We start from the raw sequence: 57,671 nt of genomic DNA, 5'->3' as shown, positions 1-57,671 counted from the left end.
CTGAGGATCAGTTCCGCCGCGAACGTGGTCTCGTGGAGCCCCCAGTCGGCCAGTCGCCGGATGGCGGACGCACGGACCTCGCTGACGAGGGCGGGGTCGGCAGGCAGGTCCCAGGCGGCGATCCGGTCGGCGTCCAGCGCGTGGACCCGCGCGACGAGCAGGGCGATGTCGTCGTACGGGTGGGCGGGCGCCACCGTGTCGAGGATGGCCTCGCAGGTGTCCTCGGGCGTGCGCAGCGGGTGAGCGAGGGCCAGGCGCAGCTGTTCGAGGACCGCGTCGACGTCGCGGTGCCGGTCCTCGATCAGTCCGTCCGTGTAGAGGACCAGCTGGCTGCCCTCGGGCACGTCGACCTCGACGGCGTCGAAAGGCAGCCCTCCGAGACCGAGCGGCGGCCCGGACGGCAGGTCGGGGTAGGAGACGGTGCCGTCGGGGTGGACGAGCGCGGGCGGAGGGTGGCCGGCGCGGGCCATGACGCACCGCTGCGAGGTCGGGTCGTAGACGGCGTACAGGCAGGTCGCGCCGATGATGCCGACACCCTCGCCGTCGGGGTCCTCCCGGTCCAGACGGCCCACGAGGTTGTCGAGGTGGACGAGGACCTCGTCCGGGGGGAAGTCGAGCTCGGCGAAGCTGCGTGCGGCGGTGCGCAGCCGGCCCATGGTGGCGGCGGAGAGCATCCCGTGGCCGACGACGTCGCCGACGAGGAGGCCGACGCGCGAACCGGAGAGGGGGATGACGTCGTACCAGTCCCCGCCGACGTCGGATTCGGCGGGCAGGTAGCGATGGGCGACCTCGACGGCGTGCTGGTCGGCCAGACCGTGCGGGAGCAGCCTGCGCTGCAGGGCGAGGACCATGGCGCGTTCATGGGTGTAGCGCCGGGCGTTGTCGATGGACAGGGCGGCGCGGGCGGCCAGTTCCCGGGCGAGCGAGCGGTCGTCGTCCCCGTACGGGGCCGGGTCCTGGGCCCGGTAGAAGCAGGCGATTCCCAGGACGACTCCGCGGGCCAGCAGGGGTACCGCGATGAGGGAGTGGACGTGGGCCAGCAGCGCGTCGGTGTGCTCGGGGTCGAGGGCGAGCCAGCCCGCGGCGACCTTCAGGTCCGGTTCCAGCACCGCCTGTCCGCCGGTCAGGCAGCGCAGCTGGGGTGCGGTCGGACCGAAGTCGGGCCGCTTGCCGACCGGAATGAAGGGGAGGTCGTCGCGAATGCCGTGGACCACCGTACGGCGCAGGTCGCCGAGGGGATCGACGGACTCCTCGCCGCGCAGGACCGCCTCGGACAGATCGATGGTGACGTAGTCGGCCAGTCGTGGCACCGCCGTCTCGGCGAGTTCCTCGGCGGTGCGGCGTACGTCCAGGGTGGTGCCCACCCTGGCACTGGCCTCGGACAGCAGCTCCAGGCGTCGGCGCGCGGCCAGGGCGTACGTGCCCACGCGCGGCTCCCCCACCATCACCAGCCCCCGGGCCGTCGGCGGACCGCCGGTACGAGCGCCTCGCGCGCCGTCGGCACCGTTGGCCTTGACCTTGCCGTCCAGCGGGGCCCGGCCCGGCGCCGCACCGGTAAGGCGTCCGGTGGGCCGAGCGGCCGGGAGGCGCGCGAGCGAGGCGGGGACGGCGGAGGTCTCGGCGGCCTGGCGCGGGACGAGGAGCGCCTCCACGGGGAGAACGCCCGGCAGGACGGCTTCGACGGCGATGCCTTCCACGCCGAAGCCACTCGTCATCGGGCGGCTCACCAGCCTGATCCACCGTCCGCCGGGCAGGGACACGTCCACGGCGCCCCGCTGTCCGCGGGAGATCAGCTCGGTCGCCTTCTCCATGAGGACGGCCTGGTCATGGGGGCGCAGCTCGAGCGCCAGTTCGTCGACCGCGATGCCGCGGTGCGGGCCGGCGGCCGCTTCGGCTTCCGCGGCCCGGTACGCCCTCAGCAGCGCACGCTCACGCTCGGAACTCTGCTCCAGCAGCCGCCGCTCCACGGCCGCGGCCGCCTTGCGTATGACCGGGCCCAGCGCCGGATTCTCGGCGCTGCGCGGATAGCCCATGCACAGCACGCCTTCCATGCGTCCGCTGAGCGGGTCGCGGATGGGCAGCGCGAGACAGGCGTTCCCCTGGGCGCGCTCGGCGAAGTGCTCGGCTCCGTAGACCCGGATGAGTTGCCGCTCGGCCAGGGCGAGTCCGATTCCGTTGGTGCCGGCGACCCGCTCGGAGAACACGAATCCGGGGACCGCCTGGATCGCCGGGAGGCTTCTGGCCAGTGACGCCCGCCCGAAACGGCGCAGGAGGACCGTTCCGTTCGGATCCGCGAGGGAGATGTTCATCTCGCTGCCGGAGAACCTGGCCTGCAGCCGGTCGAGCACGGGCACGGCCGCGTGCACGACACGGCCGCCCGGATCGAAGTCGTCCCGGTAGGGAAGGTCCGACTGGTCCGGGGAGAGCCCGAGCGACCGGCAGCGCTGCCAGGAGTTCAGGATCGACGACCGCACGCCCGCCTCGACCGTCTCACCCTGCAGAAAACGCTCACGGAAGCGTGCCGGGCCCGTGCCGTCTGTCGCACGCCCTGTCGGTAGCGGCTCTCCGCCGGATCGAACCACGCTTCGCCCCACTAGCACCCACGTAAGTCAGCTCATCGGACATATCTGGCATTGACGAGGATACGGGCATTGGGGTCATGAGTCACGGTTCGCGAATTCCGCACCACGCGCACGGCCACTGCCTCCCGCCCGTGCCTAGAGGACCGCGACCGGGGTGACGGGCGATCCCGTCCCGCCCGGTATGTTCAGCGGCGCCACGACCAGCAGGAACTCGTGCCGTCCGGCCTCGGCGGTGGCGGCGGAGAGGGCTTCCAGATCGAGGTTGTCCAGCAACGGCACTCCCATCGCCGCGACGGCCAGCGCATGCACCGGTGAGTGCACGCCGTCGACGGGTGAGGGCCGCACATCGCTGTCGCCGTCACCGCCGAGCAGCGCGACACCCCGCTCGGCCAGTAGCGGCAGGGCGTCCACATGGAAACCCGCGCTCCCCGTGTCGGGGTCCCAGGCGCCGAGTTCGGCGCGCCGGCGGACATGTCCGGAGCGCAGCAGCACCGCGTCGCCCTCGCCGATCGTCACCCCGAGTGCCTGCTCGGCGGCGATGACGTCGGCCGCGTGCACCGCCTGGCCCGGCTCCAGCCAGCGGACGCCGAGAACGGCCGGCAGGTCGAGGAGCACGCCCCTGGTCACCAGGGGGCCGAGTGCGGCCACCGTGCCGAAGCGGGCGCCCGCGGCATCGACGGCCTCGCGCGCCGTGCGGCCGTCGTAGAGCTGCCCCCGGTAGGCGATGTGGCTCAGTGCGTCGAGATGGGTGACGCCCTTGCCGTGGTAGTCGGCGGCGATGAAGTCCTTGTGGGTGGACGGTTCCGGTCTCTCCACGTCACCGAGATCGGTCATGTGGTGCAGGGCGGGCCTGCGGTTGTCGGGACCGGCCCGGGTGTTCCAGGGCAGCGCCAGCGGCACGACCGTCCCGGACCGCACCGCGGCCGTGGCCCGCCGCACGCGGTCCGCCGTCACACGGTTCCACGCGCCGCGGTCCGCCGGGACCCAGCGGCCCCAGGTGCGAACCGCCGCGAACATCGCGTCGAACTCGCCACGGGAGACGGCGGGCCCGCTGCCGGTACCGGCCGGCCCGGGGTTCGAGGTCATGACGCCGGCGCCACGGTCTCAGTGCTCCCCTCCGCGGTCCTTCCCGACGGCTCGGCGCCGCGACACGGGCTTGGACCGCGAGGACGTGGCGGGGACCTCCTCGGAGTCGAGGATGTCCTCACCGTAGAGGTCCTGCAGCCAGTTGGCCTGGTAGATGGTGTCGAGATAGCGCTCGCCCAGGTCGGGGGCGATGGCCACCGCGGTCAGCCCCCGTGTGTCGTGCCGGGCCAGCCAGTCCGTCGCACCGCTCACCACGGTCCCGGTGGACCCGCCGAACAGGAAACCGCGGCGGGCCAGCCGGTGGCAGGTGCGGATGGTGTCCGCTTCCTCGACCCGGATGACCTCGTCCACGTACGACTCGTCCAGCAGGGGCGGGCGCATGCTCATGCCGAGACCGGGAATCATCCGGCGGCCGGGTTCGCCGCCGAAGGACACCGAGCCCACGCTGTCCACCGCGACGATCCGCACCGGCCGGTGCCACTGCCGGAACCAGCGCGCGCAACCCATCAGGGTCCCGGTCGTGCCGGCCCCGACGAACAGCACGTCGAGCCGTGGGAAGTGGCAGGCGATCTCCGGTGCCGTGGTGCGGTAGTGCGCCTGCCAGTTGCCCGCGTTGGTGTACTGGCTGAGCCACACGTAGCGGTCGTCGGACGCGCAGAGCTCGCGCACGTAGTCGATCCGTTTGCCGAGGAAGCCGCCGTTGGTGTCCAGGTCGGCCACGATGTGCACCTCGCTGCCCAGCGCCTCCATCAGGAGCCTGGTGGACAGGTTGCAACGGGAGTCCGTCACACACAGGAACCGGTAACCCTTGCTGGCGGCGATCATGCTGAGCGCCACGCCCAGGTTCCCGGACGACGACTCGACCAGGATCGAGTCCGGCTTCAGGACCCCGTCGCGCTCGGCCGCCTCCACCATCTCGTTCGCGGCCTTCAACTTGATGGAGCCGGCGAAGTTGAAGCCCTCGCACTTCAGGTAGAGACGGCTTCCGAGCACCGGCTCGAGGTCGACGTACAGGTGTCTTTCGTTGAAGGCGTGGGGAGCGGATATGACGGGCACGGTGGGCCTCCGGTTGCCAGGGCCGAGCGGGTGCGCCTCAGCCGTACCGGCGCAGGTCGTGGAAGAAGTCGTCGATGAGGCGGAGCTGTCCCGCCCGGGCCACCTCGTCGTGGACGTACTTGCCGACGGCGAGGTCGAGGACGCCGAGTCCGAAGGGTGAGAAGATCACCGGCCGGTCGGACGGCGGGGTGAGCCGTCCGGTCATGACGTCGTCGAGGGTGCCGTCCAGGAAGTCACGGTCGCCCGTGAGCTGTTCGGCCAGATGGGGCGAGGTGTCGGCCTTCAGGCAGTGCTCGATGTCGTCGACGATGTTGGCCGACCGGAGCAGGATCTCCGGGGCGAGGTCGCGCAGGGAGATGTGCAGCACCAGCGGATGGTGGGCGAACCAGGCCGGGTCGGTGACATGGGGTTCGCCCGCGACGGTGGCGAAGACCACCAGGTCGCTGGACCGGACGAGGTCCTCGGCGCTGTCGTGGACGGTGATCCGGCCGGGGGCGCCGGTCTGCTCCAGATAGCCGCGGAAACCGGCCGCGCTGTCCGCTGAGACGTCGTACACGCCGACCGTGTCGAACGTCCAGGAGGTGCCGGTCAGGAAGGTGTGGATGTAGCGCGCGATCAGGCCCGTGCCGAAGAAGCCGACACGTGCGGGCCGGGCCCTCGTGCGGCTGAGCCAGTCGGCGGCCAGCGCGGCCGAGGCCGCCGTCCTGGTCGCGCTGATGACGGAGCTCTCCAGGCACGCGAACGGGTAGCCGGTCTCGTGGTCGTTGAGGATGAGGACCGCTGAGGCCCGGGGCAGGCCGGCCCGCACATTGGCCGGGAAGCTGGAGATCCATTTCAGGCCGTCGACTCGGTCCGGACCGCCGATGGAGGCCGGCAGCGCGATGATCCGGTCCGCGGGACGGTCCGGGAAGCGCAGGAAGTACGACGGCGGGTTGACCGAGTCCCCGGCGCCGTGCAACCGGTAGGTGGACTCGACGAGTTCGACGATCTGTTTCTCGCGGCCGCGGAGGGCCTGCTGGACCTGGGCGCCGGAGATGACGGCGAAGGCCGGCGCGGGGACCTGGCCGGGCTCGGGCTGCCGCGTGGTGGCTGACGATGCCTTGGTCATCGACGGCTCGCCTCCGGGGCCGGGCCGAGGTCGGGCAGCCGCCGGGGCTCGGCCATGGCGACGACCACCTGGCGTTCCCCGCCGAAGGCCTCTCGGCTGTGTGCGGTGCGGATGTTGTCGACGAGCATGAGATCGCCGGCCTGCCAGGGCTCGCGGCGGGTGTGCTCGTCGTAGGTGGTGTTGAGCAGCTGGACGATGTCCTCGTCGATCCTGGTGCCGTCCCCGAAGCGGGTGTTGAACGGCAGCGCGTCCGCGCCGTAGACGTCGACCAGGTACTCGCGCACCTCCGGTGCAAGGGTCCACTCGTTGAGGAAGGCGATCTGGTTGAACCAGCAGCGCCGGCCGGTGACGGGATGCTCCACCACGGCGCTGCGCCGCTGCCGTGTGTGCAGGGATCCGTCGGGCTGCCAGGCGAACTCGATGGCGTTGGCACGGCAGTAGTCCTCGATCGCGGCCCTGTCGTCGGTGCCGAAGGACTCCGCCAGGGACGCCCCGATCTCGTCGTTGTAGGCGCGGGTGAGCAGCCAGCCCTCGCGCTCGAACCGTGTCCTCAGCTCGGCGGGCAGCGCGCGCAGCACCTCCTCCGCGTCAGCGACCGCCGTGGCCCCGCCCTCGGCGGGCGCGGTCAGGCACGCGAACAGCATCAGGCCGGGGACCTCGAGCAGGTAGCTCAGTTCGTGGTGCATGCACATCGGTTGGTTCGCCGGCCAGGTCGTGGAGGAGTACACCCCCGGGCCGTGTGTCTCGCGGGGGGCGAACGCCTCCTTCTCCGTCATCAGTTCACCGGTCAGTGCCCGGAACACGGCACCGGCCTCGGCCGCGTCCCGCGGTCGCAGACCGCGGACGATCAGCGCGCCGTGCTCGGTGACCTGGGCACGCAGCGACTCACGGTGCGCAGCCGCCCAGCTCGCCGCGTCCCCGGGGGAGTCGAGGTGCAGGATCGGCGGTCTGTCCGGCCGCAGCGCCACGTCGAGCGGTGCTGCCACGGGTGGTGAGGACGACATGCGTGTCTCCTTTCGGTTGCCCGGTCGCCATCCGGAGAGGTGACGTCAGGCTCAGGGGGAGGCCAGTGTTTCGACGGCACCCAGCACGGCCCGAGCCGCTTCGGCCGGACGGGTACGCAGGAAGTAGTGGCCGCCGTCGGCGAGTTCGTGCAGCTCCACGCGCTCCGCCAGGGCCTGCCAGTCGCGCCAGCGCTCGGTGTACCCGGCGGTGACCGGGTCGTCGGCGGCGACGACCACGGTGACCGGTGCGGACAGCTTCACCGCGGGTGGGTTCTCCAGTGCGGCCGCGAAATAGCGGTGCGCCAGGACGTAGTCGTGCCGGTAGGCGGCACCGACGTGCTCGGCATGCTCGGCGTCCAGTTCCCGAAGCTCGGTGTAGCCGCTGTCCGCGGTCAGCCGCGCGGCGATCCGGGTGTTGCTCCGGCCCGTCAGCTCGCCGACGGCGGCGCGCCGGCCGGCGGCGGTGCCGAGCAACTGCGCCCCGAGGAACACCCGGGAGACGTCCACACCGCGCTCCTGCAGCAGTCTGGCCGTCTCCACCGCCGCGGCGGCGCCCGAGGAGTGGCCCCACAGCAGGATCCTGGCCGGACCGCGCCCGGTGATCTCGGTGACGACCCGCTTCGCCACTTCCTCGATCGACACGAACGGTTCGGTGTGGGCGGCGAGGTCGTGACCGGGCAGGTCCACGGCGTGGACGGCGACCCCGTCGGCCGCCAGGACGCCTGCCATCGGCTGGTAGTTGACCGCGTTGCCGCCCGCGTAGGGAAAGCACACCAGCAGGCACCGGGCGGCGCCGTCCGGTTCCGACAGCGGTTGCAGCAGCTCCGGGTGCTGCCGGGCGGCGCCGTCGAGAAGGGCGGCGAGGTCGGCCAGTACCGGGTGCCGGGTGATGTCCTTCAGGGACACGGCACGGTCCAGGGCGATGGTGAGTTTCACCGCCGTCAGCGAGGTGCCGCCGGCGTCGAAGAAGTGGTCCGTGCGGCCGATCCCGTGTTCCGGGACGCCCAGCAGCTCGGCCCATGCGGCGGCCAGCTTGCGCTCGGTCGGGGTGAGCGGGTCACGGTCCTGCTCACCGCGGGCGTCGCTGTGTGCGGGCGGTGCCGTCTGTTCGGCCAGCGCGGTCAGGGCCTTCCTGTCGATCTTCCCGTTGCCGGTGAGCGGCAGGCTCGGCTGCCAGTGGAAGGCGGAGGGGACCATGTAGGCGGGCAGCTGGGCGCCCAGCGCGTCGCGCAGTTCGTCCGGATGCCGGCGCCGGCCGGTGAAGAAGGCGATGAGGTGCTTGCTGTCGCCGGCCCGTTCGGCGACGACCACCGCGCCGTCCCGCACCCCGGACACCCCGAGGAGGGTGTTCTCGATCTCACCGATCTCGATGCGGAAGCCGCGGATCTTGACCTGGTTGTCCCGGCGGCCGAGGAACTCCAGTTTCCCGCCAGGCTGCCAGCGCCCCCAGTCACCTCCCAGGTACAACCGCTCCCCCGGGCGGTACGGGTCCTCCCGGTAGGCCTCACGGGTCCGCTCGGGATCGTTGACGTAGCCCCGCCCGACGCACACTCCGGAGAACGCGATCAGCCCCGGGGCGCCCAGTGGCACCAGCGACAGGTGCTCGTCGACCACGTAGACGCGCACGTTGTTGACCGCGCGCCCGAGCAGCACACGCTCGGGGACGCCCTCCATGACCTCGTGGTTGGTGTCGTCCGAAGTCTCGGTCAGACCGTAGGCGTTGACGAGCTTGATCCCGGGCTGGAGCGCGAACCAGCGCTGGACCAGTTCCCGCTTCAGCGCCTCACCGGTCACCGACACACACCTCAGGTCCGGCAACGCGCGGGGATGCTTCTCCAGGTACGAGACGACGACCTCCAGATAGGAGGGCACGACCTGCACCACACCGGCCCGGCCGCGGACGAGGGTGTCGACGAAGCGCTCCACGTCGACGACCACGTCCTGCCCGACCAGCAGGGTCCGCCCGCCCACCAGCAGCGCGGACACCAGTTGCCACAGCGAGATGTCGAAGCACTGTGGGGCTGTCTGGGCCACCACGGCCCCCTCGGCGATCCCCAGGTCGTCGATCTTGGCATGGAGATGGTTGAGCATGCCCGCGTGCTCGCACATGGCGCCCTTGGGCTCGCCGGTGGAGCCGGAGGTGAAGTAGATGTAGGCGAGCTGGTCGACGCCGACCTCCACCCCGACGTCCGAGCCGTCGGGCTGCTGCTCGTACGCCGTCTCGACCAGCAGCTTCTCGATGTCCGGGAGGGTGGCCAGGGCCTCGTCGAGGGTGCCGGTGCTGCCGGCCTCGGTCAGCACCAGCCGGCACCCGGCCCGTGACAGGGTCGCCGCGATGCGTCCGGCGGGGAAGTGCGGTTCGACCGGCAGGTAGGCACCACCCGCCTTGAAGACGGCCAGGGTCGCCGCCAGCCAGTCGAGCCGGCGTTCGGTGACCACCGCGACCGGGTCCTCCGGGCCCAGTCCCCGCGCCAGCAGTGCCCGCGCGAGCCGGTTGGCGCGGGTGTTGAGCTCGCGGTACGTCCACTGCTGCTCGCCGTGCACCGCCGCCACCGACTCCGGATGCGCGCGGGCCCGCTGCTCGAACAGCTCGTGCATCCGTGCCTGCGGCAGTGCCCGGCGGGGACCGGCGAGCCCCTCGGTCTGCTCGTGCACCTCGTCGGCGGACAACAGGCTCTGCCGGGTGTGATCGGCGTCCGGGTCCGCCGTGACCGATCGCAGTGCGGCCAGGTGGTAACCGCCGATCCGGGCCGCGCAGTCGGTGTCCAGCACCTGTGTGCGGTACCGCAGCCGGGCCGCCATCCGCCCGTCCCGGTGACACCAGCCCACACCCAGCGCGGCGTCGTCGACGAGCCCGGTCTCCTCCCCCGCCGGGTCGAACACGACCTCGTACGACGGCCCGGCGACCCCGAGTTCCTGCCGCAGTTCCTCGACCGGGTGGTCCCGGTGCGCCAGCAGCTCCGTCTCGGCGCGGTGTGCCTCCGACACCAGCGTGCGCCAGGGCCCGGGGGGAACGGTCAGCCGGCACGGCAGCGGGCCGCCCCGCGCGCCCGCGGCGTAACCGGTCACGACCTCCTGTTCGCCCGACAGCGCGGCCAGCACCTTGGCATGCGCGGCCAGCAGCACCGCGCTCACCGGTACCGCCGTGCGCCGCGCCAGCTCACGCACCGCCCGGGCGACGTCGTCCGGCACGGTCACCTCGTACTCGGCCACACCCGCGGCCGGCTCCGGAGCCCATCGTGGCACCGCCGTGAAACCGCCGGCGGTCAGCACACGGCTCCAGAACTCCCGGTCCGCCTCTACGCGCGATCCCATCGAATGGCCTTCCTCAACTCGGCGTCCGGCATGTCCGCAGCGGGGTTGCCGCCCCACTGTGTGTTCGGGGGGACTTCCTCGCCTTTCATGAGGAAGGAGTCGGGTGCCAGCACGGCTCCGTCGCCCATCGTCACGCCGTAGTGCACGTGGGCGCCCACGCCGAGCGTGCAGCCTGTGCCGATGGTGGTGCCGTCGGACTTGAAGGTGCCGTCCTCCTGCGAGTGGCACTGGACCTTGCTCCCGGCGTTCAGGGTGCACTCGTCCCCGAGGGTGGTGAGTGTCCGCTCTGTCAGGTAGCAGCCGTCGTCGAAGACCCTGCTGCCGATACGGACGCCCAGCAGCCGCCAGACCAACGCCTTGAACGGGGTTCCGTTGAAGATGTTGAGGTAGTGGTCGGGGACCTTCCACAGGCGCTCGTGCCGCCAGAAGAGCGGATCGTAGATGGAGCACAAGCGGGGCCGCAGCCTGCGGAACGACATGGTGCAGCGCTCCACCAGCACGTAGTGGACGGTGGTGTAGGCGAGCGTCAGTGCCAGGTATCCGGCGATCACCACATGGCCGAGCACGCCGTAGAGATCGACGGAGGCGAGAGCGAGCACCGTGAGGACGAAGGTGTGCAGCCACCGGGCGAACAGCATCACGGCCATCGAGCGGAGGTTGTAGCGGTTCTTCGCCGCGAGACGGTCGCGCAGTGTGTCCCCGGTCCTGAGGTCGTCGAACCGGGCGTCGCGCTCCACCGACCGGGGGATCTCGAAGCAGGGCGAGCCGAGGAGCCCCACCCCCTCGCGGATCTCGCCGTCGAGGGGAACCATCACCTTCGTGGCGAGCAGACAGTTCTCCCCCGTCCTGCCCCCCGCGGGGTAGGCGATGTTGTTGCCGAGGAAGTTGCGCGGTCCGATCGACACCCGGGAGACCCGGAACGACGTGCTGGAGTAGTCCGCGTTCACGATCGAGAGCCCGTCGGCCACCATCGTGCCGCTGCCGACCGAGACCAGGAACGGGCTCTCGTGCTGCAGCTCGGTGCCGAAGTTGGACCCGGTCTGCTCGATCCGGGACAGGTCGTATCCGAGTCCGCAGAGGTAGTACACGATGTAGGAGCTGTCGCCGAACAGCCAGGCGAAGAATCTCACGTTGGTCATACGGGCGATCGCCCGCTGCGCGGCGTAGTGGAAACCGTAGAGCGGATAGACCCGGTCGGGTCGGAGGGCCAGGCTCAGCAGACGCGGCACGGTGTACAGCGCGACGAGGCCGAGGACCAGGAGGCCGAAGAACAGCACCAGGGACAGGGGCAGGGCGTCGGCGACCAGGACGGACAGCGCGAGCCCGGCCGTGTCCGGGCCCAGTCGCCCACCGAGCGCCGGGACCTCGGTGAACAGCATGTACACCCCGCCGAACGCCCCCGGTATGTACACGAGGAACAACTGGGCCAGGGTGACGCACCCGAACCAGACCCGGCGTGGCGTGCCGCACCTCGTCGGCGCGACCCTCACGTAGTCCACTTCCGTGGGCTCGGCCGGGGAGCCGTGCCAGCGCTCGCCGGCCGGCACGGTCTGCCCGCGGTACAGGGCGGAGGAGTGACCGAGCTGCGCGCCGTCGCCCATCGACGTGTCGATGTCGAGGACGGTCTTCTCCCCCACGAACACGTCTCGTCCGAGCGTGACCCGTCCGGTCTGGATGCGTCCCGCGTGCGCCCGGTAGCACAGGAAGAAGGCGTCCTTGCGGATCACCGTCCCGGCTCCGACGGTGAACAGGTCGGTGCAGACGGGTACGGAGTGGGAGAGGATCGTGACTCCCTTGCCGATACGCGCGCCGAGTGCCCGCAGATACAGCACGTACAGCGGATTGCCGACGAAGAGAATCATCGGATTCGCGTGGAGCAGTACCTTGAGGAGCCAGAAGCGCAGATAGGCCAGACCCCAGACGGGAAACTCCGTCTGTTTCCAGCGGCCGACGAGCAGCCATTTGGCGATGACGGGGAAGAGGCACATGGCCACGAAACAGGCGCCGCCGAAGAGAAGCGACCGCAGATAGATGTCGACCAGGCCGGCTCCAGCGGCGATCCACTCGTATCCGCGGGCGGCGACCAGCCCCGTGACGAAGGAGTAGGCCAGGAAGACCAGCAGCTGGGCCGTGCCGCACAGGAAATGCGTCAGCCGATTCACTGTCGCGGGCGTCGGCGCGGGCGCCGGCGTCGTCGGGGAAGGCGACTCGGGGAGCGGCGATTCGGCGGCAGCGGGCGTCGCCACCTCGAGGGCCGCCGCGAGACTCCGGATCGTGGGGTACCGGTATATGTCCTTCATCGACGCGGACGGCAGGTCCGGCCGTTTCCTGATCCGCGCGCAGAACTGCGCCATCAGCAGGGAGTTGGCACCGAGGTCGGTGAAGAAGTGACTGTCGACCGGGATGCGTTCGCGGGACGTCACGTCGGCCAGTACGTCCGCGAGTCGCCGCTCCGTTTCGGTCGTCGCCGGGCCGGAACCGCCACGTCTGTCGACGACCGCTTGGTCCGGCCCGAATATATGGGTCTCGGAGGACTGCTCCACCATGCGACCTCCTGGCGCACTCTGCGACAGCCTGCGACCGAACCACGGGGACCGTGGTTGCCGTGGGTCAGTCACTGATCACGAACCGTGGATCTCAGTTTCGGTCGGCTCCCACCGGGCTGCCACTCCGGACGGGCCGCCCTGCGGAGAACGGGTGGCCTAAGGGCCTGTCCGCCTTGCAATCCCGGCCCGGCCGGTCCGAGTGGGGCATCACCCGTATGGACTTGGAGCGGCCGCCGTGGGCGGCGACGGCGAGCAGCGGGGGGGGCGAGACCGGGCAGTCCGCCGCGGGCGGAGCGGCGGACTGCGGTGACGCGGACTGCGGTGACGCGGACTGCGATGACGCGGACTGCGATGACCTGGCGGCGGAGACGGTTCGGTGGCGGCCGAGACACCCCAGGGGGCTTCGGGCTCGCGTCACCCGCCCGGAACCGGCGGTGGCCTGCTCGGCTCCCTCGCTACCGGTGCTCGGGGTTCTCGTAGTCGCGTCGGCAGCCCGCGTCCCAGGCGGTGCGCTGATTGCCGTAGGCGGGAATGCCGCCGAGGTCCTTCAGCGCCCTGGCCAGGTGCAGCAGGTTCCAGGTCATGAACGTGGTGTTGCGGTTGGTGAAGTCGTTCTCCGGACCGCCCGAGCCGGGGTCGAGGTACGAGGGGCCGGGGCCCGCCTCGCCGATCCACCCGGCGTCGGCCTGCGGCGGGATGGTGTACCCCAGGTGCTGCAGGCTGTAAAGCACGTTCATGGCGCAGTGCTTGACGCCGTCCTCGTTGCCGGTGATCAGACAGCCGCCGACCCGTCCGTAGTACGCGTACTGACCCGCTGCGTTGAGCAGGCTCGAGCAGGCGTACAGCCGCTCGATCACTTGCTTCGTCACGGAGCTGTTGTCCCCCAGCCAGATGGGACCCGCCAGTACGAGGATGTCCGCCGCCAGCACCTGCCGGTACAGCTCCGGCCAGTCGTCGCTCTCCCAGCCGTGCTCCGTCATGTCCGGCCACACACCCGTGGCGATGTCGCGGTCCACGGCCCGCACCTGGTCGACCCGCACGCCCTGGGCGTCCATGATGGCGACGCTGCGGTCGATCAGCCCCTGGGTGTTGCTCGGTTCCGGGGACCGTTTGAGGGTGCAGTTGATCACCAGTGCGCGTAGATCGTCGTACCGGGCGGGCGGTGCGTCGGTGGCGGGGGGCGAAGTGGTCACACGATCCTCCCAGGGCCCTGCCGCCGCCGGTCGACGTGGCGGCACATCCGTGTCCACGTCCAGCGTGCGGGGCGGCCACGGCCGACGCCACCACAGGGCCTCCGAACGGCGGTCCGCCGCGAACGCGGCGGCGTCACCGTGGCACCGCGCGCTCCGAGGCGGTCGGGCGGGCGTGCGGCGAGTTCGCCGTCGCGCTCACAGCCCTGGGCCGAAGCCCATGTCGGCCAGTGCCGGGCCGGTGTCCGAGCCGGGTTCGGGCAGTGCCGTCTCCGCCCAGATCACCTTGCCCTGAGGGGTGTACCGGGTGCCCCAGCGCTCGGTGAGCTGCGCGACCAGGAACAGGCCGCGGCCGCCCTCGTCGGTCGTCGCGGCGTACCGCAGGTGCGGCGAGGTGCTGCTTCCGTCGGCCACTTCGCAGACCAGCGTGCGGTCGTTGATCAGCCGGACGCGGATGGGCTCGCTGCCGTAGCGGATGGCGTTGGTGACGAGCTCGCTCAGTACGAGTTCCATGCTGAAGCCCAGCTCGGTCAGGCCCCACTCGTCGAGTCTCTCGGAGACGGCGAGGCGCACCTTCGCGACGGCGGCGGGGTCGGGCGGTACGTCCCAGTCGGCGATCCGGTCGGGGGACAGTCCACGGGTGCGGGCGATGAGCAGGGCGACGTCGTCCTGGGGACGTCCGGGCAGCAGTTCGTCCAGCACGGTCCGGCAGCTGTCGTCCGGTGCCCGGTCGGGGTGGCCCGCCAGGGCCCGGCGCAGCAGCTCCATTCCCACGTCGAGGTCCCGCGTCCGGTCCTCGACGAGGCCGTCGGTGTAGAGGACGAGCTGGGCGCCCTCGGGAAGGTCCAGCTCCGCCGTCTGGAACGGCATGCCTCCCAGGCCGAGCGGGGGCCCGGCCGGCAGGTCGGGGAAGTCGGCGCTGCCGTCCGGGAGCACGAGCACGGGGGCCAGGTGCCCGGCACGGGCCATGGCGCAGCGGCGGGTCACGGGGTCGTAGATCGCGTACAGGCAGGTGGCGCCCACGACGGCGGCGGGAGTCTCGGGGCAGGTCTCGTCCTGGTCGATGCGGCCGACCAGGTCGTCCAGGTGGCTCAGCAGTTCGTCGGGCGGCAGGTCGAGGGTGGAGAAGTTGTGCACCGCGGTCCGCAGCCGGCCCATCGTGGCGGCGGCGTGCAGGCCGTGGCCGACCACGTCGCCGACGACCAGGGCGACCCGGCTGCCGGGCAGCGGTATCACGTCGAACCAGTCGCCGCTCACTCCCGACTGGGCCGGGATGTAGCGGTGGCCGACGTCGAGGGCGCTCTGCTCGGGCAGGGCCCGCGGCAGCAGGCTCCGCTGGAGAGTGACCGCCAGGGCGTGCTCGCGGGTGTAGCGACGGGCGTTGTCGATACTGACGGCGGCGCGGGCCACCAGCTCCTCCGCGAGCGACAGCTCCTCCTCGTCGAAGGGGCCGTGCTCCTTGGTCCGCCAGAAGTTCGCGAGGCCCAGCACGACACCCCGGGCCTGGATGGGCGCCGCGATCAGGGAGTGGATGCCGTACTCCAGGACCTCCTCGGTACGCTCCGGGTCCTGCCGGTGCCAGTCGGTGGCGGTCGACAGGTCGGCCACCAGTTCGGAGCGGCCGGTTCCGTAGCCGCGCGCCTGGGGCGTGGAGGGCAGGAAGTCGATCAGCCGGTCCTTCTCGTAGAGGGGGTGGTCGTCCCGGATGCCGGACACGGCGATGCGTCGCATGCCGGTCGCCGTGGCACCCGGTTCCTCTCCGTGGAGCACGGCGTCGGCCAGGTCCACGGTGACGAAGTCGGCGAAGCGAGGAACGGCGACCCGCGCGAGTTCGTCGGCCGTACGGACCACGTCGAGGGTGGTGCCGACGCCCAGTCCGGCGTCGTAGAGCAGCTTCAGCCGGTCCCGGGCGACCTGGGCCCTGCCGGACACGGCCTGCAGCTCGGTGGAGTCGCGCAGGGTGACCACGGTTCCCCTGGGGCCTCCGCCGCGGTCCGTGGGGCGCTGGTTGACCGCCAGCAGCCGGGGGCCGCCGAAGTGCACCTCGTCGGTGGCCTCGCGGCCGGACGTGAGGAGCGCGACCGTTTCGGGTTCCAGGGTCACCAGTTCGCTCACGTGGTTGCCCTCGGCGTCCGACGGCAGGTCCAGCAGGCGTTTCGCCTCGTCGTTCGCCAGCAGCAGCACACCGTCGTCATCGATGATGAGCACCCCTTCACGTACGGAGTGCAGCACCGCGTCGTGGTGCTCGTACATGCGGGCCATCTCGTGCGGGGCCAGACTGTGCGTCTGCCGTCGCAGCCGTCTGCCCACCAGCGCCGTCACCCCGGTCGCCACTCCGAGGGCGCCCGCCCCGGCGGACAGGATGATCGGTACCTGCCGGTCCACCTGGTTGGTCACGTTCCTGACCTTCAGCCCGGCGGAGACCAGGGCCACCACCTTGTGGTCGGCGTTCCGGACGGGAACGGTGGCCTGGACCTCCTGGCCCAGTGGGCCGTGGACGCTCTCGGTGTAGACCTTCCCGGCCAGCGACGGCCCGATCGTGCCCACGAAGCGCTTGCCGATCCGGCTCGGTATGGGATGGGTGTAGCGGATGCCGTGGGTGTCCATGACGACGACGAAGTCGACGCCCGCGGACTTGCGTCCCGCCTCGGTCAGCGGCTGGAGCACCTTCGACGGGGCGGGGGTGCGCAGCGCCGCGAGGATGCCCGGTGAGTGCGCGAAGGTCTGCGCGACCGCCACGGAGCGGCGCTTGGCCTCGGCGTTGGTGTCCCGCCGCGACTGCAGGAAGAGGGCGAAGACGGCGAAGACCACGAGCAGCACCACCAACGCCACCTGCAGGAGGAACACCTGTCCTGCGACGCTTCGTGGGCTCTTTCCCACCAGCGAAGGCAGTGATACACGCCTAAGCCGGGCAAATCGGTCTCGCATCCGGCCTTTCTAACATTGCCGGTCCCCAGTCGTCACCACCCTGCCCGGCAAGTATTCACCACCGCTCCCCCATGGGTCACGCCAGTCACAGCGGCCACAGGGGCGTGGAGGCGGCGGCTCAGAAGGCGGTGTGGGCGAACCAGGAGTCGAGTGGCGCCGGTTCTCCCGACACGTCGAAGACGGCCTCACGGTAGGACCGGCGTCCGTAGAGCAGCAGGAGGACGTCCGCGGCCCGCCCCTGGACCGTCACGTCCGGCTCGGACGGGGTGGCTCCGGTCGCCGGCGCGGGCAGGAGCCGGAAACCGTCCGGATCGAGCCGCACCCGCCATTCCTCACCCGTTCCACCGGCGGAGTCCGTGCAGCGGAAGGCGATGATCTCGCCGTTGCCGCGCAGCTCGGTCACCGCGGGGGCGAAGAGACCCGCGTAGGGCAGGTTGACGAGGAACTCGTCCACGCCGTCCGCCGCCAGGACGGGGTCGAGGACCGACGTGTCACCGACGGCACGCTCCGCGTCCACCCGGTGCACCAGCGTTTCGAACAGCATCCGGCGGGCCCAGAACCGCGCGTGCCGGTCCTCGCCCCAGGCCCACATGGCCGCCCCGGGATCCGTGGCCCGCAACACGGCCGCCACCTGCGGAACTCCCGCCGCGACCCAGTCGGCGTAGTCCCGCACCCGCTCCGGGAGCCCCAGCTCCACCTCACGGCTCCGCGGCGGCTCCTGCACCAGCCGGGTCAGCAGCGCGGAGAACCAGCGCTGCAGCGCTCCGACGTGCCGGGTGAGGTCCGCCAGTGTCCAGTCGGGGCAGGAGGGCACCGCGCCGGCGGGGTCCGCCCTCCTGACCACTTCGGCGAAGCACAGGGTCTCCCGCTCGATCGCCTGCCGGTACGTGTCGTACGGCAGGGGGTGCCCTGCCCGACCCACCGCCTCATCTCCGGTCGTCCCTACGCCCGTCGTCTCCATGCGCTGCCGCCCCTTCCGCCCCACCCGGGTTCCGTCGCGCCCAGTGTGGTGGCTGGAGTGCGCTCGAAGGCAAATCCGTCCAGTGCCCGAGGCAACGGGAACCGTTCGGCGAGAGAATCGAAAGATGACCTTCCGCTTCTATGGCGGCCGGGCAATCCCGGGACTGGTGTGGACCGTACATAGAGACATGTCGAGATTTCGGTTCCCCGTGGGCCGCCTTCCGGACGAGGCGCTGCTGTCCGGGCTGGCCACCGGTGATCCGGAACTCGCCGTGACGTTCGTGCGACGGTTCCAGCACACGGTGTTCGGTGTCGCGATCGCCGTCATCGGTGATCCGCAGCTCGCCGAGGACGTCGCCCAGCAGACGTTCGAGCGGGCCTGGCGGCATGCGCAGATCTACGACGCGCGACGGGGCTCGGTGCGGACCTGGCTGACGGCCATCGCCCACAACCTCGCCATCGACGCCGTCCGCTCACGGCGGCCGGAACCGGTGGCACCCGAGGACCTGGAGGCGATCATCGGGGTCGTCAGCGAGACGCCGGAGCAGCACGCACTGGCGGACGAGGCGTCCTCCCGGCTCCGGGCGGCCGTGGCGCAGCTGCCGCCCGAGCAGGGACGCGCACTGGTGATGGCGGGCATCTACGGCATGACCGCCCAGCAGATCGCCGACTCGGAGAAGATTCCTCTGGGCACGGCGAAGACGCGCGTCAGAACGGCGATGGGCAAGCTGCGCACCACACTCGCGTCTCCGGAACGAGGCGACCATGTCCAGTGACGTCACCTGCGAGAAGCTGCGGACCATCGGAGCCGAGCTGGCGCTCGGTGTGCTGCCCGGCCGGGAGCGGGCCGGCGCGGTGGCTCATCTGGACGTGTGCGCGGACTGCCGGGAGTACGTCGAGCAGCTGACGCTCGTGGGCGACGGACTCATCGGACTGCTGCCCGGCAGTGAGCCTCCCGTCGGGTTCGAGACCCGGGTGGCGCAGTCGCTGACGCAGGCGGCGCCCGCACATGAGGGGAGCCCGCACAACCGTGGATCCCTCGCCCTGGGCAGAGGTCTGCGCGGACGGATACGGCTGCGGGTCGTCTCCGTCGCCGCCGCGCTGCTCGTCGCGGTCGGGTTCGGCGGCTGGTCGGTCGGCACGGCGATCGAGGACGTCGCGGCCGGACCCTCGTCGACCTCCGCCGACACCGGCACGCACCTGCTGTCCGGCAATCTCACCTCGCCCGGCGTGCGGGGGAAGCCGGTCGGCGAGATCTACGCGCACGCCGGCGCCGACGGCTGGGTCTACATGACGCTCGACCTCGCCGAAGCCGCACACCCCTACAGCGGCAAGGTCTTCTGCCTGCTGGCCCACAGGGACGGCAGCAAGGTCCCGGTCGGCAGCTTCGCCCTCCGCCAGGGCAGGGGCTCCTGGGGCGGCCCCGCCTCCGTCGACCCCTCGGCGCTCTCCGGCGCACAGTTGACGACGCCCGACGGCACCGTGCTCGCGACGGCGCACCTGGGCGCCTCCGACGTGGCCGCCCGGGGGCCGGGGCTCTGGACACCTGTGTCCGGATGACGGCGCAGCGGCACGGCGGCCCCGTCAGCGGCCGGCGGCCGAGGAGACGGCCGCCTGTGCCGCCCGCTCGGCCAGGGAGACACCGTCGCGCATCGTCGTGCTGCCGTCCGAGAGGACCGCGACCAGGTACCGGTGTCCACCGGTGGTGATCCGTCCGACGCTGTCGACGTCCCACAGGCCGGTGGTGGCGCGCTGCAGCCGTCCGGATGACGGCGCAGCGGCACGGCGGCCCCGTCAGCGGCCGGCGGCCGAGGAGACGGCCGCCTGTGCCGCCCGCTCGGCCAGGGAGACACCGTCGCGCATCGTCGTGCTGCCGTCCGAGAGGACCGCGACCAGGTACCGGTGTCCACCGGTGGTGATCCGTCCGATGCTGTCGACGTCCCACAGGCCGGTGGTGGCGCGCTGCAGCCAGCCGTTCTTGAGCGCCCAGCCGGACCCGGCCGCCGAGACGCCCCAGGCCTGCTCGGTGGAGATGCGGCTCATCAGCGTGCGAAGGTAAGCGCGGGACTCCTCGTCGAGCGCCGAGGAGGCGGAGCCGGGGGCGCGGTCGGGGGCGAAGACCGCGCGCAGCAGTCGTATCTGGTCGCTCGCCGTCGTCCGGGTGAGTCCCCACCTCGGGCCGGATCCGCCCTCGGTCGAGGTCAGCCCGAACCGCTTGTTGGCCGCCGCCAGACCCGGCGCCAGGCCGATGCGCCGCCACAGCGTGTTCGCCGCCGCGTTGTCGCTGTGCTCGATCATCAGCTCCGCCTCGGCGCGTTCCCGCGCGGTGAGATCCCGTCCGGCGTCCTGGGCCTCGAGCAGCGCGGCGGCGAGGATGTCGACCTTGACGATGCTGGCGGTGTCGAACGGGGTGTCGTCGCCGTACACCACGGGCCTGCCGTCGCCGCCGTCCAGGTCCAGTACGGCGGCCGTCACCCGTTCCTCGCCGTGGGGCCGCACCCGCGCGAGGAACGCGGCCGTCGCCGGGTCCGACCGCGAGGTGGCGCTGCCGGACCGCACGGGAGTCGGGGCTGCTACGGCCGGTACCGGGTCCGCCGTCCCCGCCGCCAGGAGGCCCGCCACCGAGGCCGCCACGACCCCGGCCCACTTCGCGGTGCGGACGTGCGGCAGGAAGCGGAGGCGGTACGGCATGGTCAGGAACCTCGGCAGTTCGTGGGGAAGGGGCACGGTTCAGCGAACCTAAGCAAATCGACCGTCGTGCGGCGTGACCGTCGCCACGAAAAGCCCGCTTTCCACCGGACTGTGAAGGGACTCACAGAGCGGATGGAATCCAGGGGCCGCTCTCGAGGGCCGTGACATCCGTCACGTCGCCTGCGAGAACTAGTCGTGCCGGTTAGTAGACGAGCCCCGGAAGACAAATGGGTCTTTGTCCGCCTTGGTGCGGACGGATTCCGGGACGAGTCCGTCCGCGTCGTGTGCACGCGGGCGTTTCCGGCCGCGGTACGGGTGAACGGCTTCTGACGGCACATCAGGTATCGCCGTCCGCCGCGGAAGCGCGGCCAGCACGCTCCCGGTGCCGTTTCAAGGACCGTCCTGGCCTACGAGCTCCGGTAGTAACAGGGGCCCTTTGCGCTCTGTGCGAGGCCGTTCTAACAATGACGACCCGCAGGACGTCGTCGCAGTTCAGGACAGGTCACGCATGGGAAAGCACCGCAAGAAGCAGCAGTACCGGCGGATAGTTGTCGCTGCCGCCGTCGTGGGCGCCGTGGGCATGCCGTCCGTCGCCCTGGCCTGCTCCGGCTGGGGCGCCGGTGACGGAACTCAGCTCTCCAGCCCGACGGACATCGCCGGCACACCGCTCGGCCTCAGCAGCGCACCCGCGGCTCCCGACAGCACACCCGCCGGTCCCGACAGCACACCCGCGGATCCCGACAGCACACCGGCGGATCTCTTCAGCGCACCGGCGGACAAGGCCATGGAGTGGCGCGGCGCCGCCGACCGGCATCGGCACTGGAAAGGCCACCGGAATCGTCACCGGCACGGCCCCGGACACGGCACGCCCCCCGCTTCACCGGCGGCGCCGGCCCCGGCCGCCTCCCGGGGCACCGCGAGGACCACGGCACCCAAGCCCACCCCGCCGAAGCCCACCACCACCTCCGCGGCCCCCGCCGCGCCGAGCACGCCGAAGGCCACGGCCACGGCGTCCGGGGCCGTGGCCCGCGTCGTCGAGCTCGTCAACGCGGAGCGCGCCAAGGTGGGTTGCCCGGCCCTGACCCCGAACGCGACCCTCACCAAGGTCGCCCAGGCACACAGTGCGGACATGGCAGCCCACCAGAACATGTCGCACACCGGGTCCGACGGGTCCTCCCCCGGCGACCGGCTCACGAGTGCCGGCTACGCCTGGAGCGCCTACGGCGAGAACGTCGCCTACGGCTACTCCACTCCGGAACAGGTCATGGCGGGCTGGATGGCCAGTCCCGGCCACCGGGCCAACATCCTCAACTGCTCGTTCAAGGAGATCGGCGTCGGTCTCGCCCAGCCCGGCTCCTACTGGACCCAGGACTTCGGCGCGGCGCGGTAGGCGCCGTACCGGTCGGGCGCCGAGCTCGCCCGAGGCGGCGCCCGACCGGTAAGGCGAGCCAGGCCTGGCGGCCGAAGACCTCATGACCGGCCTGGGGCCCGGCGGCCGACCGTCAGTGCCGCCGGGCGGTAGGGGACGTACGCCGCACCGTCCAGGCCGAGCGCGGTCGCCGACCGCTGCAGCGCGGCCGGGGTGGCGGCGCCCCAACCGCCCGTGTCGACGCGGTGTTCGAGGGCGTGGAGGGCGGCGACCGTCTCGGCGGTGGTGAAGGCGCAGTGGCCCTGTCGCTCGACGTAGGCCTGGCGCAGCAGCGCTCCCCGGCCGGCCGCGTGGACACGGTCGGCGAACCGGCGCTCCTGCTCGACCGGGACCAGGTTGTCGGCGGTGGTGTGCACGTCCAGCAACGGCACCGCGAGGCCCTGGCCCGCGCTGGAGGTGCGCTCGGCGGTGCGGACGGCGGCCGGGTCTGCGGCGACGGCAGCGCCCGAGGTCAGGGCCCTCAGGTCGGCGCGCAGGTCGAGGCCTGCCGCCCGGTACAGGGCGCGGACCTCGGGGGCGTGGACGGATCCGGCGAGGAGGCGGGAGTAGTCGACGCCCCGGTTCCAGGAGTTGTTGCCGCCGACGGACTGCTCGACCGCGTACCGGCCGCCCTCGACGAAGGAGAGGATGCCGCTCGCGAACCAGGCGTACTGCTGCTCCTGCTGCCCCGCCCAGTCGGCCGGCGCTGGAGCGGTGCGGCCCGGAGCCCATGCGGGGAGGTTGAGGAAGGCGGCGGCCAGCGCGATGCGGGCGCGGCCCTGCGGTGTGGACTGCGCGGCGGTGACGGCCGCGGTGAGCTTCTGGGCCGTGGCGGCGGCCTCGTCGGCGGAACCGAAACGGACCAGTCGGACGTCCTGTTCGGGCAGGAGCAGCCGCGCCAGGGTGTACTCGGCGTCGAGTTGGTAGTTGTCCAGGTCGGTGCCGCCGGCCACCAGTCCGCACAGGCCCAGCGCGCCGTCGATGCGGCCGGCGCCGTCGCGGGCGATCCGGGCGTTGACCAGCCCGCCCATGGACTGACCGACGGAGAGGGTGCGGCGCGGGGCACCTATCCGCGCGGTGACCGCGTCGAGCGTGGCGAACTGGTCGCGTTCCGCACTGGCCAGGGCCCACATCGAGCCGCCCGGGTCGTAGGAGGACCCGGCCAGCGCGTAGCCCTCGCCGAGGAGTTCGTCGCGTACGGCGTCGCTGGGCGCGTCGCGGGCGACGAGCGGGCCGAAGCCGTGGCTGAACAGCAGCAGGGTGCCGTTCCAGTCGGCGGGGACGTCCGCGGTCCAGGTGGCGCCGTCGGTGAGGGTGCCGGTGAGGTGGCCGGTGCTCGCGGTGTCGGCCCGCACGGCTGCCGTGGCGGAGCCGCTGGTGAGGGCGGTGACCGCGGCCGTGGCGAGGGCGACGAGGGAAAGCCGGAGGCGGGTGCGCATGACGGCGGCTCCTGTAGGAGTGGGGGGCGGGAGCTGGTCGTGTCGAGGGTCGGTGCGCTGAACGCCAGGGAATTTAGGGCACTTTTCTTGCGGCAGTCAACAGAATGCACGGCATTACTCGGGGGTGGCCCCGGAGTGGACTGGTGCTCCACGGTCTTCAGGATCATGCTGGGGAGGAGGGCCCAGGGTCACGCGGGCTCGGAGGGCGAGCGGCGATGGAGCAACTTCCCACGCCTCCTGGCAGGCAGTCACCCACGGTGTCCGAAGCGCCCTGGACAGCCACGGCCACCGTCGACGAGCGCGGCGTCGTGACGGGATGGAGCGACGGCGCCCGGCGGCTGCTCGGCTATGCGGCCCCGGAGATCGTGGGGCATCCGGCCGGCCGCCTGCTGGCCGACGACACCGAAGACACCGAAAAAACCGGCGACACCCGCCGGGCCGGTGAGCGGACGTGGCGGCAGGCGGCCGGGCGGCAGCGGTGGAGCGGCACCGTGGCGTTGCGGCACCGCGACGGCCACCGGTTGGAGCCGCGGGTGCTGGCGCACCGCCGCACCACGAACGCCGGCGGCGCGGAGTGGCTGGTGGTGTCGGCCGTGGCGGGTGCGCGGCCGTCCGCCGGGGCCGTCCTGGGAGACCGGGCCTTCGCCGGGTCGTCCTTCGCCCTGGCGGTGTTCGACACGGATCCGCGCCTGGTGCGGGCCAGCGCGGGCATGGAGCGTGTGCTGGCCCTCGGTGAGGAGCAGATGCGGGGGCTGCGTCTGCCCGAGATCGCGCCGCACCCACTGAACGACCGGGCCGAGACGACCATGCGCCTGGCCCTCGCCGGTGGCGGGCCACAGCCGGTGCGGGTCTGTCTGCATCCCGCCGACGGACAGACGGAACGCGGTTGGCAGGGCTGTGTGACGCCGCTGGAAGAACCCGACGGGCGGCTGCGCGGGGTGTGCCTGGCCGTGGACGTGCGGGCGGAGCTCATGCGGCAGCGGATGCTGGTGCTGGGTGATGCCGGGGCGCGCATGGGCGCCCACTCCGACACGCGGCGCACCGCCGAGGAACTGGCCGAGGTCGCCGTTCCGCGGTTCGCGGACGTGGCCGTCGTCGACCTGCTGCCCGACCGGCAGAGCGGTCCGGCCACCACGCCGGGCGGCGGGCCGCCCGCGCTGGGCCGGGCCGCCGTGCGTTCGGTGCCGTCCACACCCGGGCAGGGCCCGGCTCCCGTGGGCACGGCGGGAGAAGAGCCGCGGTACCCGGCGTGGTCACCGGTGGCGGAGTGTCTGGCCCACGGACGCGGCACGGTGTACGCGGGTGGCGACGTGGCCCTCGCCCGGTGGGCGGCGGAGGATCCCCAGGCCGCGTGGATCCGCCGGACGGGCACGCACTCACTGATCGTCGTGCCGCTGCGGGCGGCCGGCACCACGCTCGGTATCGCCCTCTTCGGCCGCCACCGGCGCCCGGAGCCCTTCGACGCGGACGATCTGTGGCTGGCCGAGCAGCTGGTGGCCGGCGCCGCCACCAGCATCCACGGCTCGCGCCGCCCCCAGCAGCACACCACCACCATGACCCTGCAACGCAGCCTGCTGCCCCGGACGTTGCCCGAGCAGGGAGCCGTGGAGATCGCCACCCGCTACCTGCCCGCCGCGGGCCGCACCGGCGCCGGCGGGGACTGGTTCGACGTCATCCCGCTCTCCGGGACCCGCGTCGCCCTGGTCGTCGGCGACGTCGTCGGCCACGGCATCCGCGCCACCGCCACGATGGGCCGCCTCCGCACCGCCGTACACACCCTCGCCGACGTCGACCTGCCCCCCGACGAACTCCTCACCCATCTCGACGACCTCGTCCTCCACATGGCCGCCGACGAAGCCGGCCCCGACGGCGCCGACACCACCGAGGCCGACGTGGAAGACGTCGGCGGCGTCGGCACCACCTGCCTGTACGCCGTCTACGACCCGGTCACCCGCCGTCTCGCCCTCGCCTGCGCCGGGCATCCCCCGCCGGCCGTCGTCACCCCCGACGGGACGGTCCGCTTCCTCGACGCGCGCCCCGGGCCGCCCCTCGGCCTGGGCGGCCTGCCCTTCGAGGCCTTCGAGACCGAACTTCCGGAGGGCAGTCTCATCGCCCTCTACACCAACGGTCTCCTGCAGACCCGCGGCCGCGACATGGACGACGCCCTCGACCGCGTGTTCGCGGCGCTGGCACATCCCGCGGACAGTCCCGACATGGTCTGCGAGCGCGTGCTGAGCACCCTGCTCACCGACCGCCCGGACGACGACATCGTGCTCCTCGTCGCCCGCACCCACGCCCTGCACTCCGACCGCGTGGCCACCTGGAACCTGCCGTTCGACCCGGCCGTCGTCGCCCACGCCCGCCGGGAGGTCACCGACCGGCTCACCGCCTGGCACCTGGGCGACGCCGCGTTCGTCACCGAACTGGTCGTCAGCGAACTCGTCACCAACGCCCTCCGTTACGGCCGGCCCCCCGTACGTCTCCGTCTGATCCACACCCCCCACACCCTGACCTGCGAGGTCACCGACTCCAGCAACACCACGCCCCATATGCGCCGTGCCCACACCTACGACGAGGGAGGACGTGGCCTCCTTCTCGTCGGACAGCTCACCCACCGCTGGGGCACCCGCCACCACCCCACCGGCAAGACCGTCTGGACCGAACAGTTCCTCTCCACGGACTGAGCTCCCCTCGCCGGCTCAGTCGAGGAGGAGGGGATCGGGCAGCGCCGCTCCCGGGTGCATACGCAGCAGGGTGTGCAGGACTCCGGCGAGACCGGACATGAGGCTGGGCGAGAACGCCTCCCGGGCCAGGCCGCCGACCGGGCCGCGTTGTTCGAGGCCGGTCAGGATCTCGGCGTCGAGGGCCAACGGGTCACCGTGGTTCATGGCCGTGAGGAACTCCCACATGCCGAGGTCGCCATGGCACAGGGTGTGGCTCCAGCCGAAGCCCTCGGCGGCGCAGGCGCGCGCGGCGCGGTCGGCCATGTCGAGGTGCGCGGGGTCGCCCGCGCGGCGGTGCAGGTCGAGCATGCCGATGCCGATGCCCGCGCTGCCGTGGCACCAGCTGGTGAAGAAGTCCTCCTCGGCGCCGACCCGGACGTCCAGCCAGTTGCCGTGTTCGGGCCGGTACAGGGACTCCTGGAAGGCGAAGGCCCGCTCGGCCAGGTGGGTCCAGCCGCCCCGTTCGGCCGGGGAACCCGCGTCGCTGAGGGCCAGCCGGGTCAGCGCCCAGCCGATGCCGGTGGCGCCGTGGGCGAAGCCGCCGATGCCCTCGGGGTTGAGCCTGGTCGTCCAGCGGGCGCCCGCTTCGTCGACGGTGGCCAGCCCGGCCAGCCGGCGGCCGAGGTGCGCGGCGGCTTCGAGCCAGCGGTCCTGACCCGTCGCGGCGGCCAGGTCGAGCAGCGGGACGATGCCGCCGGCCGCCCCGTTGAGGAGGTCCACCTCGATGTCGTCCTCGACCAGCCGGCTGCCCTCGGTGAGCAGCAGGGCCCTGTCGGCGGCACGCCGCAGCAGCCGGTCCTCGCCGAGCACCCGGTGCAGGGCGAGCCATGTCCACACCTGTGACGCGGCACCGCTGAACGCCCCGGGTGACGGCGTCGGCGTACTGTCCTCGGTGCCGGTCAGCACCCGCAGCGCGCCCTCGAAGGTCTCGTCGACGCCCGGTACCTCCTCCGCCCGTCCGGCCCGCACCTCGGTGACGTACTCCGCGAGGGTCAGCGCCACGCCGCCCTGTCCGGTGTACAGGTCGGCGGGCAGCACCCTGATGGACCACCCGGCGGGCGTGAAGACGGGGCTGATCCAGGTGACCGTACCGTCGTCGCCGCGCACCGCTCCGTCGCACAGCCGCCGCACCATCCGCGCGGCCAGGTCGCGGCGGCGCCGCTCCCGGTCACGGGCGTGCGGGTCCCGGGCTGCGGCCTGCACCCGCTGGGGCAGCGAACGCTCGTTGAGGTAGGCGCCCACCAGCGCGTCCTGGATCACCGACTCCTCCAGCGCCAGGTCGGCGGTGCGCCAGTCCTCGACGGTGGACCGTACGGCCGCCGCGTCCACGGTGAAGGTGAACATCGGTACGTCGCCGACCAGGAGGTCCGCGATCTCGCCGTCGACCGCCGCGCGTTCGGTCGGTGCGCCGGGCAGCACCTCGGCGTTCCGCCGCAGGATGTCCCGGGCCCGCTCGACGGCCGCCGCCTCGTCGTGCAGCGACGCCGGGTGCCACAGCATGCGGCCGATGTCGACGTACGCCTGCGTCGGCCGCAGGATGCGGCGTGCCCGGGCGCCCTCGAAGCGGCGCAGCAGCCGGTACGGGTCGGTCCCGGGCCGGTGGAGGTGCGCGGTCATCTCACGGAAACCGGCCAGGATCCGGTCCCAGTAGGCGCTCAGCACCGGTGTGGGGCTGGGGTGGTTGTCCGTGGCGGGCATCGCCACCAGGTCGACCTGGAAGCGGGCCGCGGCGGTGCCGCCGTCCGCGATCACCGGGTTGGGGATCAGCGGCTGCTGGCCGGGCAGCGCCCCGACCCCGGAGATGTCGACCCCGCCGAGCGCGAAACCGGTGCCGCGTACGGGCAGCAGCCCGGTGCGCAGGACGGTACGGCGGATGGCCGCCGCCGCCACGTCCACCGCGTCTCCCCGGCCGCTGGGCGGGAAGGGCGCCGGGGCGTCGAAAAGCGTCTCGGCGTCCACGATCACCGGAACGGGGCCCGCGGCGATCATGTTCTCGGCGTGCATGTCGGTGCCGCCGGTGAAGCGGAGGACGGCCAGCCAGTGTCCGATGCCCCGGTAGAAGACGGCGAGTTCGGTGTCGTCGGCGCAGTAGCGGTGGCGGACGAACTCGGCCCAGCCGTAGCCGTCGCGGGCCAGCGTGTGCGGCACCCGGATGCGCTGGTCCGGCGCCGGTGCACCGGGGAAGTCCGCGTAGAGCTCGTCGAGCAGCGCGCCCAGCGCCACGTCCGTGCCGGACGGCCGGGGCTTGTACATGACGCTTCCACCGGCGAAGTCGACCCGGCTGACCGTCAGTCCGCCGCGGTGGGTGTCACCCGCGCCGAACGACACGGCACGCACATCGCCCACGGGTGCGCGCAGGAGCGGCCCCAGCAGTTCACGGTCCGCGGCGAGCCGCTGCGCGAAACCGGCCGTCGCCGCCACCGACAGCCGCGCCACCGACGCGATCCGCTGTCCCACGGTCGGGTACCGGTCGGCGAGCCGGTCCAGATAGCCTTCCTCTCCGGCCTGCTCGATGAACGCGGCCCACGTCTGCGTGTCGGCTCCGGGCCCCGGGCCGCCGACGGACCGCCCACCGCCCGTCGCCAGCTGCAGCGCGTGCAGTTCGATCAGGAACAGGCGGGACAGCTTGGCGTGCAGGGACTTGCGCAGGGCGCGGTGGCCGGCATCCAGCACCACGTCCCGCTCTTCCCGGCCGAGGGCGGGCACCTCCGCCAGCCGCCGGGCCAGCTCTTCCCGCCACGGGCGGGCGATGGCCCGCACGGGTGGGTCGAACCACTGCCGCTCGTCGCTCCCGCCCGGTTCCACCGGCGTCGATCCGCTCACCGTCCACCTTCCTGCTGCCCGAAGGAGCACGGGGAACCGCGCGACCGGTGGTGGCTCGGCGTGCGGTCCCCGCGCTCGTGTTCTTCTGGAAGTGCCTCAGGTGATCAGCAGCACCAGCTGCCGTGCGACCCGCTCGGGCTGGAACAGAAGCCGTAGAGGGAGTCGCTCGGGTCGGTGAGCGCGGCTTCGGCCGCGCTGCCGCCGACGTAGAGGGGCCCGGCCGGGTTGGCCTGCCCGTACGCACTCTCGGCACCCGACAGCCAGGCGTCGAGCACGGCGGCGGTGGAAACTCTGGTCTGGGGCATGGACGGCCTCCGAACGAGGGGATTGGGACGGATTGCCCAGCCCCTGAGTATCGTCCGGTTCGAACGCCCGTCAGACGAACAATCCGGCCACACTCATGTGGTGTGCGTGTGGTGTGCGGCCCCCCACGGGACTGCGGCGGCGTGCGGGCGGGTCGCGGCGCTCGTTCACGCCCGCGGCATCCGCGAGCGGAAGATCCAGTGGCCGGAGCCCGTCCCGTACACCGTTTCCGGGCCACCGGTGCGCAGCGGACGCGCTCCCTCCGGCGCCTCGGCACGGCCCTCGGATGCGGCACCCCGAGCCTGTGTCCCGCTCCCCGCGGGCACATCCACGGTCAGCCGGAAACAGTCGGCGTCCCGCTCAGGACGGTGCGTGCCCTACCGTGCGGGGGTCGTCGCGGTCGGCGGCGGGCAGGCCGCCGGGCGAGTGGATGCCGGCGGGATCCGGGTGGCATCGCCGCGCACCGCCGGTCCGGCCGTCAAGGGGGTGTCCCACCATCTCCCGGCTGGGGTTGTCCTCACCCCGGATACGGCTGTGTACCGGAGTGATCTTGCGGAGATCCGCCTCTAGCGTCAGGACCCATGGCAACCTTCTTATGCGGCCCCGCGCCCGGCCGCCTCCATGGCCTCGCGGCTCTGGTGACGGCCGTGGTGCTGGCCGCGGCCCCGGTGGCGAGCGCCCGACCGGCTTCCACGCACTCCATCAGCCGGTGCGGTCCGCACGACGAGGTCCGCGGCGCCCTGCACACCCTCACTGCCCGCGACCGGATCACCGGCGCCGCGGTCCTGGTCACCGACGGCACCGCGGAAGCAGGCTGCGGACGTTGGAGCGAGACCGCGGGCACCGCCGATCTACGCACCGAACGCCCCATGAACACCACTGACCGGCTGCGCGTCGGCAGTGTCACCAAGACCTTCACCGCTACCGTCGTCCTGCAACTCGCGGCCGAACACCGCCTGTCGCTGGACGCCCCGGTCGACCACTACCTGCCCGGGCTGATCCGGGCGCACGGCTACGACGGCCGTCTGATCACCGTACGGCAGCTCCTGCAGCACACCAGCGGGTTGCCCGACTACCTCGACGCGCCCGAATGGGAGCGTCCCGAACGGCTGCGCCACCGCCACTTCGAGCCGCGCGAGCTCGTCGCCCGCGCCCTCGAGCTGTCTCGCCCGCGAAGCAGCTGGCACTACGCCACCACCAACTACCTCGTCCTCGGCATGGTCGTCCGCGAGGTCACCGGCCGCGCCCCGGAGGCGGAGATCACCCGGCGCGTCATCGATCCCCTCGGGCTGCGCGACACGTACTGGCCCGGTGACGACACCGGCATCCGAGGGCCGCACTCGCACAGCTACTTCACCGCGGACGACGGCCACCGCGTCGACGGTACCGCCTGGGACATGACCTTCGCGGGTGTCGGCGGCAGCCTGGTCTCCACACCTGCCGACCTGACACGGTTCGCCACCGCGCTGCTCGGCGGCCACCTGCTGCCGGCGGCCCAACTCGCCGAGATGCGGCGGACCGTGGCGGCCGACCCGGACCGGTTGTGGCCCGGCGCCCGCTACGGGCTGGGGCTGATCTCCTCTCCGCTGTCCTGCGGCGGCCTGTGGTGGGGTCATGCGGGAACCGTGCCCGGCGGCCACCGTGCGCTGACCGCGGTCGGGCCCGGCGGCCGGAGCGTGGCCGTGGTCCTGAACCAGGTACCGGACACGCTCCTCGCCGAACAGGACTTCCAGGACCTCGTCGACAAAGCCCTCTGCGAGGGCAGGACTTCGGAAAGGACATCCGCATGACCGGCTCCACCGTTCCGGACGCCCCGGCTCCCGCCGGCGTGTCCGCCGCCGACCGACGCGATCGTCGGGACGGCCGCCCGCACCGGTTCACGTCGCGAACCGCGAAGGCGGCCGGGCTGTGCCTCGCCGGGCTCCTCACCCTCGGCGCGTCACCGGCCACCGCGGCCCCGGCCCGCACGGCCGGCGACCCCCTGGCCCTCTACCACCAGCAGCACCTGACCTGGAAGAGCTGCGTGCTCGGTCCCGGCGACGACACCGGCAAGGAGCTTCAGCAGGCGGGCGCCGAATGCGCCGACGTCACCGTGCCGCTGGACTACGCCGATCCGCGCGGCCGTACGATCCCCCTCGCGATCTCCCGCATCCGGGGCACCGACACGGCCCATCGCATCGGTGCGGTCCTGCTCAACAGCGGCGGGCCGGGCGGGCAGACGCTCGGCGATCCGCCGTGGGTGCGCAAGGCGATGCACGACGTGGGCGAACGCTACGACGTGGTGGGCGTCGACCCCCGCTTCGTCGGCCGCAGCACGCCGCTCGACTGCCACTGGCCCACCGGTTCCTCCTTCCGGAGCGCGGGCAGCGACCGTGCCGGCTTCGACCGCTCGGTGGCCCTGGCCGAGGACCTCGCCCGCCGCTGCCGCCGGCACGCGGGCGACGTCCTGCCGTACGCCGGCACCCGGAACACCGCCCGCGACATGGACGTCGTCCGCGCCGCGCTCGGCGAGCGCAGGATCTCCTACCTCGGTTACTCGTACGGCAGTTACCTCGGCCAGGTGTACGCCACGATGTTCCCCGGCCGCACCGACCGGGTCGTCCTCGACGGTGTCGTCGCTCCCGACCGCTACAGCCCTCGGCTGCTGCGCGGCACGGAGCGGGCGAACCGCCACGCCCTCGAGGACTGGGCCGCCTGGACCGCCGCGCGTGACACGACGTACGGGCTGGGCCGCACCCGCGGCGCGGTGCTGGCGGTCGTGGACCGCGTGCAGACGGCCGCAGGACACACGCCCCTGCGGCTCGGCGGCCACCGGGTGGACGACCGCGTGGTGCCGGTCGTCGTGTTCAACGGGCTTTCGCAGGACGACGCCGCCGCGTACGACGCTCTCGCGCAAGCCGTGCAGGACATGCGGCGCACCGCCGACGGCGCGGTCGTCACCCCGACCCGGTGGCTGGCCGACACGCTCGACTTCCTGATGACCGGATCCGACTCCTCGTACGGGAGCGTCCAGTCGGCGACGCTCTGCGCCGACGGGGCGGCACCGCGGAACACGGAGACCTACTGGCGGGACGTGCAGCGCGCCCGCGGGAAGGACCCGCTGTTCGGCCCCGTGACGAACAACATCGGGCCGTGCGCGTTCTGGGACCGGCCGCGCGAGCGCCCGACAACGATCCGGGACGACCTGCCGGCCCTGCTCGTCAACGCGACCGGTGACCCGCGCACCACCTACGGCGGCGCACGGGAGGTGCGCCGTATGTGGCCCGCCTCCCGTCTGGTCACCCTCAGGGGTGCGGACCAGCACGCGGTGTACGGCGTCTTCGGCAGTTCCTGCGTCGACACCACGGTGAACGCCTACCTGGCGACCGGCCGCCTGCCCGCCGGGGACGTCGCCTGCGAACGGTCCGCCGGATGAGCTCCCCCTTACCCGAACTGCCCGGGCTGGTAGTCGCCGGCGGGCGTCCGGACGACGACGTTCACACGGTTGTAGGCGTTGATCAGGGCGATGAGGGCGACCAGGGCGGCGAGTTGGTCCTCGTCGTAGTGCTTGGCGGCGTTCGCCCAGGCCTCGTCCGTGACACCACCGGCGGCGTCGGCGATGCGGGTGCCCTGCTCCGTCAGCTCGAGCGCGGCGCGCTCGGCCTCGGTGAACACCTTGGCCTCGCGCCAGGCCGCGACCAGATTGAGGCGGGTGGAGGTCTCCCCGGCGTGCGCGGCGTCTTTGGTGTGCATGTCGGTGCAGAATCCGCAGCCGTTGATCTGGCTGGCACGGATCTTCACCAGTTCCTGCGTCGCGGCCGGCAGCGTCGAGTCCGACACCACCTTGCCCGCCGAGTTGAGGTACCTCGCGAACTTGCCTGCGACCGGGTTGGCGAACAGTTCCAGGCGAGCTTCCATGGTGACTCCTGTGCCGTCGTTTGGAGGGACACCTCTCTGACGGAACAGCCCGGCGCGATGTGACAGCCGTGAACGTGACTCACATCACACCCGTGGCGCCGGCCCACGCCACGGGCCGGCGCCTTCGTACTCGTCAGCCGGTGGCGAGCATGCCCTCGCGCAGCCTCGTCAGGGTGCGGGACAGCAGCCGGGAGACGTGCATCTGGGAGATGCCGAGGCGTTCACCGATCTGCGCCTGGGTGAGTTCCTCCACGAACCGCATGTGGATGATCTGCCGGTCCCGCTCCGCCAGCTCGGCGATCATGGGCGCGAGGGCGTGGAAGTCCTCCACCAGTTCCAGTGCCGTGTCCTCGGCGCCGACGAAGTCGGCCAACGCGGTCTCGCCGTCCTCGCTGCCGCTGATCGCGGCGTCCAGGGAGGAGGAGTTGTAGCCGTTGGCGGCCAGCCGGGCCTCGACGACCTCCTCCTCGGACAGGCACATCAGCGTCGCCAGTTCCCTGACCGTCGGCGTCCGCCCCAGCCTGCTGCGCAGTTCCTCCGTGGCCTTCGCCAGCTGCACCCGGGCCTCCTGCAGCCGTCGCGGTACGTGCACGGCCCAGGAGGTGTCACGGAAGAACCGCTTGATCTCGCCGACGATGTAGGGCACGGCGAAGGAGGTGAACTCGGCCTCGCGGGACAGGTCGAACCGGTCGATCGCCTTGATCAGCCCGATCATGCCGACCTGGACGATGTCCTCCATCTCCTCCGGGCCGCGGCTGCGGAACCGGCCCGCCGCGAACCGGACCAGGGACATGTTCATCTCGATCAGCGTGTTGCGCGCGTACTGGTACTCGGGCGTGCCCTCCTCCAGCACCGCCAGCTGGTCGAAGAACAGCCGGGACAGCTCCCGGGCATCCCGCGGGGCGACCTTGGAGGGGTCGGCGACCTCCGGCAGCCCGGCCGTCGCCGCGTCCCTTTTCGCCTGCGCAGTCGCAGCCATGATGCCGCCCCTTCGGAAGTAGGTGATCCCGCCGCCCGCCGAGAGACCGGCGACGGCCAACGACGCACCGCGTACCCCCCTCACGCCTCCCCATGTCCACCGACTTTTCGCAGGGCACCGGCCGAAGTGGCGGCCGGAGGCCGGACCGGAGCATCACGAAGCAGTAACAGGGCGCAACCACAAGGGGGTTGCCATGGTCTAGGCCGCCATGAAGATCTGTTTCCTGCTCCACAACGCCTATGGGATCGGAGGCACGATCGCCACCACGTTCAACCTCGCCCAGGCGCTGGCCGACCGGCACGACGTGGAGATCGTCTCCGTGCTGCGGCACCAGGAGCGACCGCAGCTGGCCCTGGACCCGAGAGTGCCGCTGCGGCCACTGGTCGACCTGCGGCACGAGGAGGGGCACCCGCAGCATCTGAGACCGGCGAAGGTCTTTCCGCGCGCCGAGTACCGGTACGCACAGTACAGCGAGTTGACGGACGAGAGGATCGGCGAGTGTCTCGCCACGACCGGCGCCGACGTGGTGATCGGCACCCGGCCGGGGCTCAACGTGCACCTCGCCCTCCAGACACCACGCCATGTGGCGCGCATCGGACAGGAACACCTGACCCTGGACCACCACCCGCCGCGGCTGCGCAGCTCACTGCGCCGCGCCTACCCCCGGCTCGACGTGCTCACCACGGTGACCGAGGCCGATGCCGCGGCCTACCGGCGCAAGATGCGGCTGCCCGGGGTACGGATCGAGAACCTCCCCAACAGCGTGCCCGACCCCGTCCTGCCGGCCGCGGACGGCAGCGGCAAGGTGATCGTCGCGGCCGGCCGGCTGGTCCCGGTGAAACGCTACGACCTCCTCATCGAGGCCTTCGCCGCGGTCGCCGCCGAGCATCCCGACTGGCAACTGCGCATCTACGGCAAGGGCAAGCAGCACGATCGGCTGCGCCGGCTCATCATGGACCTCGGACTGTGGAACAACGTCTTCCTGATGGGCCCGGCGGCGCCCATGGAGGCGGAGTGGGTCAAGGGATCGATCGGTGCGGCCGCCTCCGACTTCGAGCCGTTCGGCATGACCATCGTCGAGGCCATGCGTTGCGGCCTGCCGGTGGTGAGCACCGACTGCCCCTACGGTCCCGGGGAGATCATCGAGGACGGCGTCGACGGCCGGCTGGTCCCGGTCGGGGACCGTCAGGCGCTGGGCGCCGCCCTGCTGGAACTCGTGCGCGACGACGAACGGCGTCGCCGTGCGGGCCGTGCGGCTCTGGTGAACGCGCGCCGCTTCGCGCCCGGCCCCGTACTCGAGCAGGCGGAACGGCTGTTGCGGGAGGCGGTCTCGGCCAGAGCGGCGGGAGGCCCGGTCGCACGGGAACGCGCCCGCGTACGCCACGCCCTGACCGGCCGGGGGTTCGCGGCCCGCGACATCGCGTCGACCGCGGTGAGCCGCACACTGCGCAAGGTACGGAGGCCAGTGCGATGAGCACGGAGAACGGGACACAGCCGCGCGTCGGTTGCACGGTCGACGAGGACGGCCGGATCGTCTTCGGTCTGCCGCCGCGCCCGGCCGAGGATCGACAACTGCTCCTGCGGCTGCGCCCCAAGAAGGGGCGGCCCGAGACCCTCCTCCACGTCCTCGACATCGAGCCCCGCGACGACGGTCGCCCGCGCGCCGTCCTGGAACCGGGGACGGTGCTCGCGGAGGGCCGGTGGGACGTGTACCTGCTGTCGGGGCCCGAATCCGTCCGGCACCGGTTGCGCCCGGGACCGCGCGATCTGCGGGCCCTCGTCGGCGCGCACCTCGGTGACCGGCCGTCACCGCTGGCCGTGCGGATCCCCTACGTCACCAAGGACGGTCATCTCGCGGTGCGCGCCTGGCTGCGCCCCGCGCACGCCGAGGTCGGCGCGATCGACGTCACCGGCCGGTCGTCGACGGTCGCCGCACGCCTGCACGGCGCCTCCCTGGAGGAGGGGGCGGAGGTGCGGCTGCGACTGCGGGGTGGCGGCGGCACCGTACACACCCTTCCGCCACGGACCGCCGAGGACCGCAGAGGCTTCTCCTTCACGGTCGACCACGAGGAACTCGCCGCCGCCACGGGCACCGACGGCGTCTGGGACGTCTTCGTCCGGCCCGCGGCCCGGGCACCTCTCATCCGGTTGGCCCGTCTCCTCGACGACGTGGCGGACCGCAAGGCGGTGTTCGTCTACCCGGCGACCACGGCCGGGGATGCCGTGGTGCGTCCCTACTACACGGTCGACAACGACTTCTCGGTGGAGGTGGCGAGGGCCGGTGGCCCGGGGCCGCAGGCGTGAGGCCGCCCCGGGTCGGGTAGCCATGCGGTGCTTCGCCGGTACCGGACGGAAGGGGGAGGTTCTCGGTGTCGGACGTGAGACCGCCGGACACCTGGGAGCCATCGGAGCGCCGGCTCTGGCGGGCCTACCGCCGGGGCGAGTGGTGCGACGACGTACCGGAGGTCCGTGCCGAGGTCGTACGGTGGCTTCTCCTCGCCGCGCCCCGCCCGGTACGGGGCAGCCTCGCTCGTCTGCGTCTGCGGGGAACGCGCGTCACCGGCAGACTGGATCTCTCCGAGGCGGACGTGCGGGGCGCGATACGCCTGCGGTCCTGCCGGCTGGACGAGGCGCCCTGCCTCGACGGCGGGCGCTTCAACGCCCTGGAGATGAGGGATTGCGTCCTGCCCGGACTCACGGCGGTGGGGGCCCGGATCGATCAGGAATGCGTGCTCGCGGACTGTGCGATCGACGGCACACTCGATCTGCGGTCCCTGAGCGTGGGCACTCGGCTCTCGCTGAACCGCTCGTGTACGACGGCTTCGGGCGGACGGCCCGCCATGGACGCCGAGTCGCTCTCCGTCGAGGAGGGCTTCACGGCGGTCGGCCTGGAATGCGCCGGGCCGGTCCGTCTCACCAGCGCCCAGATCCGGGACGCGTTCACCCTGCGCGGCGCACGCATCCGCGGCGGCATCGATCTCTACGGCGCCTCGATCGGCGGATCGCTGCACCTGGAGGAGAGCACCCTGACCGGCACGGGTGACGAACACCGCGACCCGGCACTGGAGTTGCTGTGCGCCACGGTCGGCGGTGACATCCAGGCGGGCCGCGGACTCGAGGTGCGGGGGCGCTTCGACCTGCGGGACACGACGGTGCGCGGCAGCGTCGTGCTGCGAGGAGCCCGGCTGCACCGCCAGGACGGCACGGCACTCATGGCCGAGCGCCTCCACGTCGGCGGCAATCTCGACTGCCGCGGCGGATTCGTCGCACGGGGAACCGTGGACCTCTGCGACGCCCGGATCGGCGGCTCCGCCCATTTCGAAGGCGCCGACCTGACCGGCCTGACGGGGCCGGCGTTGCGCGCCAACGGCATAGAGGTGGGGGCCGAGTTCAACTGCTGCGACGGGCTGACCGCGCACGGCCGGATCTCGCTCAGCAGCATCACCGTACGCGCCAAGCTCTGCTTCAAGGACGCACTGTTCGACGTGCCGAGCGGCAGGAACGCGCTGACGTGCCGTCGCTCCACGGCGGCCGAACTCGCGCTGCAGCCCCGCGAAGCCCCGGCCGGCACCATCGACCTCAGGCACACCCGGGTCGGCGTGCTGCGGGACGACCCCGCGACCTGGCCGCGCGCCCTGCTGCTGGAAGGCCTCGTGTACGACAGCGTGCACCCGACCCTGCCCGGCGCCAGACGGCTCCCCTGGCTGGACCGGGACCCCACCGGCTTCGCCCTCCAGCCCTACGAACAGCTGGCGAGCACCTACCGGCAGCACGGACGTGACGCCGACGCGCGCACCGTGCTGCTGGCCGAGCAACGCCGTACCCGCGCCACCCTCGGCCGGCCCGCCCGGATCTGGAGCATCCTGCAGGACCTCACCGTCGGCTACGGTTACCGGCCGGCCCGCGCGGTGTGGCTGCTGGCCGCGCTCTTCGCGGCGGGCACCGCCGTCTTCGCCACCTGGCCCCCGCGGTTCACCGGCGACGGCGCGCGCCCGGACTTCCAGCCCGCCATCTACACCTTGGACCTGCTGCTGCCCGTCGTGGACTTCGGGCAGGAACCGGCGTTCACGGCACGCGGCGCCACCCAGTGGGCGGCCGTCGTACTGGTCAGCGCGGGCTGGCTGCTCGCCACCACCGCCGCGGCGGGCGCGAACAGGGTCCTCCGCAGAAGCTGACCGGCCTCGGCCCGGCGTTCCCGGCGGAGCGGTATTGATCATGTTCATCCGGGCATCTGCACGGCAGGCCGAGACCAGGCGGCAGCCCGCGAGCGGCTGACGGACGGTCACGAAGCCCGGGGCGGATGTCGCCACACACGGACGCCCACCACCGCGACGAGCAGCACCGCGCACCCCGCGAACACCAGGCCGGCGCTGCGCACCCCCAGGGTCACCGCCAGGGCGCCCACCCCGACCACCGGCAACGAGATGCCCACGTACGCGACCACGAAGAACGCCGAGATGGTGGCACCCCGGTGCTCCTGGGGAGTCGCGGCACTCACCAAGGTCAGGCCCGCACGGAAGGCCATGCCCTGCCCCACCCCGCCCGTGACCGCCCCCGCGAGCAGCACCGGCAGGGAGGTCAGCTGCAGCGAGGCGCCGACGAGGAGGAGGCCGAGGACGAGTACCAGGCAGCCCCATGGCAGGGCTCTTGGCGCGCCCACGCGTCCCATGAGCAGTTGCCCGCCGGTCGAGGCGCAGAAGACGCAGAACACGACGGCCCCGGTCACGGCCAGGTTGTGTTCCCCCAGCGTCTGGGCGAGGAAGGCCGGGGCCACGGCCGTGAACAGGCCGAGCAGCGAGAAGCCCGCGAAGGCGGCGAGGGCGCAGGGCGCGAACACTCCCCGCACCTCGGGCGGCACGGTCATGCCCTGCGGCCGGAGCGGGGGCCGGGGGCCGCGGTGGTGCACGGTCTCGGGCAGCAGGAAGGTGACGGCCACGGCGAGCGCCAGGAGCCCGAGATGGACGACGAAGGGCAGTTCGAGCGGCCGGGGCGCGTACTGGGCGAGGATGCCCGAGACGAGGGGGCCGAGGCCTAGCCCGCCCATGTTGGCCGCGGTCGCCGCCAGCCCGGCACGGGCCCGCAGTCCCGGTGGAGCCAGGTCGAGGACGGTCGCGGTGGCCGTGCCGCTGAGCAGGCCCGCCGAGAAACCCGACAGCACCCGGCCGGTGTACAGCAGCGGCAGACCCCCCTCGGACAGGAAGCACACCGCGCTGAGCGCGGACAGCCCGAGGGCGCACAGCAGCACCGGGCGCCTCCCCAGCACGTCGGAGAAGCCTCCGGCGACCAGCAGGGCGGTGATGACGCCCACCGCGTAGACGGCGAACACGACCGTCACGATCAGCTCCGAGAAGCCGATCTGCTGCCGGTAGAGCCCGTACAACGGTGTCGGCAGGGTGGTGCCCATCATGCCGACGGCGAAGACGCCCGCCGCGGCCTTGTACCCTGGGCGGCGGCCCTGCGGGGGCCCCTCGGCGTCACTTCTGATCACACCTCACCATAGACACCCGGCGGTGTGATGTTTCGCACGAGAACGGCTTGAACGCGGTCGAATGGGCAACGTTCCCATTCATGCCCCGATTCATGCCCCGACTGATGCCCCGGTCCATGCCCCGAGTGAACGTCCCCCGGCAGGAGCTTGCATGACGGCGACCACGGCGACCCGCACGCCGCCCGCCACCGCCGCTCCGGCCACCACGTCGACCACCGCTGCCCCGCCGTCGGCTTCGAGACCGTCGCTCCCTTCCCTCACCGGGCTGCGCTGGATGGCCGCGCTGCTGGTCTTCGGGCTGCACGTGCACAACTTCGGCTACTTCGGCGGCACCGGCGGCCGCATCATGACGTGGGGGTTCGGGGCCGGCGCCAGTGGGGTGTCGTTCTTCTTCATCCTGTCCGGATTCGTGCTGACGTGGTCCGCACGCCCGAACGACCGGGCACTCGGCTTCTGGTGGCGGCGCATCGCCCGTATCTACCCGGTGCACCTGGTCACGGTCGCGATCGCGCTGCTCATGTCCTGCACACTGGCCCACCAGGCCAGGCCGACCCTGGGTCAGGGGCTGGCGGACGTGCTGTTGGTCCACTCGTGGTGGCGCCCGTGGTGGCAGACCCTGAACCCGGTCAGCTGGTCGCTCGCCTGCGAGGCCTTCTTCTACGCCGCGTTCCCGCTGCTGGCCCTGCTGCTGCGCCGTCTCGGCGCCCGGGGATCGGTGGCCCTGGCAGGGGTGTCGGTGCTGGCGGTGCTGGTGCTCGCCCGTGCGGAGGCACACCACTGGTTCAGCCAGTCGATCAGTTCCTTCCCCGCCGCCCGGCTGCCCGAGTTCGTGCTCGGCGCCGCGACCGCCCGCCTGGTGCTCCTCGGCCGGTGGCGTGGGCCCGGGCTGGAGGCCTCGCTCGCCCTGGCGATCATCGGCTACTTCCTCGTCCCACAGGTCACCGCCGGCTACCCGGCCACGACCTGTACCATCGTCGGCTTCGCCCTGCTCATCCCGGCTGCGGCCGTCGCCGACCTGAAGGATCTGCCGTCGCTGTGGCGGCGCCGACGGCTGGTGCGCCTGGGGGAACTGTCGTTCGCCTTCTACATGGTCCACCTCCTGGTGATCCGGGCCGGTACCAACGTGCTGGGCAAGTCCCCGCGGTTCGGCCTGCCGGCGGGCCTCGCCGTCACCGCGACCGTCTTCGCCGTGTCGCTCGGGCTGTCCTGGCTCCTGTACGAGGCGGTGGAACGTCCCGCACGTCGGCTGCTCCTGCGCAGGCGGCGTACGACCGCAACGCCGCGGACGGCACCGTCCGCTCCGGCACCGTCCGCTCCGGCACCGTCCGCTCCGGCCGCGGCGGGCGACTGAGCCGCGCGGCCGGATGGCTCGGCTCGGGTCAGCCTCGTCCACGCCCCTGGTCCAGCCGTGCCAGCACGGCACGCGCCATGACCTCCTCGCCCTTGGCGTTGGGGTGCGCGGGGGCGGCGGGCGAGGCGGGCTGCAGTGGTTCGATCCAGCGGTCCGCGGGCGCCTTGCACATGTCGTGTCCACGGGTGGGTGCGTAGGTGTCGACGTACTCGGCGTGGTTCCACGCGGCCACCAGACGCAGCATCAGATTCAGTCGTCTGCCGGTGTCCCGGAGGTAGGGAAAGTCCCCGGCCGCGAACGGAACCGAGGGGTAGCAGCCGCTGCCGTCGTCGGGGAGGAGGTCCGGGTAGCCGACGACGAGCACCCGGGCGTGCGGAGCCCTGGCGCGCACGGCCCGGAGCACGCCGTCCACCTTCGGGGCGGTCCGCATGATGCTCACCGCCAACCGGTCGACTCCGGAGGAGCTGTAGTAGCGCTCGCACGGGTCTCCTGTCGGGTCCTGGGAGCCGATGCGGGCACAGGTCGCGATGATGGAGCCGAAGCCGATGTCGTTGCCGCCGATCTGGACGGTCACCAGATCGGTGTCCCGTCGCAGGGCGTTCAGCTGAGGGGGGTTGGAGCCCTGCTCCTTCCACATGTTCTCGGTCGTCGCCCCGCTGCAGCTGACGTCGTCGAAGGCGGTCGCCCGTCGTTCGGCCGCCACGAGCGAGGGGTAGTTGTGGTCGGACCGCGCGCAGTTCGCGTCCACCTGGCGCGGGATGAGGGGGCCCGCCGTGTAGGAGTCGCCGAGGGACACGTACCGCGTGTCGCCACCGTGTCCGCCGGCTCCGCCTGCCGCGGCGGGCGTGGTGGAAGCGGCGACGAGGGCGCAGCCGCCGAGCACCGCCCCCACCACCGCCCGCCGTCGGCGCCTCGCCGCTCCACCGGAATGTGTGTCGCCCGCCATCGGATTCCTCCCCCTGGTGCCTTCGCTCGTTCGACGGGGCCTGTATACCGTCCGGTACGTCAGCGAGGCCAGAGGGGGGAGCCGAATGACGGCTCCGTGCAAGGAAATTGACGGGAGGTCACTCGGGCGGGCCGGTCGGCGGCACGGTCACGTCACGTGCGGGCCACCACCCGCAGGGTCCGTACCGTCGGGTCGGCCGCGTCCGGGATCAGCATGCCGTGTTCGACACCGCTGCGCAGGTGGTGGAGAACCTCGTCGGTGATGACCTCTCCAGGAGCGACCGCGGGCACCCCCGGCGGATGGGGACTGATCATCTCCGCCGCGACCCGGCCCGCGGCCCGCTCGGCGGGCACGTGTTCCACCTCGGCGAAGAACGCCCCGCGCGGCAGCATGGCCTGTTCCAGCTCCAGGTCGGCGGGCCCGGGCAGATGGACCGCTCGACTGCCCCTCGATGGAGTCGGCGTCTTCGACCAGGGCACGCAGGGCGTCCACCAGGACCTTCTCGGTGTCGTCGTCGGCGTACGTGATCGAGGCACTGATGCGGCAGGTTGGTGGACGGCGGACTTCCCGGATCCGGTGGGCATGACGACGAGGGTGTCCCGGGCGTCCAGCACGGAACTCCATGGCCGTGAGCTGCTCGGGCAGCAGGGTGTCCCAGCCGAACACCTCGGCGGCGGTCGCGGTCGGTTCGGCGGTCCGGTCTGCGTCCATGGGCCGCACGGGTACCCCACGGCACCGGCCGGTCACCCGGGCCACGGGTTCTCCGGCGCTCGCGTCGGCCGCCGCGGGATTCGTCGTGCGCGAGGCGGACGGGGGGCCGCGGCCCGGCCGGACGGGTCAGGGGATGTCGCCGTGCCAGTCGTAGCGGCCGGCGTCGTGGGGCCGGGGCGCGTACACGGCGCGGCCGCCGGGGCCGTAGCGGCCTATCTCCGTGACCAGCGCCACCGGTTCGCCCGGCGCTTGGCCGCGGTCGGTGACATCGAGCAGCAGCCCGTCCAGCGGGCCGCCGACCAGTTGGGCGTAGGTGTGGTCCGGGCGCGGTCCGGCGTTGTCGTGGTCGGCCCCGTACACCCGGCCGCGCATGAACTCCTGTTCATCCATGCCGGGCAGCCTCGCATCCGGCACTGACAACGGCGGCCCGCCGTTCGGGAGGCTAGGTGGCCGCGGGGGTCCGGCCGGAGAGCGCCCTGTCGAGCGACTGCCAGGCCCCGCGCATCGCGTCCACGATCCGCTCCGGCGTGCTCCCGCCCGACGGCCGGCCCGTGGACGGCCCCCACCAGCGCAGTACGGCCCGCTCCACCTGGGGCAGTGCCCGCTGGCCGACCACCGCGAGGGTGATGGCCGCGACCACTCCCGTCCAGCCGATCGGGCCGAGCGGGGTGCAGCCGAAGAGATGGCTGACGCCGGGCGTCTGGACCAGCGCCACCAGGGCCGCGGCCGAGCCCAGGGCGGTGAACCGGACGAGCGGGCTGTCCCGGCGGTCGGCGAGGGTCTGCGCCAGCTGGGTGCCGACCACGGCGCACAGCGCCATCGTGGTGGAACGGCGGGCCGTGCCCGGAGTGAATCGGCCGATCAGCCAGGCGGTGGTCGCGCCCAGGCAGGTGGTGAGGGCGCGGTGGCGGATCTGGCGGATCAGGGGTTTGCCGAGGAGGGACGTGACGAGCTCCGCGTCGGGGATGTCGCCCGTGGCCTCGTCCCGGTCGTCCTCGTGCGGGGTGACCGCCACGGCCATGGCCGGGAAAAGGTCCGTGAAGAGGTTCACCAGCAGCATCTGCCGGGTGGACAGCGGCGCCGAGCCCGCCAGCAGGCTGCCCAGGATACCGAAACTCACCTCGCCGGCGTTGCCGCCGATCAGGATGGCGATGGCGTCGGCCACGCAGCGCCACAGGGCCCGGCCCTCGGCCACCGCGTCGGTCAGCACCGACAGGTCGCCGTAGGTGATCACGATGTCCGCGGCGTTCCGGGCCGCCGCCGAGCCACGGGCCTTGATGCCCACGCCGATGTCGGCGGCACGGATGGCCGCGGCGTCGTTGGCGCCGTCCCCGACCATGCCGACCACCCGGCCCGCGTCCCGCAGCGCCTCGACGACCAGGAGCTTCTGCTCGGGTGCGACCCGGGCGACCACGTCCGCGTCCCGCAGGATCCGGGCCCGCTGCGAGCGGTCGGCGGCGGCGAGCTCGTCGCCGGTGACGACGGCGGTGTCCGCGGGCCAGCCCAGCTCGATCGCGATCGCCCGGGCGGTCTGCGGATGGTCACCGGTCAGCATCACCGGCCGGACGCCCGTCTGCCGCAACTCCTCTACGAGGTCACGGGAGTTCTCCCTCGGCACGTCCGAGAGACCCAGCAGGCCGGTGAAGCGGAGGCCCTCCAGGGCCTGCTCCAGGGCCTCGGCGTCGTCCTCGCCGTCCTCCAGCGGGCGGTGTGCCACCGCCAGGACGCGCAGTGCGTCGCCGGTGAGCGCATGGGCCGCGTCGGAGGCCTCGGGCGGCAGGTCGGCGCAGGCGGGCAGAACGGTTTCCGGGGCGCCCTTGACCACGAGCAGGCGGGTCGCGTCCGCGGTGCGACCGACGGCTGCCGCATAGCCGCGGCCCGTCTCGAACGGACGGCCCTCGGTCTGCACCCAGTCCGGGTCGGGCCCGGCCGCGTCCAGCACCGCCTCGTCGGTGGCGTGGGCGGGCCTGCGTCCCCCGTCGCCGTTCAGCCGGGGGCAGGCCCGGGCGGCGGTGCCCAGGGTCTCGGCGGACTCCGGGCTGTCGGCCCTGCGGACCGTACCGCGGGCGTCGGCCACCCGCACCAGACGCAGCCGGTTCTCGGTGAGCGTTCCGGTCTTGTCGAAGCAGAGCGTGTCCATCCGGCCCAGCGCCTCCAGGGTGCGCGGGGTGCGGACGAGGACGCCGCGCCGGCTGAGCCGCCGGGCGGCGGCGAGCTGGGCCACCGTGGCCACCAGCGGCAGTCCCTCGGGGACGGCGGCGACGGCCACCGAGACCCCGCCGCTCACCGCCCGGCGGATCGGGGCACCGCGCAGCAGGGACAGCCCCGTCACCGTGGCTCCGCCTGCGAGCGTCAGGGGAAGCGCCTTGCGGGTGAGTTCCTGGAGCCGGGCCTGCACGCCGGCGGACGGCGGCTTGCGGGCGGCGAGATGGACGGCACGGGCCGCCTCGGTGCGGTCACCGGTGTGGACCACGATCGCCTCGGCGTGTCCGGCCACCACGGTGGTCCCCTCGAAGACCATGGACCGGCGGTCGGCGACGGCGGCTCCCGGGGTGGGGTCGGTGTGCTTGTCCACCGGCAGGGACTCGCCGGTCAGCGCCGACTCGTCCACCTCCAGGCCGTCCTCCCACAGCAGTCGGGCGTCGGCGGGCACGACGTCGTCGGCGCCGAGCGCGATGACGTCACCGGGGCGCAGTTCGGTGGCGTCCATGGTCCGCTCCGCTTCCGGCGGCGCGGGCTCCGCGGACTCGCCGGGCTCCGCGAACTCGCCGGGCTCACCGGGCTCACCCGGCTGCCGGGCCGGGCGGCTGAGGCGTGCCTTCTGCTTGTGCTCTGCCAGCAGCCCGGACAGTGCCCGTTCGGCCCGCAGCCGCTGGACGCCGCCGATCAGTGCGTTCAGGTCGAGCGCCCCGATGACCAGGAGGGCGTCCACGGCGGAGCCGAGGATCGCCGACGCGGCGGAACCGACCGCGAGCACCGGAGTGAGCGGATCGTCGAGTTCGCGGCGTACGGCACGGCCGAGCTGCACGGACCAGCGAGCCGGGGCGGACGCGGGGCCGAGCACCGGGTGCCGGCCGGTGGCCACGCCCGCGTCGCGTACCCGGGCGGTGGTCCGCTCGACGGCCGTCGGCTGCAGTTCCGCCTGCTGCGCCAGTCGCTCGTGGACCTCGTCGATCTCCAGGGCGTGCCACGCCACACGCGGGCTGGGACGCGGTGGGCGGGCCGTGGCCACGCCGAGGGCCGCGCGCGCTCCGCTGAGCAGGGCGACCGCCGCGCCCGCGTCGACCGGGGCGTGCCGCAGCCCGGGCAGTGGCCCGGGGGTCTTCCTGGACTCACCGAGGGCCACCATCAGTCCGGACAGAACGGCGCCCGAGCGTGCCAGGGTCTGTGACCTGCGGCCCACGGCGCGTGCGGCGGGGACGGCGGTGAGCAGCCGCCACACGTCGGTCAGACCGTGGGCGGCCAGGACGTCCGCGCCCCAGACGACGGCCCCGTCGCGGTCGGTGAGGGCGATGGCCACGTCACCGCCGAGCAGTCCGGCGAGCACGTCGGTGTCGTCGGGCGAGGCGGGCCGGGCGACGGTGATGACGGTGCCGCCGTCCTCGCGCAGCTCGCGCACCACCTCGTGCCACGGCCGGCCGGCCTCGACGACCTGGTCGGCGAGGCCGGCGAGGTCGGCCAGGGCCGGATCCTCGGTCATCACCACGCGCAGCCCCGCGTGCCGCGCGGCGTCGAGCACGGCCTCGCACCACGGGTCCGCGACGCCGTCCGGTGCGCGCAGTGCGTTGGCGTGCAGCGCAAGGGTCCGTGCCGTCTCCAGCTCGCGCAGCCGCGCGGTCTCCCGCACCAGCACACCCTTGCGGGCCAGGGCTCCGCTGAGCACGGCGTGGAAGGCACCGGGACCATAGCGGGCGGCCTTCGGCGAGCCGGCCAGCAGCGCCTCCGCCGCCTCGTCCACGTCGTGTTTGACCACTTCGGTCACCAGGGCCCCCAGCACGCTGCCGACGGAGGCGTGGGCGGCGTACTCCTGCTCCGGGACGGTCCGCAGCGGCGGGCGCGGGAAGCGATCGGCGGCGACGCTCACCCGGTCGGGTCCGGACAGCCTGTCGTGCTCGGTGTCGAACGCGGCCGCGCGCGCCACCCGTTCGGCGAGCTGGCACGAGCGCAGCGCCCCGTCCAGGACCAGGGCGGTGGGCGTGCGGTCGGCGGCGTGGGTGGCCGCGTTGGCTGCGGCGAGCACCAGGTCCATCCGGGACCGGCCGAGACGGCTCGCCAGCCAGGAGCGGAAGCGCGGGCTCTCACGCAGCAGGGTCACGCCCGCGGTGACCGCGCGGGGAGCGCGGGGCAGGGGCAGCGTGGAGGAGCTGTAGCCGATGGCGGCGCCGATGACGTCGACCGCCAGAGTGGCGGCCGCGGTCCGTACGGCGCCCGGGTCGCCGGGATGGGCGAACTCCTCCGGCTCGTCCTCGCTCAGGACCAGGCCGTGGCGTTCGGCGAGGGTGGCCGCATCCTCCACGACTCCGTCGGTGAGCGCGTCCTCGGACGCGGTGACCACCAGCCGGCCGAGCCCGCCGTCCCAGTAGGCGAGCACCACGTCAGGGTGTTCGGCCAGCGCCTCGGCGACCTTCCGGCCGATCCGCGCGACCTCCCGGGCCTCGTCCTCCAGCCCCGGGTGTCCGGTCCCGGTCCGGCGCAGCGAGAGGTGGGCCCGTGCGCCGGACCGCCACTGACCGGTGTTGCCCGGCAGGGCGTTCCGTACGACCCTTCCGACCCGCACCGTGCTGGCGGCGCCGCGCACACCCGCCCGCGCCACGGCCGCGGCCGCGCCGGCGGCCAGGCCCGCAGCCGGCGCGGCCCCGCCCGCGAGCAGGCGGGGACCGGCCAGCATCACTCCCGCAAGCCCCATCTCGCTCCCTCGGTCGCTGCCGCGCTCCTGAGTACCGGGTTCCCGCTATGCCTGGTCATCACATGCGAGTCACCGGATCGGAGGAAGCGGACCGCAGGTTTACACCTCGTCGTGGAGGTCACCCGGCGTAGTGACCTCGATGTCGAACGCGACTTGGAGTGAGCAAGGTGGCTGGAGAGCAGAAGGCCAAGGCCAAGATGGAGCAGGCCAAGGGCAAGGCCAAGGAAGCCGTCGGCCGCACCACGGACGACGAGGGGCTGACGGCCGAGGGCCAGGCCAAGCAGTCGAAGGGCGATCTGCGTCAGGCGAAGGAGAAGGCCAAGGACGCCTTCCGGCACTGAGCAGCGAGATCGGCCCCCACGAGGTCCCCGTTCCGATGTCGGAACGGGGACCTCGCCGCGTGCGGACGCGGACTCCTGCCGACGGCTCGGCAGTGCTCCACCGTCAAGGGGTTTCCGCGCTCCTGCCCATCGCTTCGGCGGTCGTGGCGTGCAGGGGCAGGAGCGTGTCGACACCGGTGAGGGTGAGCATGCGCATCAGCCGGCCGGGGACGTGGGCGAGGGCCAGTGAGCCTCCTGCCTCGCGGGCCGCGTGCCAGGCCTCGATGATGACACTCAGTCCGGTGGAGTCGCAGAAGCCGACCTGGTGCAGGTCCAGGATCAGATGCGGGTGGCCCTGCCGGACGATGTCCAGGACCTGTGACCGCAGGGCGGGGGCGGCCGGCAGGTCCAACGCGCCCGTGACGGCGGCGACGGCCATCCCTGGGCGGGGGTGCTGGACGGTCAGACGGAGGTCGTCGGTCACGTGGTCTCACTCCTTGCCGGGGTGCTCGGGGGCGGCGATGGTGTGGACGGTGGCTGCCGCGCCGGTCGTGGGAGCCGTCCCGGCGTCCGGGACGGACAGGGCCAGCAGGGCGACGTCGTCGCCGGCTTTGTCGGGCAGCGAGGTGAGGAGCGTGACGGTGTCCTCCACCAGCCGGGTGGCGCTGAGACGGCCGCCGCGGCGGTGGAGGAAGCCGGTCAGCCCCTCGTCTCCCAGCATGGCGCCCTCGCCGTCGCGGGCCTCGATCAGGCCGTCGGTGTAGAGGAGGAGGGCCTCGCCGGGTGACAGGTCGAAGGTGACCTCGGCGAACTGGGCGTCCGCGAAGGCCCCGATGAGCATGCCGCCCTCGGGGCGTACCGCCTTCACCCGTGCCGCGCCGGTGCCGTCGGGGCGCAGGTGGTAGGCGGGCGGATGCCCGCCGGTGGCCACGGTGACGCTGAAGGTGCCCGTCTCTTCCGGGCTGAGGACACCGAAGACGGCGGTGCAGAACCGGCTGCCGGCGGTGACGTCCGTGAGCAGCGCCATGTTGAGCGCGGTGAGCACGGCGACCGGGTCCGGGTCGATCTGCGCCGCGGCACGCAGGGTGTGGCGGGCCAGCGCGGTGACGGTGGCGGCTTCCGCGCCCTTGCCGCAGACGTCGCCGAGGAAGAACGCCCACCGTTCGTCGCCCAGGGGGAAGATGTCGTAGAAGTCGCCGCCGACGTCGTAGGCGGAAGCGGTGCTGTAGTGGCAGGCCAGCTCCAGTCCGGGCACGGTGGGGAGTGCCGGGGGCAGCAGCGTGCGCTGCAGGGTGGAGGCGAACGCGGCGATGGCTGCCTTGTCCTTCTCCGCCTGCTCCCGCGCCGCGCGTTCCTCCTCCGCCCTCTCCCGCTCGGCTTCCGCGTGCCGGCTCTGGGCCTCTCTCTGCTGCCGCTCGTGGCGGAGCGCCCGCAGCGCGGACAGCCGCAGTTCCATCTCGTCCATCACGATCGCGGCGAGATCGGTGAGTACGGCGGTGTCGTCCGCGGTGATCGCGCGCGGCTTGGTGTCGAGCACATTGACCGTGCCGAGCCGGTGACCGTCGCGGGTGACGATGGGGGCCGCCGCGTAGAAGCGCACGCCCATCTCCCCCGCCACCAGCGGGTTGTCCATCGCGACGGGATCGAGCAGTGTGTCGGGGATGACGAGCGCGTCGTCGCGCAGTACGGCCGAGTCGCACAGGCCGGGGTCCCGGCCGATCTGCCGCACGCCCTCCAGCCCGTGCGCCGCCTTGAACCAGATCCGGTCGGCGTCCACGATCGAGACGGTCGCCACGGGGACGTCGAAGAGCCGGGCGGCCATCGCCGCCACCCGGTCGAAAGCGCCGTCGGGCGGAGTGTCGAGGATGTCGTAGCGGCGTACCGCCGCTATCCGGTTCGCCTCCGCGTCCGCGTCGAGAACCAGCTCCGGGCGCCGCTCCGGGACAGGTTCGGTCGCCGAGGCTTGCTGGGTCATCGGCCTTCCACCTCCGTCGCCCGGGCCGACGGGTGCGGCACAGACCGACGCAGCCTAGACGGATCACCCGTGCGCATCCAACTCGATGATCAGCTCTATGATTTGCTGCAGCAACATTTCCGCTCGGCCTCGGCGTCTGCACCGTCATCGGTGCGCGACCGCAGGCCGGGCCGCACTCCGCCCGCCCCGGGACCGCCGGTCATCCGGGGCCGCCCCAGGGCCGCGGCCCCGTGTCGCCGCTCCACGCGCACAGCGCCTCTCGATCCAGGCAGACGATCCCGCACAGGTCGGCGTACTCGGCCGCCGGAGCGGTGAAATCGCTGGTGGTGACGATGATCGCGACGTCGGCCCGATGGACGGTGTAGCACGTGCCGCCGAACCGCTGGAGTTCCTCGGAGCCGACCCGGTTCGCCTCGCCGTACCGCTTGCACTGGATGACGACGCGCCGCCCGTCCGGTGCCACGGCCAGGATGTCGGCGCCGAGGTCCCCAGCTCCCCCGACGACTTCCACCTGCGAGCATCCGTCCCGTTCGCACAGCATCGCTATCGCCTGTTCGAACTCGTCCGGATCCAGGGCGTCGTAGTCGACGACGTCGAGGTCGCCGTACCCGACCGGTGTGGCTTCGGGGGCGGTCGGCGCCGGCTCGGCCTCCGGGTGAGCGGGCGCGTGCGGCGGCTCCAGCGCCTCGACCGCGGTTCGCGTCGCCGCGTCGAGTGCCGCGGCGGCCCGGTGCGCGGCCTGCTGAGCGTTCCAGCGGTGCCGCCTGCGGCGCAGTGACACGGCGGCCGACGCGGCGAGCAGGCACAGCAGAACGATCCAGACCGGACGGCGCTCGAACGCGGCGGCCACCGCGCGGGTGGTCAGGCCCACGACGCACAGGAGCAGGGCGAGGAGACCGAAGTACAGCGCCGTCGCACGCAGGTCGAAGGGGTGGCGGCGGCCGTACCGGTTCAGGCGGCGTGCGGGTGTGGTCATGACGGCGAGGCTCCCCCCCCGTGGCGAGTGTGAAGATCACTTGCCGTCTGCCCTCGATCGCACCGTTCACCGGTGCGCGCCGGGGCGGGGCTCAGCCGTCCAGGTCGTCGGCGAAGTGCCGGAAGCCGCGCCGGTCCCGGTGCAGGGACCACAGGAGGTCCGCGAGCGCGGCAGGGTCCTTGCGGCGGTGACCCGGGACGATCGCACCGGGAATGATCAACTGGGCGACGTGGACGCCCTCGGAGGCGAGTCTGTCGTGCAGCAGGCTGCCGTAGGCGCTCTCGGCGGCGAACGCGATCGAGGTACCCGCCCGGTCGGGATGCGGGACGACCGCGCTGCCGCCGTTGACGAAGAGGATCGTGCCGCGGCCGAGGGAACGCATGCCCGGCAGTACCTGCTGGACGGCCGCGACCGGACCGTAGACCGAGAACTCGACCGGACCGATCAGATCGGTGTGTTTGGTCACCAGCACGGGACGCATGAAGTCACGGTGCGGGACGGGGCTGTACTGCAGGACCTCGAGGGGGCCGACGGCCGAGGCCGCCGCCTCCAGGGCCGCCGCGAGCGCCCGGGGGTCCCGCACGTCGGCGGCGAAGCCGCGCGCGCTCACACCGTCCGCGGCGAGTTCACCGGCCAGCGTGTCCAGACGATGCTGGTCGCGGGCCAGGAGAGCGACGTCGTAGCCCTCCCGGCCGAACCGCCGCGCGACGGCCGCACCCAGGCCGGGACCGGCTCCGACGATGGCCATGGCGGTCATGACACGACCGTGGCGGCCGTACGACTGACGGGGACGATCACCGGTTGGCCTCCTGCTCCTGGTGCGGCCGTGCGGGCCGGGCCGTGAAGGGCCAGGACCCGCCGGCCGACGGGTCTGAGTAGTCTGCCCCCTGCAAGGTCGATCGACCAGGGGGGACTGTGCGCAGGCCGGGCGCGCTGGGGCGCGGGATTCGTGTCGGCATGGTGATGGCGGGCGTGCCGGCCGTTCCTTGGGCGGTGCTCACCCTGGTGGTGGCGGTGGTGGAGTTCGCGAGGGGTGGGGACGCGGACTTCGCCGCGCGCGATCTCCGGTCCTGCGGTCTGCTCCTCGCGGGCAGCGCGGCGGCCGGTGTGTTCATGGGCCTGGTCCTCGCCGGCGGGCTGGCCCTGGCGTCCCGTCTCTGCGTACGGCCGTGGGGTCCGGCCCTGGCGGGCGCGCTGCTGGGCGGCCTCGCCTTCGTTCCCGAGTTCGCGGTCGTCGCGGTGGGCACGGACTCGGGTCCCGCCGAGATCGCGCTGACCTTCCTGGCATGGCCGGTGATGGCGGGAGTGGCGGCGGCCCACGGCTCGGACATCGCGGGCCTGACCCGGACGTGGACGTGGTTGTGGGCTCCGTGCGCCCGTCCGCGGGACCGGCCGGGGGCACCGGCGGCCCCACGGTGAACAAGAGCCCCACGTCGCGTCTAGGATGATCCCGATGACCACTCCCGAACAGCACTACCGGCGACCGCCCGTGCGGTGGTCCTGGATGCTGCTCGTGCTCGGGGTGCTGGCCGGGCTCATGGCCATGCACGCCCTGGCTCCCGGCGGTGGGCTCCACGAACGCGCGCACGGCGGAATGCCGTGTGCGGCGGCGGTGGCGGGGGCGCACGACGGCTGCGCCGGCGACGGCTGCGGTGGAGGTCACCTCCAGCACGCCGACGCGACCTGCCAGGCGGCGGCGGTGAGCGGAGGACCGGTACTTCCCGCCCTGGCGCCCGATCCGGGGCCCGTACCCGCGCACACGGATGCCGCACGCTCGTGCGCGGCCCCGGCCCCCGGCGGCGCACGGCCACCGCCGTCCCTGGCCGAACTCCAACTCCTGCGGATCTAGGACCGCCCGCACCGCGCCGGCCCCTGCACGGCCCGGCGACTCGGTGCGCCCCGGCATTCCAGATCCTCACGCAACAGCAGGAGTTCCCCCATGCGCAACACCGGTATCCGCCGTGCCGCCCTCACGGCCACGGCTGTCACCGCCGCCCTCGTTCTCGCCGCCTGCGGCAACGACGACAACACCACCGGCAGCGGCCACCAGAGCCACGGCTCCGCGTCGCCGTCGGCGAGCAGCACCGCCGCGGCGGGCGCTCACAACGCCCAGGACGTCTCCTTCGCGCAGGGCATGATCCCCCACCACCAGCAGGCCCTGGAGATGGCCCGTCTCGCCACCGAGCGGGCGTCCTCCGCCGAGGTCAAGGACCTCGCCACGCGCATCGAGAAGGCCCAGGACCCGGAGATCAGGACGATGAGCGGCTGGCTGAAGTCCTGGAACGAGGAGGTGCCGTCCGGAAGCTCCACGGCCTCCGGCATGCCCGGCATGGAGCACTCCGACATGCCCGGCATGAGCAAGTCCGGCATGCCTGGTATGAGCAAGTCCGGCATGCCCGGCATGGACCACTCGGACATGCCCGGGATGGATCACTCCGGCATGCCCGGCATGATGGACGGCAAGGACATGGACAAGCTGGAGAAGGCGTCCGGCGCCGACTTCGACACCATGTTCCTGACCATGATGGTCGAGCACCACCGGGGCGCCGTCGAGATGGCCACGACCGAGAAGACCAAGGGCCGGTACGGTCCCGCCCGGTCCATGGCAGACGACATCGTCACCGGGCAGACCGCCGAGATCGCCGAGATGAACAAGCTCCTCGGCAAGCGCTGACACCCTCGGCCGCACGGGGGCGGGCCGCCGCGCCGGCCCCCGTGCGCCACGGCCCGGTCCGCCACCTCCACGGACCGGGGGTGAAGGCCTCGTGAAGCCGCTACGCTGGGGTCGTCGCAGCGTCTACACCCTTGTCCACGTGGGGAGTTGCCGCGCGCGGCGGTCGAGACGTCGTAGGCAAGAGGGTGGGACGACAGGTGCTGGCAGCGGGCCGATACCGGTTGCAGGACGCGATCGGGCGGGGCGCCATGGGAGAGGTCTGGCGGGCCTTCGACGAGATGGCCGGCAGACCCGTGGCGGTGAAGCTGCTGCTGCCCCAGGCGTCGGACCCCACCGCCACCTCCCGCTTCCACCTCGAGGCGCGGACCGCCGGCTCCCTCCACCACCCGAACGTGGTCGGCGTACTCGACTTCGGTGAGCACGAGAACCACCTGTTCCTGGTGATGGAACTCGTCCAGGGCGACAGCCTCGCCCGGTTGCTGACCGCGTCCGGCCCCCTGCCTCCCGCGCGCGTGGCCCGCATCGCCGCCGAGGCGGCCGCCGGGCTCGCCGCCGCCCACCGGCAGGGCATAGTGCACCGCGACATCAAACCCGCCAACCTCCTGCTGGACGCCGACGGCACGCTGAAGATCGGCGACTTCGGCATCGCCCGCTTCCTCGACGACCCGGGGGCCGCCCTCACCGCCACCGGGCAGATCGTCGGCACCAGCCTCTACCTGGCGCCGGAACGTGCCCTGGGCAAGCCCGCCGGGCCGGCATCGGACGTGTACTCCCTGGGCTGTGTGCTCTACCAGCTCCTCACCGGCCGTACACCGTTCCAGGGGAACAGCGCCCTGGCGATCCTCCATCAGCATCTCGACGCCACTCCCGTACCGCCCAGCCGGCTCGGCACCGAACTGCCGGCCGCCTTCGAGAACTACCTGCTCGGACTCCTGGCCAAGCAGCCCGAGGAGCGCCCCTCGGCCGGGGAGGTGGCCGACTGGTTCGGGCGCGGCGCCTGGCTGGGGACGCCGCAGCCCCTGCCGCGGGAGCAGCCCGGCCAGGACCGGGTGGCCGCTCCCTTCGGGTCGCAGTGGCCGCCGCCCCCCGCCGCGACGGGCGCACGGGCGACCGGCCTCGGCGCGGGCCAGGGCTTCCCGGCGGCGGACACGCAGTGGCGTACGACGGTGCACCGGGCCGCGCCGCACCGCTCCCGCGCGTCCGCCCGGCGCCGCCCCCGCACGGTGGTGCTGCTGTGCTGTGCCGGCCTGTTCGTCGCGGCGCTGCTCGCCGGCATGGCCTGGTTCTCGCCCGAGGACGGCCCTACGCGAGGCCGGGAAGCCGAGCCGTCGACGAGCGTGCCGTCCTCCACCGCACCGTCCTCGGCGCCCTCCCCCGCACCGTCCGCCGTGTCGGACCTCACGGTCTCCCCCTCCCCCGAGCGGGCCGCCGGCGAGCAGCCGCCGGGACCGGCCGACGACGCCCGGCCGGCCGCCGAGAAGAAAGGCCGGCACGGAGGCAAGGGCAGGCACTGACCACCGGGGGCCGCGGGGGTGTGCCGACCGGCTCATCGGGGGGACCATGGGAGGGCGAGCGTCTTCCGGCGCAGGCGGGCCGCCTCCCACGACGGCCCGACGGTCCGCGCCGGCCGGCGGAAGGAGTGCCTGCGATGAGCCAGGCCGAATGGGCTCCGGCGCTGCGCGGCCGCACCGGGAGCGAGCGGCCGGAGGGTGAACCCTCGCAGCCCAGCGGGCTGATGGACCTGCTCGGAGTCGCGGCGGTCCTGCTGGACGCGGACGGCCGGGTCGCCCTGTGGAGCCCGCAGGCCGAGCAGCTGTACGGCTACAGCGCCGAGGAGGCGCTCGGGGAGTACGCCGCGCGGCTGCTGGTGCGCGAGGAGCACTGGGACTGGGTGGTCAAGACCTTCACGGAGGTCATGGAGACCGGCCGGAGCTGGAGCGGCACCTTTCCCATCCGTCGCAAGGACGGCAGCACCCGGCAGGTGGAGCTGCGCAACATGCGGCTGCTGGACGCCCACGGCGACTTCTACGCCCTGGGCCTCGGCACCGACTCACCGACACTGCGCGAGATGGAGCGCGACCTGGCCCTGTCCACACGGCTGATCTCCCAGTCCCCGATCGGGATCGCCATCTTCGACACCGGTCTGCGGTACCTGGCCGTCAACCCGGCCCTGGAACGGATCCACGGCATTCCCGCCAGGGACCACATCGGCAAGCCGTACCGCCAGATCATGAGCGCCGCGGAGTTCGAGACGGCCGAGGCGGCGATGCGCGAGGTCCTGCGGACCGGGGCCCCGGTGGTCGAGCAGTCTCCGCTGGTGGGCCGCACCAGGGCCGATCCGGAGCACACCCATGCCTGGACCTTCTCGCTGTACCGGCTGGAGGACACCCATGGCCGGGTCATCGGACTGGCCGAGCTGGTGGTGGACGTCACCGAGCGGTACCAGGCGGCCCAGGAGGCCAGTGAGACACGGCGGCGCCTGACGCTGATCGCCGACGGCTCCGCCCGTATCGGAACCACCCTGGAGGTCGGCCAGACGGCCCAGGAGCTGGCCGACGTCAGTGTCCCCGCCTTCGCCGACGTGGTCTCCGTCGACGTGCTGGACTCCGTCCTCGACGAGCACCGTCCCGCCTCCCGGGAAGGCGCGTCCGCGTCCTTCCGCGCCCTCGCGGTGAAGGCCGCCTACCCCACGGACGCCGTCCGCGCCGTCGACCAGCCGGGCGAGATCACCACGTACGACGCCGACCGTCTGGCCACCAGGTGCGTACGCACCGGCCGCCCGGTCCTGGTCCGGCACGCCGACGGCAACGACCTGTCGCGCATCGCCCGGGACGAGCGGGCCGCGACCCTGCTGGCCCGGGCCGGGGTGCACTCCTACCTGGCCGTGCCGCTCACCGCCCGCGGTGACACCCTCGGCTTCCTCGGTCTGAGCCGGGCCCGTGATCCACGGCCTTTCGACGAGGACGACATGGCCATCGCGGTCGAGCTGGCCTCCCGCGCCGCCGTGTGCATCGACAACGCCCGGGCGCACCAGAGCGTGCGCAACGCGGCCGAGTCCCTTCAGCGCAGCCTGCTCCCCGACCATCCGCCCAGCCTCCCCGGACTGCGGGTGGCCTCCCGTTACCAGCCCGCGCAGGCCGCCTACGAGGTCGGCGGCGACTGGTACGACGTCCTCCCGCTGGACGGCGACCGGACCGCGCTCGTCGTGGGCGACGTGATGGGCAGCGGTATCGACGCCGCCGCCACCATGGGCCGCCTGCGCACCGCCACCACCGCCTTCGCCGACCTGGATCTCGACCCCGCGCGGGTGCTCCATCACCTCGACACGATCACCTCACGGCTCGAGCAGTACATCGCCACCTGCGTGTACGCCGTCCACGACCCCCGCGGTGCCCGGTGGCGCCTGGCCACCGCAGGTCATCTGCCTCCCGTCCTCGTCCGCCGGGGCGAACGCCCCCGGCTGCTGGACCTGCCGTCCGGCGCGCCGCTCGGCGTCGGCGGAGTGCCGTTCGAGACCGCGACGGTCCCTCTCGTGCCGGGCGATCAGCTCGTGCTGTACACGGACGGACTGGTCGAGACCCGCGAGCACTCCATCGACGAGCGCCTCGAAACCCTCCTGCATCTGCTCGACAAGCCCGAGTCCTCGCTGGAGGAGACCTGCGACCGGCTCCTGCACGACCTGAGACACCCGGCGAACCACGACGACGTCGCCCTGCTCATCGCCCGCAACTGCGCGCCCGGCGCGGACGTCTGACGGCCGCCGGGGCCGTCGCCGCTGCCGAGATGCGGATCACGGGCGCTGTGCCGACCCTGGTAACGGGGCCCGTTCCGCCCCTTTCCGTCGAGGAGGCGCATCATGTCCATGATGGACAAGCTCAAGAGCATGCTGAAGGGCCACGAGAGCCAGGCCGACAAGGGTGTCGACAAGGCCGGCGACTACGTCGACGAAAGGACCGAGGGCAAGTACCGCTCCCCAGTCGACACCGCCCAGGACAGGCTGAAGGACGAGCTGGGCCGCGAGCAGGGCCGGGACAACCCGCCCCCGGCCTGACCCGCGAGTGATTCACTGTCCTCAGCACTCGATGACGTTGACGGCGAGTCCGCCGCGGGCGGTCTCCTTGTACTTGACCTTCATGTCGGCACCGGTCTCCTTCATGGTCTTGATGACCTTGTCGAGGGAGACGTGGTGCCGGCCGTCACCGCGCAGGGCCATCCGGGCGGCGGTCACGGCCTTGACCGCGGCCATGCCGTTGCGTTCGATGCACGGGATCTGGACCAGGCCGCCG

General features: G+C 72.7%; 43 protein-coding genes (2 of these 43 cut by a window edge). 17 read left to right on the top strand and 26 right to left on the bottom strand.

Annotation, left to right across the window (positions count from 1 at the left end; translation table 11 throughout):
• From ACWC21_RS14945 to ACWC21_RS14900, 10 genes are all read right to left on the bottom strand, one after another.
• Positions 1 to 2,582: the 5' portion of a SpoIIE family protein phosphatase gene (locus ACWC21_RS14945; protein ID WP_450881712.1), read on the bottom strand. It extends 247 nt beyond the left edge of the window; 2,582 of the gene's 2,829 nt are visible here — the first part of the coding sequence; it begins with the start codon at positions 2,580 to 2,582; its stop codon lies off the left edge, out of view.
• A gap of 135 nt (positions 2,583 to 2,717) precedes the next feature.
• Positions 2,718 to 3,668, bottom strand: coding sequence for a cyclase family protein (locus ACWC21_RS14940; protein WP_450881710.1), 951 nt, complete (start codon positions 3,666 to 3,668; stop codon positions 2,718 to 2,720).
• A gap of 18 nt (positions 3,669 to 3,686) precedes the next feature.
• On the bottom strand, positions 3,687 to 4,724 hold the full coding sequence (gene sbnA, locus ACWC21_RS14935) for a 2,3-diaminopropionate biosynthesis protein SbnA (protein WP_450881708.1): 1,038 nt from the start codon (positions 4,722 to 4,724) through the stop codon (positions 3,687 to 3,689).
• Between the two features lie 37 nt (positions 4,725 to 4,761).
• Positions 4,762 to 5,832: a 2,3-diaminopropionate biosynthesis protein SbnB gene (sbnB, locus tag ACWC21_RS14930; RefSeq protein ID WP_450881706.1), complete on the bottom strand. Its 1,071-nt coding sequence runs from the start codon at positions 5,830 to 5,832 to the stop codon at positions 4,762 to 4,764.
• Entirely contained in the window at positions 5,829 to 6,836 is a 1,008-nt protein-coding gene (locus ACWC21_RS14925; protein WP_450881704.1) for a TauD/TfdA family dioxygenase, read from the bottom strand. Before ACWC21_RS14925 ends, sbnB begins: the two co-directional genes overlap by 4 nt.
• 51 nt (positions 6,837 to 6,887) lie before the next feature.
• Positions 6,888 to 10,151: a non-ribosomal peptide synthetase gene (locus ACWC21_RS14920; RefSeq protein ID WP_450881702.1), complete on the bottom strand. Its 3,264-nt coding sequence runs from the start codon at positions 10,149 to 10,151 to the stop codon at positions 6,888 to 6,890.
• Entirely contained in the window at positions 10,136 to 12,697 is a 2,562-nt protein-coding gene (locus ACWC21_RS14915) for a Pls/PosA family non-ribosomal peptide synthetase (protein ID WP_450881700.1), read from the bottom strand. Before ACWC21_RS14915 ends, ACWC21_RS14920 begins: the two co-directional genes overlap by 16 nt.
• A 455-nt stretch (positions 12,698 to 13,152) precedes the next feature.
• Positions 13,153 to 13,890, bottom strand: a complete 738-nt coding sequence (locus ACWC21_RS14910; RefSeq protein ID WP_450881699.1) for a flavodoxin family protein — start codon at positions 13,888 to 13,890, stop codon at positions 13,153 to 13,155.
• A 195-nt stretch (positions 13,891 to 14,085) separates the two neighbouring features.
• The gene (locus ACWC21_RS14905) at positions 14,086 to 16,815 is read right to left on the bottom strand and encodes a SpoIIE family protein phosphatase (RefSeq protein WP_450881697.1); all 2,730 of its coding nucleotides are present in this window, start codon (positions 16,813 to 16,815) and stop codon (positions 14,086 to 14,088) included.
• A gap of 118 nt (positions 16,816 to 16,933) precedes the next feature.
• Positions 16,934 to 17,737, bottom strand: a complete 804-nt coding sequence (locus ACWC21_RS14900) for a maleylpyruvate isomerase family mycothiol-dependent enzyme (RefSeq protein ID WP_450881695.1) — start codon at positions 17,735 to 17,737, stop codon at positions 16,934 to 16,936.
• A 226-nt stretch (positions 17,738 to 17,963) separates the two neighbouring features.
• Between ACWC21_RS14900 and ACWC21_RS14895 the strand changes: the two genes are divergently transcribed.
• Both ACWC21_RS14895 and ACWC21_RS14890 read left to right on the top strand, forming a co-directional pair.
• Positions 17,964 to 18,551, top strand: a complete 588-nt coding sequence (locus tag ACWC21_RS14895; RefSeq protein ID WP_450881693.1) for an RNA polymerase sigma factor — start codon at positions 17,964 to 17,966, stop codon at positions 18,549 to 18,551.
• Entirely contained in the window at positions 18,541 to 19,335 is a 795-nt protein-coding gene (locus ACWC21_RS14890; RefSeq protein ID WP_450881691.1) for a hypothetical protein, read from the top strand. Before ACWC21_RS14895 ends, ACWC21_RS14890 begins: the two co-directional genes overlap by 11 nt.
• Positions 19,336 to 19,569: 234 nt before the next feature.
• Here ACWC21_RS14890 and ACWC21_RS14885 read toward each other — a convergent pair whose 3' ends face one another.
• Positions 19,570 to 20,466 (bottom strand): serine hydrolase, encoded by an 897-nt coding sequence (locus tag ACWC21_RS14885; RefSeq protein ID WP_450881737.1) that lies wholly within the window; start codon positions 20,464 to 20,466, stop codon positions 19,570 to 19,572.
• A 508-nt stretch (positions 20,467 to 20,974) separates the two neighbouring features.
• On the opposite strand from ACWC21_RS14885, the gene ACWC21_RS14880 reads away from it, so the two are divergent.
• Positions 20,975 to 21,856 carry a CAP domain-containing protein gene (locus ACWC21_RS14880; RefSeq protein WP_450881689.1) on the top strand — a complete coding sequence of 294 codons (882 nt, stop codon included), beginning with the start codon at positions 20,975 to 20,977 and terminating at the stop codon, positions 21,854 to 21,856.
• A gap of 80 nt (positions 21,857 to 21,936) precedes the next feature.
• Here ACWC21_RS14880 and ACWC21_RS14875 read toward each other — a convergent pair whose 3' ends face one another.
• Entirely contained in the window at positions 21,937 to 23,313 is a 1,377-nt protein-coding gene (locus ACWC21_RS14875) for an alpha/beta hydrolase (RefSeq protein WP_450881688.1), read from the bottom strand.
• 257 nt (positions 23,314 to 23,570) lie between these two features.
• Here ACWC21_RS14875 and ACWC21_RS14870 point away from each other — a divergent pair, with 257 nt between their 5' ends.
• On the top strand, positions 23,571 to 25,997 hold the full coding sequence (locus tag ACWC21_RS14870) for a SpoIIE family protein phosphatase (protein ID WP_450881686.1): 2,427 nt from the start codon (positions 23,571 to 23,573) through the stop codon (positions 25,995 to 25,997).
• Between the two features lie 15 nt (positions 25,998 to 26,012).
• Here ACWC21_RS14870 and ACWC21_RS14865 read toward each other — a convergent pair whose 3' ends face one another.
• Entirely contained in the window at positions 26,013 to 28,859 is a 2,847-nt protein-coding gene (locus ACWC21_RS14865; protein ID WP_450881684.1) for a type 2 lanthipeptide synthetase LanM family protein, read from the bottom strand.
• Between the two features lie 104 nt (positions 28,860 to 28,963).
• On the bottom strand, positions 28,964 to 29,164 hold the full coding sequence (locus tag ACWC21_RS14860) for a DUF6229 family protein (protein ID WP_450881682.1): 201 nt from the start codon (positions 29,162 to 29,164) through the stop codon (positions 28,964 to 28,966).
• Between the two features lie 579 nt (positions 29,165 to 29,743).
• Here ACWC21_RS14860 and ACWC21_RS14855 point away from each other — a divergent pair.
• Positions 29,744 to 30,952 carry a serine hydrolase domain-containing protein gene (locus ACWC21_RS14855; RefSeq protein ID WP_450881680.1) on the top strand — a complete coding sequence of 403 codons (1,209 nt, stop codon included), beginning with the start codon at positions 29,744 to 29,746 and terminating at the stop codon, positions 30,950 to 30,952.
• Complete coding sequence (locus ACWC21_RS14850) at positions 30,949 to 32,577, top strand: alpha/beta hydrolase (protein WP_450881678.1); 1,629 nt, start codon at positions 30,949 to 30,951, stop codon at positions 32,575 to 32,577. The genes ACWC21_RS14855 and ACWC21_RS14850 overlap by 4 nt, the downstream gene beginning before the upstream one ends.
• A gap of 8 nt (positions 32,578 to 32,585) precedes the next feature.
• Here ACWC21_RS14850 and ACWC21_RS14845 read toward each other — a convergent pair whose 3' ends face one another.
• Both ACWC21_RS14845 and ACWC21_RS14840 read right to left on the bottom strand, forming a co-directional pair.
• Positions 32,586 to 33,059, bottom strand: a complete 474-nt coding sequence (locus ACWC21_RS14845; RefSeq protein ID WP_450881676.1) for a carboxymuconolactone decarboxylase family protein — start codon at positions 33,057 to 33,059, stop codon at positions 32,586 to 32,588.
• Positions 33,060 to 33,192: 133 nt separating this feature from the next.
• A complete protein-coding gene (locus ACWC21_RS14840) occupies positions 33,193 to 34,038 on the bottom strand; it encodes an RNA polymerase sigma factor SigF (protein WP_450881674.1) in 846 nt (281 codons plus the stop codon).
• 208 nt (positions 34,039 to 34,246) lie between these two features.
• Here ACWC21_RS14840 and ACWC21_RS14835 point away from each other — a divergent pair, with 208 nt between their 5' ends.
• The 3 genes from ACWC21_RS14835 (at position 34,247) to ACWC21_RS14825 (ending at position 38,213) form a co-directional block, all read left to right on the top strand.
• A complete protein-coding gene (locus tag ACWC21_RS14835) occupies positions 34,247 to 35,512 on the top strand; it encodes a glycosyltransferase family 4 protein (protein ID WP_450881672.1) in 1,266 nt (421 codons plus the stop codon).
• On the top strand, positions 35,509 to 36,342 hold the full coding sequence (locus ACWC21_RS14830) for a hypothetical protein (RefSeq protein ID WP_450881670.1): 834 nt from the start codon (positions 35,509 to 35,511) through the stop codon (positions 36,340 to 36,342). Before ACWC21_RS14835 ends, ACWC21_RS14830 begins: the two co-directional genes overlap by 4 nt.
• Positions 36,343 to 36,407: 65 nt before the next feature.
• Positions 36,408 to 38,213, top strand: a complete 1,806-nt coding sequence (locus ACWC21_RS14825; RefSeq protein WP_450881668.1) for a hypothetical protein — start codon at positions 36,408 to 36,410, stop codon at positions 38,211 to 38,213.
• A gap of 107 nt (positions 38,214 to 38,320) precedes the next feature.
• Here ACWC21_RS14825 and ACWC21_RS14820 read toward each other — a convergent pair whose 3' ends face one another.
• Positions 38,321 to 39,526: an MFS transporter gene (locus ACWC21_RS14820; protein WP_450881666.1), complete on the bottom strand. Its 1,206-nt coding sequence runs from the start codon at positions 39,524 to 39,526 to the stop codon at positions 38,321 to 38,323.
• Positions 39,527 to 39,677: 151 nt separating this feature from the next.
• On the opposite strand from ACWC21_RS14820, the gene ACWC21_RS14815 reads away from it, so the two are divergent.
• Entirely contained in the window at positions 39,678 to 40,877 is a 1,200-nt protein-coding gene (locus tag ACWC21_RS14815) for an acyltransferase family protein (protein WP_450881664.1), read from the top strand.
• Positions 40,878 to 40,905: 28 nt separating this feature from the next.
• Here the strand turns inward: ACWC21_RS14815 and ACWC21_RS14810 are convergent, their stop codons facing one another.
• The 4 genes from ACWC21_RS14810 to ACWC21_RS14795 form a co-directional block, all read right to left on the bottom strand.
• A complete protein-coding gene (locus tag ACWC21_RS14810) occupies positions 40,906 to 41,823 on the bottom strand; it encodes an SGNH/GDSL hydrolase family protein (RefSeq protein WP_450881662.1) in 918 nt (305 codons plus the stop codon).
• A 152-nt stretch (positions 41,824 to 41,975) separates the two neighbouring features.
• On the bottom strand, positions 41,976 to 42,302 hold the full coding sequence (locus tag ACWC21_RS14805) for an Orn/Lys/Arg family decarboxylase (RefSeq protein WP_450881660.1): 327 nt from the start codon (positions 42,300 to 42,302) through the stop codon (positions 41,976 to 41,978).
• 358 nt (positions 42,303 to 42,660) lie between these two features.
• On the bottom strand, positions 42,661 to 42,924 hold the full coding sequence (locus ACWC21_RS14800; RefSeq protein ID WP_450881658.1) for a hypothetical protein: 264 nt from the start codon (positions 42,922 to 42,924) through the stop codon (positions 42,661 to 42,663).
• Positions 42,925 to 42,976: 52 nt separating this feature from the next.
• The gene (locus ACWC21_RS14795; protein WP_450881656.1) at positions 42,977 to 47,440 is read right to left on the bottom strand and encodes an HAD-IC family P-type ATPase; all 4,464 of its coding nucleotides are present in this window, start codon (positions 47,438 to 47,440) and stop codon (positions 42,977 to 42,979) included.
• Positions 47,441 to 47,607: 167 nt separating this feature from the next.
• Here ACWC21_RS14795 and ACWC21_RS14790 point away from each other — a divergent pair, with 167 nt between their 5' ends.
• Positions 47,608 to 47,781, top strand: coding sequence for a CsbD family protein (locus ACWC21_RS14790; RefSeq protein ID WP_450881654.1), 174 nt, complete (start codon positions 47,608 to 47,610; stop codon positions 47,779 to 47,781).
• Between the two features lie 103 nt (positions 47,782 to 47,884).
• On the opposite strand, the gene ACWC21_RS14785 is transcribed toward ACWC21_RS14790, so the two are convergent.
• The 4 genes from ACWC21_RS14785 to ACWC21_RS14770 form a co-directional block, all read right to left on the bottom strand.
• On the bottom strand, positions 47,885 to 48,244 hold the full coding sequence (locus ACWC21_RS14785; protein ID WP_450881652.1) for an STAS domain-containing protein: 360 nt from the start codon (positions 48,242 to 48,244) through the stop codon (positions 47,885 to 47,887).
• Between the two features lie 6 nt (positions 48,245 to 48,250).
• A complete protein-coding gene (locus ACWC21_RS14780) occupies positions 48,251 to 49,735 on the bottom strand; it encodes a PP2C family protein-serine/threonine phosphatase (RefSeq protein ID WP_450881650.1) in 1,485 nt (494 codons plus the stop codon).
• A gap of 199 nt (positions 49,736 to 49,934) precedes the next feature.
• Complete coding sequence (locus tag ACWC21_RS14775) at positions 49,935 to 50,711, bottom strand: restriction endonuclease (protein ID WP_450881648.1); 777 nt, start codon at positions 50,709 to 50,711, stop codon at positions 49,935 to 49,937.
• Positions 50,712 to 50,802: 91 nt separating this feature from the next.
• The gene (locus ACWC21_RS14770; protein WP_450881646.1) at positions 50,803 to 51,468 is read right to left on the bottom strand and encodes an SDR family NAD(P)-dependent oxidoreductase; all 666 of its coding nucleotides are present in this window, start codon (positions 51,466 to 51,468) and stop codon (positions 50,803 to 50,805) included.
• A 215-nt stretch (positions 51,469 to 51,683) separates the two neighbouring features.
• Here ACWC21_RS14770 and ACWC21_RS14765 point away from each other — a divergent pair, with 215 nt between their 5' ends.
• The 6 genes from ACWC21_RS14765 (at position 51,684) to ACWC21_RS14740 (ending at position 57,436) form a co-directional block, all read left to right on the top strand.
• Complete coding sequence (locus ACWC21_RS14765; RefSeq protein ID WP_450881645.1) at positions 51,684 to 52,130, top strand: hypothetical protein; 447 nt, start codon at positions 51,684 to 51,686, stop codon at positions 52,128 to 52,130.
• Positions 52,131 to 52,164: 34 nt separating this feature from the next.
• Positions 52,165 to 52,560 (top strand): DUF6153 family protein, encoded by a 396-nt coding sequence (locus ACWC21_RS14760; protein ID WP_450881643.1) that lies wholly within the window; start codon positions 52,165 to 52,167, stop codon positions 52,558 to 52,560.
• A 90-nt stretch (positions 52,561 to 52,650) separates the two neighbouring features.
• Complete coding sequence (locus tag ACWC21_RS14755; protein WP_450881641.1) at positions 52,651 to 53,385, top strand: DUF305 domain-containing protein; 735 nt, start codon at positions 52,651 to 52,653, stop codon at positions 53,383 to 53,385.
• Positions 53,386 to 53,582: 197 nt separating this feature from the next.
• Complete coding sequence (locus ACWC21_RS14750) at positions 53,583 to 54,899, top strand: serine/threonine-protein kinase (protein WP_450881639.1); 1,317 nt, start codon at positions 53,583 to 53,585, stop codon at positions 54,897 to 54,899.
• A gap of 134 nt (positions 54,900 to 55,033) precedes the next feature.
• Positions 55,034 to 57,139, top strand: coding sequence for a SpoIIE family protein phosphatase (locus ACWC21_RS14745; protein WP_450881637.1), 2,106 nt, complete (start codon positions 55,034 to 55,036; stop codon positions 57,137 to 57,139).
• Between the two features lie 102 nt (positions 57,140 to 57,241).
• Positions 57,242 to 57,436, top strand: a complete 195-nt coding sequence (locus ACWC21_RS14740; RefSeq protein WP_450881635.1) for an antitoxin — start codon at positions 57,242 to 57,244, stop codon at positions 57,434 to 57,436.
• 21 nt (positions 57,437 to 57,457) lie between these two features.
• On the opposite strand, the gene ACWC21_RS14735 is transcribed toward ACWC21_RS14740, so the two are convergent.
• A protein-coding gene (locus ACWC21_RS14735; RefSeq protein WP_450881634.1) for an L-serine ammonia-lyase crosses the window boundary here: on the bottom strand, positions 57,458 to 57,671 show its final stretch. The gene runs 1,169 nt beyond the window's last position; only the last 214 of its 1,383 coding nucleotides appear in the window; the start codon falls outside the window, past its right edge; its stop codon occupies positions 57,458 to 57,460.

The organism is Streptomyces sp. NPDC001348, from assembly GCF_053597535.1.
Note: the sequence above shows the minus strand (reverse complement) of the source record. Positions and strands in the feature narration are given on the sequence as shown.

What these genes read in the sequence shown, in the direction of transcription:
- ACWC21_RS14925 (WP_450881704.1), bottom strand. Translation starts at nt 6,836, where the DNA reads ATGTCGTCCTCACCACCCGTGGCAGCACCGCTCGACGTGGCGCTGCGG.
- ACWC21_RS14880 (WP_450881689.1), top strand. Translation starts at nt 20,975, where the DNA reads ATGGGAAAGCACCGCAAGAAGCAGCAGTACCGGCGGATAGTTGTCGCT.
- ACWC21_RS14795 (WP_450881656.1), bottom strand. Translation starts at nt 47,440, where the DNA reads ATGGGGCTTGCGGGAGTGATGCTGGCCGGTCCCCGCCTGCTCGCGGGC.
- ACWC21_RS14775 (WP_450881648.1), bottom strand. Translation starts at nt 50,711, where the DNA reads ATGACCACACCCGCACGCCGCCTGAACCGGTACGGCCGCCGCCACCCC.
- ACWC21_RS14855 (WP_450881680.1), top strand. Translation starts at nt 29,744, where the DNA reads ATGGCAACCTTCTTATGCGGCCCCGCGCCCGGCCGCCTCCATGGCCTC.
- ACWC21_RS14850 (WP_450881678.1), top strand. Translation starts at nt 30,949, where the DNA reads ATGACCGGCTCCACCGTTCCGGACGCCCCGGCTCCCGCCGGCGTGTCC.
- ACWC21_RS14840 (WP_450881674.1), bottom strand. Translation starts at nt 34,038, where the DNA reads ATGGCTGCGACTGCGCAGGCGAAAAGGGACGCGGCGACGGCCGGGCTG.
- ACWC21_RS14875 (WP_450881688.1), bottom strand. Translation starts at nt 23,313, where the DNA reads ATGCGCACCCGCCTCCGGCTTTCCCTCGTCGCCCTCGCCACGGCCGCG.
- ACWC21_RS14845 (WP_450881676.1), bottom strand. Translation starts at nt 33,059, where the DNA reads ATGGAAGCTCGCCTGGAACTGTTCGCCAACCCGGTCGCAGGCAAGTTC.
- ACWC21_RS14920 (WP_450881702.1), bottom strand. Translation starts at nt 10,151, where the DNA reads ATGGGATCGCGCGTAGAGGCGGACCGGGAGTTCTGGAGCCGTGTGCTG.
- ACWC21_RS14800 (WP_450881658.1), bottom strand. Translation starts at nt 42,924, where the DNA reads ATGGATGAACAGGAGTTCATGCGCGGCCGGGTGTACGGGGCCGACCAC.
- ACWC21_RS14885 (WP_450881737.1), bottom strand. Translation starts at nt 20,466, where the DNA reads ATGCCGTACCGCCTCCGCTTCCTGCCGCACGTCCGCACCGCGAAGTGG.
- ACWC21_RS14905 (WP_450881697.1), bottom strand. Translation starts at nt 16,815, where the DNA reads ATGCGAGACCGATTTGCCCGGCTTAGGCGTGTATCACTGCCTTCGCTG.
- ACWC21_RS14745 (WP_450881637.1), top strand. Translation starts at nt 55,034, where the DNA reads ATGAGCCAGGCCGAATGGGCTCCGGCGCTGCGCGGCCGCACCGGGAGC.
- ACWC21_RS14810 (WP_450881662.1), bottom strand. Translation starts at nt 41,823, where the DNA reads ATGGCGGGCGACACACATTCCGGTGGAGCGGCGAGGCGCCGACGGCGG.
- ACWC21_RS14760 (WP_450881643.1), top strand. Translation starts at nt 52,165, where the DNA reads ATGACCACTCCCGAACAGCACTACCGGCGACCGCCCGTGCGGTGGTCC.
- ACWC21_RS14915 (WP_450881700.1), bottom strand. Translation starts at nt 12,697, where the DNA reads ATGGTGGAGCAGTCCTCCGAGACCCATATATTCGGGCCGGACCAAGCG.
- ACWC21_RS14895 (WP_450881693.1), top strand. Translation starts at nt 17,964, where the DNA reads ATGTCGAGATTTCGGTTCCCCGTGGGCCGCCTTCCGGACGAGGCGCTG.
- ACWC21_RS14755 (WP_450881641.1), top strand. Translation starts at nt 52,651, where the DNA reads ATGCGCAACACCGGTATCCGCCGTGCCGCCCTCACGGCCACGGCTGTC.
- ACWC21_RS14740 (WP_450881635.1), top strand. Translation starts at nt 57,242, where the DNA reads ATGTCCATGATGGACAAGCTCAAGAGCATGCTGAAGGGCCACGAGAGC.
- ACWC21_RS14835 (WP_450881672.1), top strand. Translation starts at nt 34,247, where the DNA reads ATGAAGATCTGTTTCCTGCTCCACAACGCCTATGGGATCGGAGGCACG.
- ACWC21_RS14890 (WP_450881691.1), top strand. Translation starts at nt 18,541, where the DNA reads ATGTCCAGTGACGTCACCTGCGAGAAGCTGCGGACCATCGGAGCCGAG.
- ACWC21_RS14940 (WP_450881710.1), bottom strand. Translation starts at nt 3,668, where the DNA reads ATGACCTCGAACCCCGGGCCGGCCGGTACCGGCAGCGGGCCCGCCGTC.
- ACWC21_RS14780 (WP_450881650.1), bottom strand. Translation starts at nt 49,735, where the DNA reads ATGACCCAGCAAGCCTCGGCGACCGAACCTGTCCCGGAGCGGCGCCCG.
- ACWC21_RS14770 (WP_450881646.1), bottom strand. Translation starts at nt 51,468, where the DNA reads ATGACCGCCATGGCCATCGTCGGAGCCGGTCCCGGCCTGGGTGCGGCC.
- ACWC21_RS14815 (WP_450881664.1), top strand. Translation starts at nt 39,678, where the DNA reads ATGACGGCGACCACGGCGACCCGCACGCCGCCCGCCACCGCCGCTCCG.
- ACWC21_RS14830 (WP_450881670.1), top strand. Translation starts at nt 35,509, where the DNA reads ATGAGCACGGAGAACGGGACACAGCCGCGCGTCGGTTGCACGGTCGAC.
- sbnB (WP_450881706.1), bottom strand. Translation starts at nt 5,832, where the DNA reads ATGACCAAGGCATCGTCAGCCACCACGCGGCAGCCCGAGCCCGGCCAG.
- ACWC21_RS14860 (WP_450881682.1), bottom strand. Translation starts at nt 29,164, where the DNA reads ATGCCCCAGACCAGAGTTTCCACCGCCGCCGTGCTCGACGCCTGGCTG.